Origin of the sequence: Pseudomonas sp. HMSC065H01, assembly GCF_001815235.1 — a bacterium.
Classification (GTDB): domain Bacteria; phylum Pseudomonadota; class Gammaproteobacteria; order Pseudomonadales; family Pseudomonadaceae; genus Pseudomonas; species Pseudomonas aeruginosa.
Window position 1 is genome coordinate 1 of sequence record NZ_KV819898.1, and the last position, 56301, is coordinate 56301.

At 65.3% G+C, this 56301-nt stretch carries 53 protein-coding genes and 1 pseudogene (1 of these 54 only partly in view); 29 read left to right on the top strand and 25 right to left on the bottom strand.

Annotated elements, in window-relative coordinates; all coding sequences use genetic code 11:
• Positions 1 to 33 precede the first annotated feature (33 nt).
• The 7 genes from msrQ to HMPREF3014_RS34680 all read right to left on the bottom strand — a co-directional run bounded on the left by msrQ (position 34) and on the right by HMPREF3014_RS34680 (position 6524).
• Positions 34 to 642: a protein-methionine-sulfoxide reductase heme-binding subunit MsrQ gene (gene msrQ, locus HMPREF3014_RS18480; protein ID WP_003111346.1), complete on the bottom strand. Its 609-nt coding sequence runs from the start codon at positions 640 to 642 to the stop codon at positions 34 to 36.
• Positions 642 to 1655: a protein-methionine-sulfoxide reductase catalytic subunit MsrP gene (gene msrP, locus HMPREF3014_RS18485; RefSeq protein ID WP_003116065.1), complete on the bottom strand. Its 1014-nt coding sequence runs from the start codon at positions 1653 to 1655 to the stop codon at positions 642 to 644. Before msrP ends, msrQ begins: the two co-directional genes overlap by 1 nt.
• Before the next feature lie 60 nt (positions 1656 to 1715).
• The gene (gene pssA / locus HMPREF3014_RS18490) at positions 1716 to 2531 is read right to left on the bottom strand and encodes a CDP-diacylglycerol--serine O-phosphatidyltransferase (RefSeq protein WP_003095061.1); all 816 of its coding nucleotides are present in this window, start codon (positions 2529 to 2531) and stop codon (positions 1716 to 1718) included.
• Positions 2532 to 2685: 154 nt separating this feature from the next.
• Entirely contained in the window at positions 2686 to 3702 is a 1017-nt protein-coding gene (ilvC, locus tag HMPREF3014_RS18495; protein WP_003095066.1) for a ketol-acid reductoisomerase, read from the bottom strand.
• A 42-nt stretch (positions 3703 to 3744) separates the two neighbouring features.
• Complete coding sequence (ilvN, locus tag HMPREF3014_RS18500; protein ID WP_003095069.1) at positions 3745 to 4236, bottom strand: acetolactate synthase small subunit; 492 nt, start codon at positions 4234 to 4236, stop codon at positions 3745 to 3747.
• 2 nt (positions 4237 to 4238) lie between these two features.
• Positions 4239 to 5963 (bottom strand): acetolactate synthase 3 large subunit, encoded by a 1725-nt coding sequence (locus tag HMPREF3014_RS18505; protein WP_003095071.1) that lies wholly within the window; start codon positions 5961 to 5963, stop codon positions 4239 to 4241.
• 288 nt (positions 5964 to 6251) lie between these two features.
• Positions 6252 to 6524 (bottom strand): hypothetical protein, encoded by a 273-nt coding sequence (locus HMPREF3014_RS34680; RefSeq protein ID WP_153274512.1) that lies wholly within the window; start codon positions 6522 to 6524, stop codon positions 6252 to 6254.
• Between HMPREF3014_RS34680 and HMPREF3014_RS18510 the strand changes: the two genes are divergently transcribed.
• Positions 6514 to 6966, top strand: coding sequence for a DUF4124 domain-containing protein (locus HMPREF3014_RS18510; RefSeq protein WP_003095076.1), 453 nt, complete (start codon positions 6514 to 6516; stop codon positions 6964 to 6966). The genes HMPREF3014_RS34680 and HMPREF3014_RS18510 overlap by 11 nt on opposite strands.
• Positions 6967 to 7073: 107 nt before the next feature.
• On the opposite strand, the gene HMPREF3014_RS18515 is transcribed toward HMPREF3014_RS18510, so the two are convergent.
• The 3 genes from HMPREF3014_RS18515 to mrcB are packed head-to-tail and all read right to left on the bottom strand — an operon-like array spanning position 7074 to position 10523.
• The gene (locus tag HMPREF3014_RS18515) at positions 7074 to 7403 is read right to left on the bottom strand and encodes a YqcC family protein (RefSeq protein ID WP_003111351.1); all 330 of its coding nucleotides are present in this window, start codon (positions 7401 to 7403) and stop codon (positions 7074 to 7076) included.
• Positions 7403 to 8182: a penicillin-binding protein activator LpoP gene (gene lpoP, locus HMPREF3014_RS18520; RefSeq protein WP_003095080.1), complete on the bottom strand. Its 780-nt coding sequence runs from the start codon at positions 8180 to 8182 to the stop codon at positions 7403 to 7405. Before lpoP ends, HMPREF3014_RS18515 begins: the two co-directional genes overlap by 1 nt.
• 16 nt (positions 8183 to 8198) lie before the next feature.
• Positions 8199 to 10523, bottom strand: a complete 2325-nt coding sequence (gene mrcB / locus HMPREF3014_RS18525) for a penicillin-binding protein 1B (protein WP_003146103.1) — start codon at positions 10521 to 10523, stop codon at positions 8199 to 8201.
• Positions 10524 to 10735: 212 nt separating this feature from the next.
• On the opposite strand from mrcB, the gene HMPREF3014_RS18530 reads away from it, so the two are divergent.
• The 4 genes from HMPREF3014_RS18530 to cbpA all read left to right on the top strand — a co-directional run bounded on the left by HMPREF3014_RS18530 (position 10736) and on the right by cbpA (position 14138).
• Positions 10736 to 12298 (top strand): bifunctional aminoglycoside phosphotransferase/ATP-binding protein, encoded by a 1563-nt coding sequence (locus HMPREF3014_RS18530; RefSeq protein WP_003111353.1) that lies wholly within the window; start codon positions 10736 to 10738, stop codon positions 12296 to 12298.
• Positions 12299 to 12389: 91 nt separating this feature from the next.
• Positions 12390 to 12737, top strand: coding sequence for a pentapeptide repeat-containing protein (locus tag HMPREF3014_RS18535; RefSeq protein WP_009877120.1), 348 nt, complete (start codon positions 12390 to 12392; stop codon positions 12735 to 12737).
• Positions 12738 to 12962: 225 nt separating this feature from the next.
• Positions 12963 to 13235 carry a TfoX/Sxy family protein gene (locus HMPREF3014_RS18540; RefSeq protein ID WP_003095094.1) on the top strand — a complete coding sequence of 91 codons (273 nt, stop codon included), beginning with the start codon at positions 12963 to 12965 and terminating at the stop codon, positions 13233 to 13235.
• 105 nt (positions 13236 to 13340) lie between these two features.
• Positions 13341 to 14138, top strand: a complete 798-nt coding sequence (cbpA, locus tag HMPREF3014_RS18545; RefSeq protein WP_003095096.1) for a cAMP-binding protein CbpA — start codon at positions 13341 to 13343, stop codon at positions 14136 to 14138.
• Between the two features lie 463 nt (positions 14139 to 14601).
• Here the strand turns inward: cbpA and HMPREF3014_RS18550 are convergent, their stop codons facing one another.
• Genes HMPREF3014_RS18550 through HMPREF3014_RS18570 form a run of 5 tightly spaced genes read right to left on the bottom strand, consistent with a single transcriptional unit; the run spans position 14602 to position 19268 of the window.
• A complete protein-coding gene (locus tag HMPREF3014_RS18550) occupies positions 14602 to 15489 on the bottom strand; it encodes a ChaN family lipoprotein (RefSeq protein WP_009877122.1) in 888 nt (295 codons plus the stop codon).
• A 10-nt stretch (positions 15490 to 15499) separates the two neighbouring features.
• Positions 15500 to 16267 carry a heme ABC transporter ATP-binding protein gene (locus HMPREF3014_RS18555; protein ID WP_003095098.1) on the bottom strand — a complete coding sequence of 256 codons (768 nt, stop codon included), beginning with the start codon at positions 16265 to 16267 and terminating at the stop codon, positions 15500 to 15502.
• Positions 16267 to 17259: a FecCD family ABC transporter permease gene (locus HMPREF3014_RS18560; protein ID WP_077150251.1), complete on the bottom strand. Its 993-nt coding sequence runs from the start codon at positions 17257 to 17259 to the stop codon at positions 16267 to 16269. Before HMPREF3014_RS18560 ends, HMPREF3014_RS18555 begins: the two co-directional genes overlap by 1 nt.
• A gap of 41 nt (positions 17260 to 17300) precedes the next feature.
• A complete protein-coding gene (locus HMPREF3014_RS18565; protein ID WP_023087833.1) occupies positions 17301 to 18194 on the bottom strand; it encodes a hemin ABC transporter substrate-binding protein in 894 nt (297 codons plus the stop codon).
• A 9-nt stretch (positions 18195 to 18203) separates the two neighbouring features.
• Positions 18204 to 19268, bottom strand: coding sequence for a hemin-degrading factor (locus tag HMPREF3014_RS18570; RefSeq protein ID WP_003125379.1), 1065 nt, complete (start codon positions 19266 to 19268; stop codon positions 18204 to 18206).
• 180 nt (positions 19269 to 19448) lie between these two features.
• Between HMPREF3014_RS18570 and phuR the strand changes: the two genes are divergently transcribed.
• From phuR to HMPREF3014_RS18585, 3 genes are all read left to right on the top strand, one after another.
• Complete coding sequence (gene phuR, locus HMPREF3014_RS18575) at positions 19449 to 21743, top strand: heme/hemoglobin uptake receptor PhuR (protein ID WP_023087834.1); 2295 nt, start codon at positions 19449 to 19451, stop codon at positions 21741 to 21743.
• 102 nt (positions 21744 to 21845) lie between these two features.
• Positions 21846 to 22193 carry a Rieske (2Fe-2S) protein gene (locus HMPREF3014_RS18580; protein WP_003121065.1) on the top strand — a complete coding sequence of 116 codons (348 nt, stop codon included), beginning with the start codon at positions 21846 to 21848 and terminating at the stop codon, positions 22191 to 22193.
• Between the two features lie 80 nt (positions 22194 to 22273).
• Positions 22274 to 22786 (top strand): DUF4136 domain-containing protein, encoded by a 513-nt coding sequence (locus HMPREF3014_RS18585; protein WP_023087835.1) that lies wholly within the window; start codon positions 22274 to 22276, stop codon positions 22784 to 22786.
• A gap of 3 nt (positions 22787 to 22789) precedes the next feature.
• On the opposite strand, the gene HMPREF3014_RS18590 is transcribed toward HMPREF3014_RS18585, so the two are convergent.
• Positions 22790 to 23239, bottom strand: coding sequence for a DUF4345 family protein (locus HMPREF3014_RS18590; RefSeq protein WP_003095105.1), 450 nt, complete (start codon positions 23237 to 23239; stop codon positions 22790 to 22792).
• Positions 23240 to 23488: 249 nt separating this feature from the next.
• Here HMPREF3014_RS18590 and HMPREF3014_RS18595 point away from each other — a divergent pair, with 249 nt between their 5' ends.
• Positions 23489 to 23938, top strand: coding sequence for a DUF411 domain-containing protein (locus tag HMPREF3014_RS18595; protein ID WP_019726920.1), 450 nt, complete (start codon positions 23489 to 23491; stop codon positions 23936 to 23938).
• Between the two features lie 58 nt (positions 23939 to 23996).
• On the opposite strand, the gene alaC is transcribed toward HMPREF3014_RS18595, so the two are convergent.
• Positions 23997 to 25232, bottom strand: coding sequence for an alanine transaminase (gene alaC, locus HMPREF3014_RS18600; protein ID WP_003100170.1), 1236 nt, complete (start codon positions 25230 to 25232; stop codon positions 23997 to 23999).
• Between the two features lie 169 nt (positions 25233 to 25401).
• On the opposite strand from alaC, the pseudogene HMPREF3014_RS18605 reads away from it, so the two are divergent.
• Both HMPREF3014_RS18605 and HMPREF3014_RS18610 read left to right on the top strand, forming a co-directional pair.
• Positions 25402 to 26255: pseudogene (locus tag HMPREF3014_RS18605) on the top strand (PhzF family phenazine biosynthesis protein).
• A 67-nt stretch (positions 26256 to 26322) separates the two neighbouring features.
• Positions 26323 to 27216, top strand: coding sequence for a KPN_02809 family neutral zinc metallopeptidase (locus HMPREF3014_RS18610; RefSeq protein ID WP_003095112.1), 894 nt, complete (start codon positions 26323 to 26325; stop codon positions 27214 to 27216).
• Positions 27217 to 27237: 21 nt separating this feature from the next.
• On the opposite strand, the gene HMPREF3014_RS18615 is transcribed toward HMPREF3014_RS18610, so the two are convergent.
• Positions 27238 to 27714 carry a SecDF P1 head subdomain-containing protein gene (locus HMPREF3014_RS18615; protein ID WP_023087838.1) on the bottom strand — a complete coding sequence of 159 codons (477 nt, stop codon included), beginning with the start codon at positions 27712 to 27714 and terminating at the stop codon, positions 27238 to 27240.
• 413 nt (positions 27715 to 28127) lie between these two features.
• On the opposite strand from HMPREF3014_RS18615, the gene HMPREF3014_RS18620 reads away from it, so the two are divergent.
• A complete protein-coding gene (locus tag HMPREF3014_RS18620) occupies positions 28128 to 29423 on the top strand; it encodes an NCS2 family permease (protein WP_003095114.1) in 1296 nt (431 codons plus the stop codon).
• Positions 29420 to 30511 carry a tRNA (uridine(54)-C5)-methyltransferase TrmA gene (gene trmA, locus HMPREF3014_RS18625; protein WP_003116071.1) on the top strand — a complete coding sequence of 364 codons (1092 nt, stop codon included), beginning with the start codon at positions 29420 to 29422 and terminating at the stop codon, positions 30509 to 30511. Before HMPREF3014_RS18620 ends, trmA begins: the two co-directional genes overlap by 4 nt.
• 31 nt (positions 30512 to 30542) lie before the next feature.
• Here trmA and sfsA read toward each other — a convergent pair whose 3' ends face one another.
• Together sfsA and HMPREF3014_RS18635 are read right to left on the bottom strand one after the other, a co-directional pair.
• Positions 30543 to 31250, bottom strand: coding sequence for a DNA/RNA nuclease SfsA (sfsA, locus tag HMPREF3014_RS18630; RefSeq protein WP_003100180.1), 708 nt, complete (start codon positions 31248 to 31250; stop codon positions 30543 to 30545).
• Positions 31250 to 32422 carry a pyridoxal phosphate-dependent aminotransferase gene (locus HMPREF3014_RS18635; RefSeq protein ID WP_023087839.1) on the bottom strand — a complete coding sequence of 391 codons (1173 nt, stop codon included), beginning with the start codon at positions 32420 to 32422 and terminating at the stop codon, positions 31250 to 31252. The genes sfsA and HMPREF3014_RS18635 overlap by 1 nt, the downstream gene beginning before the upstream one ends.
• Positions 32423 to 32614: 192 nt before the next feature.
• Between HMPREF3014_RS18635 and dksA the strand changes: the two genes are divergently transcribed.
• The 16 genes from dksA (at position 32615) to HMPREF3014_RS18715 (ending at position 52679) form a co-directional block, all read left to right on the top strand.
• Complete coding sequence (gene dksA / locus HMPREF3014_RS18640) at positions 32615 to 33061, top strand: RNA polymerase-binding protein DksA (protein WP_003095122.1); 447 nt, start codon at positions 32615 to 32617, stop codon at positions 33059 to 33061.
• A gap of 67 nt (positions 33062 to 33128) precedes the next feature.
• A complete protein-coding gene (gene gluQRS / locus HMPREF3014_RS18645; RefSeq protein ID WP_003100186.1) occupies positions 33129 to 34010 on the top strand; it encodes a tRNA glutamyl-Q(34) synthetase GluQRS in 882 nt (293 codons plus the stop codon).
• A 69-nt stretch (positions 34011 to 34079) separates the two neighbouring features.
• Positions 34080 to 34256, top strand: coding sequence for a hypothetical protein (locus tag HMPREF3014_RS18650; protein ID WP_003095129.1), 177 nt, complete (start codon positions 34080 to 34082; stop codon positions 34254 to 34256).
• Positions 34240 to 37191, top strand: a complete 2952-nt coding sequence (cbrA, locus tag HMPREF3014_RS18655) for a two-component system sensor histidine kinase CbrA (RefSeq protein ID WP_003095132.1) — start codon at positions 34240 to 34242, stop codon at positions 37189 to 37191. The genes HMPREF3014_RS18650 and cbrA overlap by 17 nt, the downstream gene beginning before the upstream one ends.
• A 26-nt stretch (positions 37192 to 37217) precedes the next feature.
• Complete coding sequence (gene cbrB, locus HMPREF3014_RS18660; protein ID WP_003095138.1) at positions 37218 to 38654, top strand: two-component system response regulator CbrB; 1437 nt, start codon at positions 37218 to 37220, stop codon at positions 38652 to 38654.
• Positions 38655 to 39554: 900 nt separating this feature from the next.
• The gene (locus tag HMPREF3014_RS18665; protein WP_003095142.1) at positions 39555 to 40958 is read left to right on the top strand and encodes a polynucleotide adenylyltransferase PcnB; all 1404 of its coding nucleotides are present in this window, start codon (positions 39555 to 39557) and stop codon (positions 40956 to 40958) included.
• Positions 40955 to 41443 carry a 2-amino-4-hydroxy-6-hydroxymethyldihydropteridine diphosphokinase gene (gene folK, locus HMPREF3014_RS18670; RefSeq protein ID WP_003095144.1) on the top strand — a complete coding sequence of 163 codons (489 nt, stop codon included), beginning with the start codon at positions 40955 to 40957 and terminating at the stop codon, positions 41441 to 41443. The genes HMPREF3014_RS18665 and folK overlap by 4 nt, the downstream gene beginning before the upstream one ends.
• Before the next feature lie 249 nt (positions 41444 to 41692).
• The gene (gene panB / locus HMPREF3014_RS18675) at positions 41693 to 42493 is read left to right on the top strand and encodes a 3-methyl-2-oxobutanoate hydroxymethyltransferase (RefSeq protein ID WP_003095147.1); all 801 of its coding nucleotides are present in this window, start codon (positions 41693 to 41695) and stop codon (positions 42491 to 42493) included.
• Entirely contained in the window at positions 42490 to 43341 is an 852-nt protein-coding gene (gene panC, locus HMPREF3014_RS18680) for a pantoate--beta-alanine ligase (protein WP_003457159.1), read from the top strand. The genes panB and panC overlap by 4 nt, the downstream gene beginning before the upstream one ends.
• Positions 43342 to 43434: 93 nt before the next feature.
• Positions 43435 to 43815: an aspartate 1-decarboxylase gene (gene panD, locus HMPREF3014_RS18685; protein WP_003095150.1), complete on the top strand. Its 381-nt coding sequence runs from the start codon at positions 43435 to 43437 to the stop codon at positions 43813 to 43815.
• A gap of 89 nt (positions 43816 to 43904) precedes the next feature.
• Positions 43905 to 45569, top strand: a complete 1665-nt coding sequence (pgi, locus tag HMPREF3014_RS18690) for a glucose-6-phosphate isomerase (RefSeq protein WP_003100194.1) — start codon at positions 43905 to 43907, stop codon at positions 45567 to 45569.
• Between the two features lie 193 nt (positions 45570 to 45762).
• A complete protein-coding gene (gene acs / locus HMPREF3014_RS18695) occupies positions 45763 to 47700 on the top strand; it encodes an acetate--CoA ligase (RefSeq protein ID WP_023087840.1) in 1938 nt (645 codons plus the stop codon).
• A 97-nt stretch (positions 47701 to 47797) separates the two neighbouring features.
• A complete protein-coding gene (locus tag HMPREF3014_RS18700) occupies positions 47798 to 48679 on the top strand; it encodes an oxygenase MpaB family protein (RefSeq protein ID WP_003113910.1) in 882 nt (293 codons plus the stop codon).
• A 124-nt stretch (positions 48680 to 48803) separates the two neighbouring features.
• Positions 48804 to 52070 carry a DUF748 domain-containing protein gene (locus tag HMPREF3014_RS18705; protein WP_034017031.1) on the top strand — a complete coding sequence of 1089 codons (3267 nt, stop codon included), beginning with the start codon at positions 48804 to 48806 and terminating at the stop codon, positions 52068 to 52070.
• A gap of 4 nt (positions 52071 to 52074) precedes the next feature.
• On the top strand, positions 52075 to 52368 hold the full coding sequence (locus tag HMPREF3014_RS18710; protein ID WP_003100541.1) for a DUF2845 domain-containing protein: 294 nt from the start codon (positions 52075 to 52077) through the stop codon (positions 52366 to 52368).
• Positions 52365 to 52679 carry a DUF2845 domain-containing protein gene (locus HMPREF3014_RS18715; RefSeq protein ID WP_003100526.1) on the top strand — a complete coding sequence of 105 codons (315 nt, stop codon included), beginning with the start codon at positions 52365 to 52367 and terminating at the stop codon, positions 52677 to 52679. The genes HMPREF3014_RS18710 and HMPREF3014_RS18715 overlap by 4 nt, the downstream gene beginning before the upstream one ends.
• 59 nt (positions 52680 to 52738) lie before the next feature.
• Here the strand turns inward: HMPREF3014_RS18715 and HMPREF3014_RS18720 are convergent, their stop codons facing one another.
• The 5 genes from HMPREF3014_RS18720 to truB all read right to left on the bottom strand — a co-directional run.
• Positions 52739 to 52936: a CsbD family protein gene (locus HMPREF3014_RS18720; RefSeq protein WP_003095174.1), complete on the bottom strand. Its 198-nt coding sequence runs from the start codon at positions 52934 to 52936 to the stop codon at positions 52739 to 52741.
• Between the two features lie 49 nt (positions 52937 to 52985).
• A complete protein-coding gene (locus HMPREF3014_RS18725; protein WP_003095177.1) occupies positions 52986 to 53330 on the bottom strand; it encodes a BON domain-containing protein in 345 nt (114 codons plus the stop codon).
• Between the two features lie 272 nt (positions 53331 to 53602).
• The gene (gene pnp / locus HMPREF3014_RS18730; protein WP_003095181.1) at positions 53603 to 55708 is read right to left on the bottom strand and encodes a polyribonucleotide nucleotidyltransferase; all 2106 of its coding nucleotides are present in this window, start codon (positions 55706 to 55708) and stop codon (positions 53603 to 53605) included.
• A gap of 173 nt (positions 55709 to 55881) precedes the next feature.
• Positions 55882 to 56151, bottom strand: coding sequence for a 30S ribosomal protein S15 (rpsO, locus tag HMPREF3014_RS18735; protein WP_003095184.1), 270 nt, complete (start codon positions 56149 to 56151; stop codon positions 55882 to 55884).
• A gap of 95 nt (positions 56152 to 56246) precedes the next feature.
• A protein-coding gene (truB, locus tag HMPREF3014_RS18740) for a tRNA pseudouridine(55) synthase TruB (protein WP_003100522.1) crosses the window boundary here: on the bottom strand, positions 56247 to 56301 show its 3' end. 860 nt of this gene lie beyond the right edge of the window; the window shows 55 of its 915 coding nt (coding positions 861–915); the start codon falls outside the window, past its right edge; it ends in the stop codon at positions 56247 to 56249.

Here is a 56301-nt window from a genome sequence, read left to right on the forward strand (position 1 = left end):
GAAACTGGCGTCAACACTTATTTGAAACTTTTATTACGAAACACCGGGACGAGTTCGAAGCCTGGGCAGGCGGCGAGCGATCGAGGGTAGCCGCAGCAGCATGAGCGACGCACCAGCCACAGCGTACAGGGTCCACTCCTCCAGGTCTGCCCGCACCACCCAGAGCATGTGCAGCAAGCCGAGCCCAAGGATCAGGTAGACCAGGCGATGCAGCTTCTTCCAGCGACTACCGAGCTTGCGCATGGCGAAGCGGTTGGAAGTGATCGCCAACAGGAACAGGCAGATGAATCCAAGCATTCCCACGATGATGTAGGGACGCTTGCTCAACTCGATGCCCAACTGCCCCCAGTCCAACCCCAGGATGAACACGCAGTAAGCGCTCAGGTGCAGCAGCACATAGGTGAAGCACCACAACCCCAACTGGCGACGCACGGCGATCCAGCCCGGCCAGCCGCTCAGCTTCTGCAGTGGGGTCATCGCCAGGGTGAGTAGCAGCAATACCAAGGCGCCCAGCCCCAGTCGATCGACCAGGGTCTTGCCCGGGTCGGGTCCGAGGGCAAAGATCCAGGCTTGGTACAACCACCAGGCCGGCACTGCCAGCGCCCCCAGGAATACCGCAAGGCGCAGATACCAGTAGCGCATCAGTAGTACTTCCTCAGATCCATGCCGCTATAAAGGGAAGCGACCTCACTCCCGTAGCCATTGAACATCTGCGTATCCCGCACATTGGGACTGAACAACCCACTGGGCAGGCGCCGCTCGCGGGCCTGGGACCACCGCGGGTGGTCGACCTGCGGATTGACGTTGGCATAGAACCCGTACTCGTTGGCGGCAATGCTTTCCCAGGTGGTCTTCGGCTGCTCGCGGACCAGACTGATACGCACGATAGACTTGATGCTCTTGAAGCCATACTTCCACGGCACCACCAGGCGCAACGGCGCGCCATTCTGGTTGGGCAACAGCCGCCCGTACATGCCCACCGCCAGAATTGCCAGGGGATGCATCGCCTCGTCCATGCGCAAGCCTTCCATATAAGGCCAGTCGATCACCGAGAAACCGGAGCGTTGGCCGACCATCTGTTCCGGACGCTGCAGGGTTTCGAAACGGACGAACTTCGCCTGCCCATTGGGTTCGACCCGCTTGAGCAGGTCCGCCAGGGGAAAGCCCAGCCAAGGGATCACCATCGACCAGGCTTCCACGCAGCGCAGCCGATAGATGCGCTCTTCCAGTTGGTAGGGTTTGACGAAATCCTCGAGGGCATAGGTACCCGGCTTGCCGACCTCGCCGTCGATCACCACCGACCAGGGCTCGGTCTTCAGGGCCGAGGCGTTTTCCGCCGGGTCGCCCTTGTTCGGCCCGAACTCGTAGAAATTGTTGTAGTGGGTGGCGTCCTTGAATGGCGTGATCGCCTCCCCCTGGACATTCACCGCCTGCCAGCGGGTCTGCGGTAGCTTTTCGGCGAACCAGCCCGGCGCCGGTACCGACTCGACGCCGGCATAGCGCTGCTCGTCGGCAAAGCCCAGGCGTGGCAGGCCGCTGGCCAGCGCCAATCCGGCGAGGGAAGCGCCGAGCAGGCGCCGACGGGACAGGTAGAGGGTTTCGGACGTGACTTCCGACTCGGAACAGTCGGAACGGGAGGGAATCTTGATCAGCATGACGGGCTCCGCAATGACCAGCTTTGTGCCAGTAGACTACGGAGCCCGTTGGAAATTACATCAGCTCGGCTGCTTCCGGCGACGCAGTTGCAGCAGGTATTGCACAGGACCGGAGGCCGCGTAGGCAAGGAACAGCAACAGGAGAATGCGCGGCGGGTCGGTAAAGACCACGGCGAAGGCCAGCACCACGATAAGGATCGCCACGAACGGTACCCGGCCGCGCAGGTCGAGATCCTTGAAGCTGTGGTACTTGATGTTGCTGACCATCAGCACACCGGCGGCGGCGACCAGCAGGGCGACGAGGAAGGCAACCTTGGCGCCCTGGATCTCGAAATCGCTGAACGCCCATACCGTGCCCGCCACCAGCGCCGCGGCGGCCGGACTGGCCAGGCCGATGAAATAGCGCTTGTCGGCCTTGCCGACCTGGGTGTTGAAACGAGCCAGACGCAGGGCGGCGCCCGCAACGTAGATGAAGGCGACCATCCAGCCGACCTTGCCGAGGCTGCCAAGCGCCCATTCGAAGGCGACCAGCGCCGGCGCCACACCGAAGGCGACCATGTCCGACAGCGAGTCGTACTCGGCGCCGAAGGCGCTCTGGGTGTTGGTCAGGCGAGCCACGCGGCCGTCCAGTCCATCGAGGACCATGGCCACGAAGATAGCGATGGCGGCGTTGGCGAACTGGCCGCTCATGCCATTGATGATGGCGTAGAAGCCGGAAAACAGGGCCGCCGTGGTGAACAGGTTGGGCAGCAGGTAGATACCGCGGTGACGAACCTTCCGCCCTTCGGCGTCGTGCCCTTCTTCTATATGTTCGTCGATGGGCAGCAGGCTTTCTTCGTCGGAGGCCTTGTTCGGCTCCTCGGGACGTTCACTCATGGACAATTCCTTGGGAACTGATGGGGTACGAATATGCCGACAGCACTTCTGACTAGGAAGACAACTCCGCCGGCCCAGGCTTTATACCAGATCGCCAGGCAAGAACGAAAAAACGCGGCCGGGGCCGCGTTTCTTCGTCTGTCGCCGGAGCCGCTTAGTTCTTGCTCTTGTCGACGATCTTGTTGGCTGCGATCCACGGCATCATCGCGCGCAGCTTCTCGCCGATCTGCTCGATCGGGTGAGCGGCGTTGTTGCGGCGGTAGGCAGTCATCGACGGGTAGTTGGCCGCACCTTCGGTAATGAACATTTTCGCGTACTCGCCGTCCTGGATGCGCTTCAGGGCGTTGCGCATGGCAGCACGGGACTCGGCGTTGATCACCTCCGGACCGGTTACGTACTCACCGTATTCGGCATTGTTGGAGATGGAGTAGTTCATGTTGGCGATGCCGCCTTCGTACATCAGGTCGACGATCAGCTTCAGCTCGTGCAGGCACTCGAAGTAGGCCATTTCCGGCGCGTAACCGGCTTCGACCAGGGTTTCGAAACCGGCCTTGACCAGCTCGACGCAACCACCGCAGAGAACGGCCTGCTCACCGAACAGGTCGGTTTCGGTCTCGTCCTTGAAGGTGGTTTCGATGATACCGGTACGACCGCCGCCGACGCCGCAGGCGTAGGACAGGGCGACGTTCTTGGCGTTGCCGGAAGCGTCCTGGTAGATGGCGATCAGGTCAGGGATGCCACCGCCCTTGACGAACTCGGAACGCACGGTGTGACCCGGGGCCTTCGGCGCGATCATGATCACGTCGAGGTCGGCGCGCGGGACGACCTGGTTGTAGTGGATGGAGAAGCCGTGAGCGAAGGCCAGGGTGGCGCCCTTCTTCAGGTTCGGCTCGATCTCTTCCTTGTACAGGCGGCCCTGGAACTCGTCCGGGGTGAGGATCATGACCACGTCGGCTGCAGCGACGGCGGTCTTCACGTCGGCAACCTTCAGACCGTGCGCTTCGGCCTTGGCCACGGTGGCGGAGCCGCTACGCAGGCCCACGGTGACGTCGACGCCGGAGTCCTTCAGGTTGCAGGCATGGGCGTGGCCCTGGGAGCCGTAGCCGATGATGGCAACTTTCTTGCCCTGGATGATCGAGAGGTCACAGTCTTTATCGTAGAAAACGCGCATGGGAATTCCCCTTCAGTAAGGCCTCGCGGGCCTGCTTTCAGTTCAGATGCTCAGAGTCTTGTCGCCACGGGCGATGCCGGTGACGCCACTGCGGACCACTTCCAGGATCGACGCGGTGCCGATGGCCTGGATGAAGCTGTCCAGTTTGTCGCTGGTACCCGCCAGTTGCACGGTATAGACGCTACTGGTGACGTCGACGATCTGCCCACGGAAGATATCGGTGGTGCGCTTGACCTCGGCGCGCTGGGCGCCCGTGGCCTTGACCTTCACCAGCATCAGCTCGCGCTCGATATGGGCGCTTTCCGACAGATCCACCAGCTTGACCACTTCGATCAGCTTGTTGAGGTTCTTGGTGATCTGCTCGATCACCTCATCGTGCCCCACGGTGGTCAGCGTCAGACGCGACAGGGTCGGGTCCTCGGTCGGCGCCACGGTCAGGCTTTCGATGTTGTAGTTGCGTTGGGAGAACAGGCCGACCACGCGGGACAATGCGCCTGGCTCGTTTTCCAGCAGCAGGGAAATGATGTGTCGCATGATCAGGTACGCTCCGTCTTGCTCAGCCACATGTCGCGCATCGCGCCGTCACGGATCTGCATCGGATAGACGTGTTCGCTGGCGTCCACCTGGATGTCGAGGAAGACCAGGCGATTCTTCATGGCGAACGCCTCCTCCATCTTCGGCTTCAGATCCTTCAGGTCGGTGATGCGCATGCCGACATGCCCGTAGGCTTCGGCAAGCTTGACGAAGTCCGGCAGGGATTCCATGTAGGAATGCGAATAACGGCTGTTGTACTGCATGTCCTGCCACTGGCGGACCATGCCCAGGGCACCATTGTTCAGGTTGACGATCTTCACCGGCAGGTCGTACTGCAGGCAGGTAGACAGTTCCTGGATATTCATCTGGATACTGCCCTCGCCGGTCACGCAGGCGACATCGTCGTCCGGGAAGTTGAGCTTGATGCCCATCGCCGCCGGGAAGCCGAAGCCCATGGTGCCGAGACCGCCGGAGTTGATCCAGCGATTGGGCTTGTTGAACTTGTAGTACTGCGAGGCGAACATCTGGTGCTGGCCGACATCGGAGGTGATGAAGGCATCGCCATGGGTAACCTCGTAGAGCGTCTCGATGACGGTCTGCGGCTTGATGATGCTGCCGTCGCCCTTGTCGTACGGGAACAACCCACGGTTACCACGCCACTCGTCGATCTGCTTCCACCAGGCAGCCTGGGCATCCTGGTTCGGGGTCTCGCCGATTTCCCTGACGATCGCGACCATTTCGGTGAGAACGCTGTCCACCGGGCCGACGATCGGGATGTCGGCCTTGATGGTCTTGGAAATCGACGCCGGATCGATGTCGATGTGGATGATCTTGGCGTTCGGGCAGAACTTCGCCGCGCCGTTGATGACCCGGTCGTCGAAACGCGCGCCGACCGCGAGGATCACGTCGCTGTGATGCATCGCCAGGTTGGCGGTGAAGCTGCCGTGCATCCCGAGCATGCCGAGGAACTGGCGGTCCGCGCCGGGATACCCGCCGAGGCCCATCAGGGTGTTGGTCACCGGCAGGTTGAGCATCTGCGCCAGCTCGGTCAGCGGCGCCGCGGCATTGCCCATGATCACGCCGCCGCCGGAATAGACCACCGGGCGCTTGGCGGCCAGGAGCATCTCGGCGGCCTTGCGGATCTGTCCCGAGTGACCGCGAACGGCCGGGCTGTACGAACGCAACTTGACCTTCTTCGGATAGGAATATTCGAACTTCTGCGTCGGGTCGCCCATGTCCTTCGGAATATCCACGACCACCGGCCCCGGACGACCGGACTGCGCCAGGTAAAAGGCCTTCTTGATCACCTCGGGAATTTCCGAGGGATGCTTGATGATGAAGCTGTGCTTCACGATCGGCCGGGAGATCCCGACCATGTCGGTTTCCTGGAACGCGTCGGTACCGACCATGTTGCTCGGCACCTGGCCCGACAGGATCACCATCGGGATGGAGTCCATGTATGCGGTGGCGATACCGGTGATGGCGTTGGTCGCGCCCGGGCCGGAAGTCACCAACACGACACCGGGCTTGCCGGTGGCGCGGGCGTAGCCGTCGGCCATATGGGTAGCCGCCTGTTCGTGGCGCACCAGGATGTGGGTCACGTCGTGCTCCTTGAAGAGCGCGTCGTAGATATGCAGGAGGGCACCACCCGGGTACCCGTAGATGTACTTAACGCCTTCGTCGCGCAACGAGCGGACGACCATTTCAGCGCCAGATAAAAGCTCCACGTTTTCACCTCTAGAACGCTATACGGCCACCCAGGGGCGGGCGACCGAAATTCGGTTGGCTGCCCGGCAGAGCATGGGTGACGGTAGTCACCGGCTACGTCAACTGCCGATTGAGCAAACTTGGAAGGGCGCCTGGTGTTACGGAGCTCTTCCACCCAGCGCGAGGTAACGCGAAGCAGGGTGTAACTTTCGGCGCGGGTAGGCACCTCATGGTCTGCCGGAGAGGGGACTGGGTTGCAGACGGCCCGCTACAGCGAGCTTGGATTCTTCGCATTCGTCGAACGCAAGTCAAGCTTTATTCTGAAAATTATCAAAAAAAATTCCAAGGAAGCTGCCATACCCTTCTATAAAAAAGCTGATCAATGACCAAAAACAGATTTTATGGCTAGAAAATTCCGATTTAGAGCAAACTTTTCCAAAATGCCCATGATTCCCGCGAGGACTTGCCACGGCGAGGCCCTCTCCGGCGGCGGTTGTGATGCCGTGCAGCATGCCGCGCTGGCGGATTTGGTTATAGTTAGCCGCAGTTAGCGCATTCCAAGGACTCCGCATGCGACGCATGATCCTCCCGGCCAGCTTGTTGCTCGCCCTCTCCTCTTTCGCCATGGCCGCCCCGATCTACAAATGGGTCGACGCCGAGGGCGTCACCCACTTCGGCGCACAACCGCCGCAAGGTGCGCAAGCGACCACGGTGAATACCCAGACCGCCCCGCCGCCGGACAACTTCCCCCTGCCACCCTCGACCCCGGCACCGACCATCCAGCAGAAACCGGCCGATCCCGAGCAGAAGGCGATCGACGACAAGGTGAAGCAGCAAGTGGCGAAGGAAGAGGCCGAGCGCAAGCAGTTCTGCGAAGAGACCCGCAACAACCTCGCGCAACTGAAGAACAACCCGCGCGTAAGGGTCGACGAAGGCAAGGGCGAACTCCGTCGCCTCGGCGAGGAAGAACGCCAGGAGCGAATCGCCAAGGCCGAAAAGGCGATCCAGGAGAATTGCCGCTGAGGCGAACACAGCCCCGTCCCGCAGCATGGGGCTGACCCGGCTCTCCGCCTTGCTTGAAGCAAAGAAAAACCCGGCCTGTAGCCGGGTTTTTCTTTACTGCCGAAGCTTCATGACGGCCCGCCGATCAGCCGGTCGAACTCGCCAAGCGCCGCCAGCAGGCCGGCGACTTCCTCGCCACGCTGCGCATAGGCCACCTCGGCCATGGCCAGGATACCCGAGGCTTGCGGCAAGGCGCTGTCGCTTTCGAGAATCAGCTTCATCCGTGGCAGGAAGATCCATTGCAGCCATTGCTCGAGCGCCAGCGTATCCACGCAGAACGGCTCGGGGCTGGCCAGCGCTTCCGGGGCGGGGCTGCTTTCACTCCACCAGCCGAGGGCACGCAACTCACGCTCGATCAGCAACAACTGGTCGGCCAGCGCATAGACCCGTCGATCCATCAGGAGCTGACCTTGGCCTTCTGCCGGGCCAGCGCAGCGCCGGCGGAGTCTCCCTGCTTCTCCCGCGCCTGGGCGATCAGTTCCCAGAGCCCGGCCTGCAAGGCCGGCCGGCCATTGGCGTAGCTCAAGCCACGGCGCGCGACCTGCTCGGCCTGGGCCGCATCGCCCTGGGCCAGGCGCACCTGGGCCAGGCGATAGAGCACCTGCGGCTCGCGCGGAGCGATGCGCTGGGCTCGCTCGAGGCTGGCGGCGGCGCTGTTCAGGTCGCCGCTGCCCTGCTGTTGCTGGGCGGTTGTGAGCATCGCCAGGACCGGCCCGTCCAACTGCTCGTCGGCCGCCAGGCTGCCGGCCGAGCCGGAGGCCGGAATGCCGGTGGGCGCGGAACGACTGGCGCCGCTGGGCGGCATGTTGTAGCTGCCACCCAGCGGTGGCGTGGAGGCGCTGCTGGGCGGAGCCTGGTACTGGGTGCCGGTGCCGAGCGGAGCGCTGCTGATCGGCGCGGCGCCGGACTGCGCCGGGAAAGTCTGGATCGGTGCGGAATTGGCGCCCTGCGGCACCATCACCACCACACCGGAGTCGCCGCCCTGGGGAATGCCCTGGGTGGCGGCGCCTTGCTGGGTACGCGGTACCTGGGTACGGGTGATGCGGAAACCGCCGCTTTCCTGGTTGGACACCGGAGTACCGGAATCCACCACCGGGATCGCCCCGTGCTGCGGGCTGGCGCAGCCCGCGAGCACGGCACTGCCGGCAAGCGCGGCGAATACGAAAATCTTCTTCACGTCAGGTCCTCTCGGATCAATTCAGCCAGCCACGTACCCAGTCCATCACCTCGCCGGCGGGGTTCTGGCTCCCGCAGCCTGGGCCCTGGGCGGGCTCGCTGCCACGAATATAGGGCATCTGTACGGCATTCGGGCAATCCGCCGCCGAGCCCTGCCCGGTCTGCGCGTCGACCCAGGCCATCACCACGTTCTCCGGCATCGGCATTTCCAGCGATTGCGGATGCGCCTTGCGCATGAAGCTGGCCCACACCTGCAAGGCACCGGTGGCGCCGGTAAGCGGCGTCTTGCCGTTGTCGTCGCGACCGAGCCAGACCACAGCCTGGAGGTCGCCGCCGAAACCGGAGAACCAGCTATCGCGCGAGTCGTTGCTGGTGCCGGTCTTGCCGGCGAGGGTCAGCGACGACGGCAATTGACTGTACACCGAACGCCCGGTGCCTTCGCGCATGACCCGCTGCATGGCGTTCTGCACCAGGTAGACGGCGCCCGAGTCGAAGCGCTGTTCGACCTGGAACGGATAGCGCTTGAGCGGCTGGCCGTCGGCAGTGAGGACGCTGCGGATCCCCCGCAACGGCGTGTTGAAGCCGCCGCTGGCGATGGTCTGGTACATGGTGGCGACCTCCATCGGACTGAGCGAACCGGCGCCCAGCAGCATCGACGGATAGGCCGGCCAGTCACGGTTGATACCCAGCCGGGCGACGGTCTGCAGCACGTTGGGCACACCGACGTCGAGGCCGAGCTTGGCGGTGGACAGGTTGTAGGAGTTTGCCAGGCCCTGGTACAGGAAGATCGTGCCATGCGAGCGCCGGTCGTAGTTCTGCGGTCGCCAGACCTGGCCGTCCTGGCCTTTCACCGCGAAGGGCTCGTCCTGCACCCAGGTGGTCAGGGTGTACTTGCTCGGCCGCTCGAGAGCGGTCAGGTAGACCGCCGGCTTGATCAGCGAACCGATCGGCCGCACCGCGTCCAGGGCCCGGTTGAAGCCGGCGAAGCGCGGGTCGCGACTGCCGATCAGGGCCTGGATCTCACCGGTTTCCGGATTGGTCACGACCATCGCCGCCTCGACCTGGTCGACCCCCTTGCGCCCACTGAGACGCTTGAGCGTTTCGTTGACGGAGGTCTCGGCCTTCTCCTGCAGGATCGGATCGAAGCTGGTGAAGATGCGCAGCCCTTCCTCAGTCAGGTCCTCGTCGCGGTAGTCCTGGCGCAACTGGCGCTTGACCAGGTCGAGGAAGGCCGGATAGGAGCTGTCGGCCATGCTGCCCTGCCGGGTCACGCCGAGCGGGCGCAGCTTGGCGGCGTCGACTTCCTGCTGGGTCGCCACGCCCTGCTCGGCGAGCACGTCGAGCACCAGGTTGCGCCGCGCCAGCGCACGATCCGGGTAACGCCGCGGGTTGAAGTAGGACGGCCCCTTGACCATGCCGACCAGCAGCGCCACCTGGTCGAGCTTGAGCTCGGCCAACGGCTGGCTGAAGAAATACTGGCTGGCCAGGCCGAAGCCATGGATCGCTCGTTGCCCATCCTGGCCGAGGAACACCTCGTTGAGATAGGACTCGAGGATGTCGCGCTTGTCGTAGTGCAGTTCCAGCAGCACCGCCATCATCGCTTCGTTGATCTTGCGGCTCAGGCTGCGCTCATTGCTCAGGAAGAAGTTCTTCACCAACTGCTGGGTCAGGGTGCTGCCGCCCTGGCGCAACTGGCCGGCCGTGGTGTTGACCCACACCGCCCGCGCCACGGATTTCAGCGACACACCATGGTGGTTCCAGAAGTCGCGATCCTCGACCGCGACCAGGGTGTCGATCAGGTAGGTCGGCACCTGGTCGAGCTTGACCAGGATGCGATCCTCATGGTGCGCCGGATACAAGCCGCCGATCAGCAGCGGCTCAAGGCGCGCCACCGCCAGTTCCTTGCCGTTGGCCTGGCTCAGCCCGCTGACGTAGTTGCCGTTGAAGCGCACGCGCACGCGCTGGGCCGGTTCCGCGCCTTCGTAGAACTGGAAGCCACGGGTATTGAGTTCGACCGCGCTGGCCGCCACCGATACGGTTCCAGGGCCGCTCACGCTGGGCTCGCGACGGTAGCCGAGGGCGTCGAGTTCGCGCAGGAAGTCTTCCCTGCTCAGCTTCAGGCCGTTGAACAGCTCCAGCGGGCGGGCATAGACCTTCGCCGGGATGGTCCAGCGCCGGCCGGAGAATTTCTCCTGCACCACGGCATCGAGATAGATGGCGAAGCCGGCGAGGAGCACCAGGCCGACGAGGCCGAGCTTGAGGGCCCAGCCGAGCCATTTGTTCAGGCCGGGTGCCGGGCGTGCTTTGCTGTTACGGGAACGGGGGGATCGGGGACGCGTCATGGCGGCGCATTATACGTACTTTATCCACAGCGGACAGACACCGCATCGGCGGCATCCACGGTCTGCGCGGCCCCGGTGGATAGGCGCGGCGGCAGCGCGGCGCATTCGACCGGCGATCCGGCAAATGGTTGCTATCCGCCAGCGAGGTTTGCACTGTCACCCCTTCCCGCCATAATGCGGGTTTTCGCATATTTCAGAGGCAAGGATATCCCGTGAGCCAGACCCTGATCGCCGCCCTGCAGAACCCGGCCCTCTACCCCCACCCGGTGGAGCGCTTCGAGGTCATCGAGACGCACATCTCCTGGGTCCTGTTGACCGGTCCCTACGCCTACAAGATCAAGAAGCCGATGGATTTCGGCTTTCTCGATTTCACCAGCCTGGACAAGCGCCGCTTCTATTGCAACGAAGAGCTGCGCCTGAACCAGCGCCTCACCGACGATCTCTACCTGGAGGTCCTGCCGATCACCGGCAGCGAAGAGGCGCCGCGGATCGGCGGCGACGGCGAGGCAATCGAATACCTGCTGAAGATGCGCCAGTTCCCGCAGGACAACCTGCTGGCGGCAATCCAGGGCCGCGGCGAACTGTCCAACCAGCATATCGACGAACTGGCCGAGCAGATCGCGCACTTCCACCAGAACACTCCGAAGGTGCCGCTGGAGCACCCGCTGGGCACCGCCGAGTCCTGCATGGCGCCGGTGCGGCAGAATTTCGAGCAGGTTCGCCCGCTGCTCAAGGACAAGGCCGACCTGCAACAGCTGGATGCCCTCGAAGCCTGGGCGGAAAGCAGCTTCGAACGCCTGCTGCCGGTGCTCCAGGAGCGCAAGGCGAAGGGCTTCATCCGCGAATGCCACGGCGACATCCACCTAGGCAACGCCGCGCTGATCGACGGCAGGGTAGTGCTGTTCGACTGCATCGAATTCAACGAGCCGTTCCGTTTCACCGATGTCTGCGCCGACTTCGCCTTCCTCGCGATGGACCTGGAAGATCGCGGCCTGAAGTGCCACGCTCGACGCTTCGTCAGCCTCTATCTGGAACACACCGGCGACTACCAGGCCCTGGAACTGCTGAACTTCTACAAGGCCTACCGCGCCATGGTCCGCGCCAAGGTCGCGCTGTTCAGCCTCGGCTACCAGACCGATGCCGTGCAGCGCGCGGCGACCCTGCGCCAGTACCGCAACTACGCCAACCTGGCGGAAAGCTACAGCGCCATTCCCTCGCGCTTCCTGGCGGTCACCCATGGTGTCTCCGCGGTCGGCAAGAGCCAGGTGGCCATGCGTCTGGTGGAGGCTCTGGGCGCCGTGCGCCTGCGCTCGGATGTCGAACGCAAGCGTCTGTTCGGCGAGCAGCCGGAACACGACAGGGGCCAGTTCGCCGCCGGCATCTATAGCAGCCAGGCCAGCGAAGCGACCTATGCGCACCTTCACCAGTTGGCCGCGAAGATCCTCCAGGCCGGCTATCCGGTGGTGATCGACGCCGCCTACCTGAAGCAGAATCAGCGCCAGGCCGCTTGCCACATCGCGGAAGAAACCGGCGTGCCGTTCCTGATCCTCGACTGCCAGGCGCCCGAAGCGGTGATCGCCGGCTGGCTTGCGCAACGCCAGGCGGAAGGCAAGGACCCGTCCGACGCGACTCTCGACGTGATCCGCACCCAGCAGGCTACCCGCGAGCCGCTGACAGCGGCGGAGACGGTCCAGAGCAAGCGCGTAGACACCCACGACGCGGCCAGCCTCGACGGGCTGGTCGACGGCATTCGCCAGCGCCTGCCCGGTCTCTGAACGAACTGCCATGCCGCCCGCCCCTCCAGGGCGGGCGCCGTGCCGCTGCTCTTCTATACTCACGGCGAGCCTTCTGCGCAGGACGCCGCCCATGAACTCGCCCCGTCAGCTCGACTCGCCGCTCTACCAACTGCTCCACGCCGAAGACATCGAAGGCTTCAACCGACAGAAGCCGGCCGACGGCTGGATCGACCTGGCCGGCGGCGACTTCCGCGGCCTCGACCTGCGTCTGCTGGATGCCGCCCGCGTCGACTTCAGCGATGCCTATTTCCGCGGCGCCGACCTGCGCGGCGTGGATCTGCGCGAGGCGCGCCTGGAGGGCGCCAGCCTGGCCCATGCGCAGATATCCGGTACGTATTTCCCGTTGCGCCTGGCGCCGGGCGAGATCCGCATGTCGGTGAACTTCGGCACCCGCCTGCGCTACCTGCCGGAGCCCTGAGAAGCGGAAGGACCACGCCAGGCCACGTTTTGCCGGGAGGCCGCTACACTTCTGGCAGGTACCCGGCCGGCTGAGGATCGGTCCCGGACCGCCTACGCCGGATCGTAAGGGCGAAGGCCGCTCGCGTCGGCCATCTCGCTCCATCGCGCCGGCCCTGTCGGCTCCGGACCGGTTCCAGGCAGTTCCGCGCCATCACGCTTCTGAGCGGCATCGCAAGGACCGACGATGAACGACGAACTGCTGAACCTGAAAAACCTCGGGAAAACCTCGACCCAATGGTTGCATGCCGTGGGTATCCACAGCGCCACCGATCTGCGTCGGCTCGGCTCGGTGGGAGCCTATCGCGCGGTCCGCGCGCGCGGCTTCCGAGCCTCGAAAGTCTTGCTCTATGCCATCGAAGGCGCACTCCTCGACGTTCACTGGAACGAGCTGTCCCCAGACCACAAGGCCGCACTGCTCGGCGAGCTGGAGACTTTCCCCGTGCGAAACAAGAGCTAGCTCACACCTGCCACGGGAAGATATTTACTCCCCCCCGGGCGCCCACCTATCGTCTCGTGGACGTTCGTACCTCCTCTCCCGACCAGGCAGCTCAAGGAAATGGCCATGTATCTACTCGGCGAGCAACCGGCTTATGCCGACCAATTGATCAATCGCCTGCAGGGAATCCCTCACCGCTTGCTCGAAGGCCTGGCACCCAGCGGCCCCGCCCTGGAACTGGAACGTAGCGACGACCTGGAACGCGAGCTGCCCGCCGACCAGGTATTCCTGGTGGAAAGCGGCCTGCTGCATGCGCTGGTCGACGAACGCCCACTGTTCTACCTCCAGGAAGGCGACCTCCTCGGCCTTCGACGCGGACTCGAGCTCCCCGCCTGCCGGCATGCCAACGAAGAACCGATCCGCCTGCTGCCCTATTCGCGCGATGCGCTGCTCCAGCACATCCATGCTGACCAGGAACGTCAGGAACTGCTATTGCAGTACCTGATCGGACAGACTGCCCTGCTCGGCGATGCGCTGGCGCACCTGAAGCAGCCGGAAGTCCGCCCGGCCACCGGCTTCCGCCACTTCGCCGCGGGCGAGGCGCTGATCCGCCAGGGCGACGATGCGGATCATGTATTCATCATCATCGAAGGGCACGCCGAAGCGCTGGTGGACGGCCAGAAAGTCGGCGATGTGCAGAAGGACGAGATCTTCGGCGCCATGGCCGTGTTCACTCGCGAGAAACGCAGCGCCACGGTGGTCGCCAGCGAACCCTGCACGGTGATGGTGATTCCCAAGGAGCAGTTCCTCGGCCTTATGCAGAACAACCCGCGAATCGCCCATAGCCTGATCGAAGGCATGGCCCGGCGGATAGACCTGCTTAACCGGGAAGTGACCCAGCTGCGCCTGCGCCGCAGCGCCTGAGGCCCATTCCAGAGGGCTCGCGACTAGCTAGCAGAAAAGTTTGGCGAAAGCGTTTGACATGGAAATGAGAATCATTATTATGTCACTCAACTGGTCGCGAGATCAGCCGGTAAGCTGAGAGACCCACGCAGTCGGACTCTTCAGATTATCTCCTCATCAGGCTAATCACGGTTTTTGACCCGGCACTTTGCCGGGTCTTTTTTTGCCTGCGATTCGGCCGGAGACGACCGTTCATCGGCTGGCGATGGAATGAATGAGAACCGGCTTGACCTGATAATGAGAATAGTTATTATTACACCAACTGGTCGCGAGGCCAGCAGGTAAGCTGAGAGACCAAGCAGTCGGACTCTTCAGATTATCTCCTCATCAGGCTAATCACGGTTTCGACCCGGCACTTTGCCGGGTCTTTTTTTGCCCGCGAAAACGTAGCGCGATACGCGGCTCCAGGCCTCGCGCCCTTCCTTCAACGTGTCTTCTTCATCTCCGCGCAATAGTCCTTGTCCGGCTGTGCCGGCGTGTACCAGGCGTAGTCGGCCTCACGCGTCGTTACCGCCTGCCCGGCCTCGACCAGCATCAGTACCTGAGTGCCCTTCTCCGCACCAAGGTCGCGCAGGTGGACCGGTACGCCGAGGTCGCGCCGGGCGTGGAAGCTGCCGGCGACGAGCATCGCCGGCCGCGGCGCATCGCGAAGACGCTCGGCCATGCGGCGGTCGCGTTGCTGCTGGACGGCGAGCATCGCCGGCAATTGATCGTCGGGAAGCATGCCGCAGTGGGATTCGCGAATCTGCGCAAGCAGCGGCAGGCGCACGCTGTCACGCCTGGAGGCCGTTCCGGGAAGCGGCGGACGCTCCCTGTAGATGCGCATGATCTCGCTCCGCTGGAGGTTCGCCGCCAGCAACGGCGCGGGTTGCGCAACCGCCCAGGACACCAGGGGTCCGTACTGCGTCCAGTCCCAACCTTTCTGCCAGTCCAGGGCCTGCTCCAGGTTCGCCACCGGCTTGCCGGTCCCGAGTTGTGCGCGGACCGCATCCACCCGTGGTTGCTGGCCGGGATCGAGCATTTCCAGCAGCAGGCTGCCCTGCGCCCGATATTCGCCCAGGGCCTGCGCCAGCCACAGTTCCACGGCATGATGATCGGGATTGTCGTGCTTCTCGCCGACGATCACTCGCGGCGCGGCCGCCAGGCGTGCGACCAGTTGCTGCGGGCTCAGCGTCACGCCGCTGCGCAATTCGACTATTCGTCCCGTCTGCGGATCGTCGCGCCCTTCCGCGCTCTGCCAATCAGGCAGCGGCGGCAGTTGGGACTGGCAGCCGCCCAGCAGCAGACAGAAAGCGAACAGGCGAATGCGCATGGCGACTCCTTCAACGGGCGACGATCAGCGGATGACCTCGCTCGGGATGACGCTGGACCAGGACCTCGAGGCCGAACACCGCGCGCAACGGCTCGGGGCGCAGGACTTCCTCGGGCGTACCGAGCAGGTGCGGGCGACCATTCTGCAACAGCAGCAGGCGGTCGCAATAGCGCGCGGCCAGGTTGAGATCGTGGAGGATCACCAGGACCGAGGCACCGCGGCGGGCGAAATCATGCACCGCCTGCAGGGTGGTGTGCTGGTGCAGCGGGTCGAGCGCCGAGGTCGGTTCGTCGAGCAGCAGCACCTGCCCCGGCTCGCCGGGCCACAGCTGCGCCAGCACCCGCGCCAGGTGCACGCGCTGGCGTTCGCCGCCGGACAGCGCCAGGTAGCTGCGCCCGGCCAGATGGCTGGCGTCGGCCGCCGCCAAGGCCTCGGCGACGATCTGCACATCGCGCTCGCGGCCGCTGGAATGGGGCAGCCGACCGAAGCCGACCACCGCCTCCACCGGAAAGGCGAAGCCCAGCGACGAACTCTGCGGCAGCACCGCCAGGCGCTGCGCGCGAGCGACGCCCGGCCAGTCGTCGAGGCCGCGCTCGTCGAGCAGCACCAGCCCTTCGGCCGGCTCCAGTTCGCCACAGAGAGCGCCAAGCAAGGTGCTCTTGCCAGCGCCGTTGGGGCCGAGTACGCCGAGCATCTCGCCAGGCCGCAGCTCCAGCTCTAGGCCTTCCAGTACAGTCTTTCCGCCACGGCGGATGGACAGGTTCTCCACGCGCAGCATCAGGCCCGCCCCCGCAATAGCAGATAAAGGAAGAACGGCGCGCCGATCAGTGCCGTGACGATGCCGATCGGCAACTCCGCCGGAGCCAGCACCAGGCGCGCCAGCAGGTCGGCAAGCAGCAGGAGAATGGCGCCGGCCATCATCGAGGCCGGCAGCAACGTCCGATGATCCGGACCGGCAACCAGACGGATCAGGTGCGGCACCACCAGGCCGATGAAGCCGATCATCCCCGCCGCCGCCACTGCGGCGCCGACGCCGAGGGCAGTGCAAAGCACCAGTTCGGCCTTCAATCGCTCGACGTCGAAGCCCAGGTGACGGGCCTCGGACTCGCCGAGCAGCAGTGCGTTCAGCGCATCTGCCCGGCGCGGTAGCCAGCAGGCCACCAGCAGCGCCACCAGCAGCAGCGGCCAGAGTCGTGGGTAGCTGGCGCCGTTCAGGCTGCCCAGGTTCCAGAAGGTCAGGGTACGCAAGGTGGCGTCATCGGCGAGATAGGTAAACAGTCCGATCACCGCGCCGGACAGTGCGGTCAAGGCGATCCCTGCCAACAACATGGTGGCCACGCTGGTCTGGCCATCGCGGCGGCCAAGCCGATAGACCAGCCAGGTCACCCCCAGGCCGCCGCCGAAGGCGCACAGCGACAGCAGGTAAGGCGCGAGGAACGCCGGCAAGCCGCCCAGCGAGGCGCCGAATACGATGGCCAGCGCCGCGCCGAGGGCCGCGCCGCTGGACACCCCGACCAGCCCTGGATCGGCCAGCGGGTTGCGGAACAGGCCCTGCATCGCCACCCCGGACAGCGCCAGCACCGCGCCCACGGCCAGGCCGAGCAGGGTCCGCGGCAGGCGGATCTGGCCGAGGATCATTTCCGCCTGGGCCAGGCCCGTTCCATCGAGCGGCAGCCCGGCCAGGCGCAGCGCGGCGCGCAGGGTATCGCCCAGCGGCAGGCTGACGGGACCGAGGGCGAGGGACAACCAGAGGACCAATACGAGCGAAATCCCCAGCGCACCGAACAGTGCGCGGGGACGAACAACCGATTTCAATGGGCGGCTTCCGTACTCAGCGGTTTCGCGGAAGGATAAAAGGCTGCGGAGAGAGCCGCCAGGACATCCGGCAGGCGCGGACCGAGGCCGCCCACCAGGAGCGTCGGGTCCAGCACCAGCAGTCGTCCGTCACGCGCCGCGCGGGTTGCGGCGAGGCCGGGGTTCTGCTTGAGCAGCGCGGCACGCGCCGCATCACCTTCGAGGCTGCGGTCGGCGATCACCACCGCGACCGGATCGAGCGCTGCCAGGGCTTCCACCGAGATCGGCTTGTAACCCTCATGGGTAGCCAGGTTGCGTGCTCCGGCCCGGTTCAGGACCCAATCGCCGCCGGTATTGCGCCCGGCTACCAGCAACTGACCGCCGGCGTTGCCGATCACCAGCAGGACGCCCGGGGCCGGCTGGCTCTTCTGCGCGGCCGCGATCCAGTCCGCCTGGCGCCGCAGCCGCTGACGATAGTCAAGTTCGGCGGCCTCGGCGCGCTGGGGCACGCCGAGCCAGTCGCCGAGCTTCTTCAGATTGCTTTCCAGTGCCTCCAGATCCGGCTTGGCGGAGAGGGTCTCGACTCGCACGCCGGCGCCTTCGAGCTGCTTGAGTACCGGCGGAGGCCCCATTTCCTCGGTGCCGATGAGGATATCCGGACGCAACGCCAGCACGCCCTCGGCAGCCAGTTGGCGCTGGTAGCCGACGCTCGGCAACTGTTTCAGCGCCTGCGGATGCTGGCTGGTGGTGTCCACCCCGACCAGCTTGCTCTCGCCACCCAGAGCCACCACCCATTCGCTCAGCGAGCCGCCCGCGCTCACCCAGCGTTGCGGCAGCTCGGCGGCCTGGGCCATGCCGGTGCCGAGCAGGATGCCCAGCGCCAACCCGTTGAATAGTCGATCGATACGCATGATCTCTCCTCAGAGCGCCTTGAAGGATTCGGCCAGTTCGCGCCAGTCGTCGCGCTCGGGCTCGCCGGGCTTGCGCGCGCCGAACAGTTGCACGATCAGTTCGCCGTCGGCGTCGAAGGCCTCCCAACTGGTTACGATGCCATCGGTGCTCGGCTTGCGCACCCGCCAAAGTTCGGCGATGCCGGTGGTCTTCAGGTGCAGGTTGAATTCCGGATCGAGCACGTTGAACCAGTCGTCCAGCCACTTCAGGTTGCACACAGGCCCGGTATGGATCTGGATGCAGTGGGCGTTGCCGACGAACACCATGATCGGCAACCCGCTTTCGGCCGCCGCTTCGAAGAGTTTCGCCAGGTCGCCATTGTCCAGGCGCTCGGCCCATTCGCCGCCAGCCAGGCGCAGCGCCTGGGTGCGCTGCGCGCCATGCTTCTTCAGCAGGGCGTGGAAATGATGGGTGTCCTTCAACGCGGCCCAGCCTTCGCGCAAGGCGGCGGCATCGATCTGCGCATCGACGAGCGAAGCAGCCGGCGCGCGGGGTTCGCGCAGGGCCAGCACGGCATCCTGCTCGGCAGCCCGCAGGCGCTCGACCAGCGGTTCCCAGGCGCGGACATCGCTGGCCTCGGTAAGGAACACCTTGTGCACCGCCACGCCCTGCTGGTCGAACACCTGGATGCTGCGCTGGGTACCCCGCGCTGTCTCCTCGGCAATGGCGAAGACAGCGTTCCACCCCCCCAGGAACAGGCGCAGGTCGATATCCGGCGAGACCACCAGGCCCATCTGCCCATTGGCAGAGACCGTCACCTCGCGATACGGCCCCTTGCGTTCGTGGACGCAATGCTCGTTGCGGGTCAGCGCCATGATCGGCCCCAGTTCGCCGAGCGCCGGCAGCAAGGCGGCCCAGTCCGGCCGCAGGCGCACGGCATCGATGCCGACCCGGCTGGCGACCAGCTCGCCTTCGCTGACCTGCAACAGCGCGGCGGCGTCGCGCGCGCGTAGCTGCGGTCGCTCGGCGCGCAGGTCCTGCCAGGCGCGGTAAAGCTCGGCAGGGGAATGGGAAAGGCTGGGAGTGCTGCTCATCGACGGTTCCTCGGGCATATCCGGTTCGGTCGCGCTACGCGCAAAAACAGGTGAACTTTGCCACAAAACGCATATCTGAATCCATTTGATAATTATTTGCATTAGCGTTTTTCTGGCAGTACCTTGTGCGCCCGACGTCCCCCTGGCTATTCGCCACCGGCCCGACCCAAGGAGTCCCACATGCCGCTCTCCCCGCCCTTCGCCCTGCGCCCCTGCCTGGCCCTGCTGTTGCTCAGCCCTTCCCTGGCCCTGGCGGGGAACGCCGTCCCGCTGACCCCGACCACCATCACCGCCACCCGTACCGAGCAGGCAGTGGATTCGGTGCCAAGCACCGTCAGCGTGCAGACCCGCGAACAACTGGACCGGCAGAACGTCAACAACATCAAGGAACTGGTGCGCTACGAACCGGGAGTCTCGGTCGGCGGCGCCGGCCAGCGTGCCGGGATCACCGGCTACAACATCCGCGGCATCGACGGGAACCGCATCCTTACGCAGATCGACGGGGTCGAACTGCCCAACGACTTCTTCAGCGGCCCCTACGCGCAGACCCACCGCAACTACGTCGATCCGGACATCGTAAAGCGCGTGGAAATCCTTCGCGGCCCGGCCTCGGCGCTGTACGGCAGCAACGCCATCGGCGGCGCGGTGAGCTACTTCACCCTCGACCCGTCGGACATCATCAAGGACGGCAAGGACGTCGGCGCCCGGCTGAAGGCCGGCTACGAGTCGGCCAGCCACTCCTGGTTGACCTCGGCCACCGTCGCCGGCCGCGCCGACGACTTCGACGGCCTGCTGCATTATGGCTACCGCCAGGGCCACGAGACCGAATCCAACGGCGGCCACGGCGGCACCGGGCTCTCGCGCAGCGAAGCCAACCCGGAAGACGCCGACAGCTACAGCCTGCTCGGCAAGCTGGGCTGGAACTACGCCGAGGGCAGCCGCTTCGGGCTGGTCTTCGAGAAGTACAAGAGCGACGTCGATACCGACCAGAAGAGCGCCTATGGCGGCCCGTACGACAAGGGCAAGCCGGCCATTCCGCCGAGCATGCTGCCGGGCGGCATGTACCAGTGGCGCAAGGGCAACGACACCCTGACTCGCGAGCGCTACGGCCTGGAGCACCATTTCCTGCTCGACAGCCCGGTCGCCGATCGCATCCAGTGGAGCCTGAACTACCAGTTGGCGAAGACCGACCAGGCGACCCGCGAGTTCTACTACCCGATCACCCGCAAGGTCCTGCGTACCCGCGACACTACCTACAAGGAACGCCTGTGGGTCTTCGACAGCCAGTTGGACAAGAGCTTCGCCATCGGCGAGACCGAGCACCTGCTGAGCTACGGGATCAATCTCAAGCACCAGAAGGTCACCGGCATACGCAGCGGTACCGGCACCAACCTGGACACCGGCGCGGACAGCCCGCGCGATGCCCTGGAACGCAGCAGCGACTTTCCCGATCCGACGGTGAAGACCTACGCCCTGTTCGCCCAGGACAGCATCAGCTGGAACGACTGGACCTTCACTCCTGGCCTGCGTTACGACTACACGCGCATGGAGCCGCACATCACCGACGAGTTCCTGCGCACCATGAAGCAGAGCCAGAACACCGCGGTCGACGAGTCGGACAAGAAATGGCACCGGGTTTCGCCCAAGTTCGGCGTGACCTACGACTTCGCCCAGCACTACACCTGGTACGGCCAATACGCCCAGGGCTTCCGCACGCCCACCGCCAAGGCGCTGTACGGTCGATTCGAGAACCTGCAGGCGGGCTACCACATCGAGCCTAACCCCAACCTCAAGCCGGAAAAGAGCCAGAGCTTCGAGACCGGGCTGCGCGGCAAGTTCGACGAAGGCAGCTTCGGCGTGGCGGTGTTCTACAACAAATATCGCGACTTCATCGACGAAGACGCCCTGAATACCGATAGCACCGGCGGCAACGGCCAGACCTTCCAGTCCAACAACATCGAGCGTGCGGTGATCAAGGGCGTCGAACTCAAGGGCCGCCTGGAGCTGGGCGCCTTCGGCGCGCCGCAGGGACTCTACACCCAGGGCAGCGTGGCCTACGCCTACGGTCGCAACAAGGACAACGGCGAGCCGATCAACAGCGTCAACCCACTCACCGGAGTGTTCGGCCTGGGCTACGACGAAGCAGACGGCAACTACGGCGGGCTGCTCAGCTGGACCCTGGTCAAACGCAAGGACCGCGTCGACGACAGCACCTTCCACACCCCGGATGGCACCGCCAGCCAGTTCAAGACCCCGGGCTTCGGCGTCCTCGACCTCAGCGCCTACTACAGGCTGAGCAAGGACCTGACCCTCAACGCCGGTCTCTACAATCTGACCGACAAGAAATACTGGCTGTGGGATGACGTGCGCGGCTACGACAGCGTCGGCGAGGCTTCGGCGCTGGCCCCGGCCAACATCGACCGGCTGTCCCAGCCAGGCCGTAATTTCGTGGTCAACCTGGTCTGGGACATCTGACCCGTTACCCCTTCGCACACGGAAGTGCCCCCATACCCAGCGCCTGGCCATGCCGGGCGCTTTCCATGCCACAGGTGAAAGCCGTCCTCCGGATCAGGGATAATGATCCCGGCAAACGGAGCGCCCATGATCCACCTGTGTCCCTCTTCCCATCTCGCCGAAGGCAACAGCCGCGGCTTCCTCGTCGATGAGCGGCGGCTGTTCGCGGTGCGTCGCGACGGCCGCGCCTACATCTACCTGAACCGCTGCCCGCATCGCGGCATCCCGTTGGAGTGGCAGCCCGATGCCTTCCTCGACGACAGCGCCAGCCTGATCCGTTGCGCCAGCCACGGCGCGCTGTTCCTCATCGAGTCCGGCGAGTGCGTCGCCGGCCCCTGCGCTGGCGAGCGCTTGCGCGCCCTGCCCTGCCGGGAAGACGCCGAAGGCCTCTGGGTGGAGCTGGACGACTGACCCAACGGGGGATGGGCGGCAAGCCGCGAGGCAACGGCTAGGCTTGCGGCACAAAGATAAAAAAGAGGAAGGAACGCGCCATGCGCCGATTCAGCCTGCGCTTCGTCCTGCTGCTCCTGTTCGGCCTGCTGCTCTATGCCTGCCGCAATGAACCGGGCCCCGTACGGCTCGCCCCTGGCGTAACAGCGGCGGATTACAGGACTTTCTTCATCCAGGCGGTACGCGCCGAGGGGCACCGCATCGACTTCGAGGAGCGTTTCGATACGGCCGTGCGCCGCGCCCTGGAGGCCAAGGGCTATCGCTACCACGCGGAACACGGCGACCTGCGGGTGATCTACGCCCTCGGCCTGCAACGCCAGCCGGGCCTGGAAATGCGCCCGGTGATCACCCAGGATGGCGTCTTCACCCAGACCCAACTGACCGAAGACACCGAGGCCAGGCTGGCGCTGCGCATCCTTGACGAAAGCAACGGCAGGGTCCTTCTGGAAAGCGTGCTGAGCCGCCAACTGCACGATCCGGCGCTGACCCAGGAAGCGTTCGACCGCGGCGTCGTGCAGTTGCTGAAGGACTTCCCGAGCCGCAGTCAACCTTGAATGTCACAGGCCGTCGAAGTCGTCCTCGCGACGCTCGGCGCTCTCGCCGGGTGCCGACAGCCGGGGCGGCCGCCGTTGCAGCCACCACAGGGCGGCGATCCCCAGGGCAGCCATTGCGCCGCGGAACAGCAGGCCGAACAGGTTGCCGTCGGCCTCCATCCCGCCCTCGATCCAGGCAATCAATAGCCGCGACAGGGTCAGGATCGATTGCAGCAGCACTACCAGGATCAACGCCGGCTGCACCAGCGAAGCCCGGCGCAGGGCGAACAGCAGGAACAACGCCAGGGCGAACTGATGGCCGCCATAGAACACCCGCGCATCGCTGACCGCCGAAGGCTCCATCAGCAGCATGCCACTGAGATTGGCCATCTCGTAGGGACGCACCCAGTACAGCACTCCCAGCGCGCCCCATACCAGCGCCTGAACCAGCAAAACCAAACGGGCGAAGAGCATCCCCTTTCTCCTCGGGCCTGTTGCCCCCAGCGGTCAGTTCGACACCGGCGGCGAACGCCCCGGCAACCCTAAGGACAGCAGACCCAAACCGCGCCGACGAGTTCGCTGCGACAATCCGTCCCTGCCCAACGGCAACCCGGCGCGGCGGGCAGCGCATCGCTTCGTCACAAGTGGATACAGCTCACCGGCTGGGTGGCGGCGGGTGCCAGCGGTATGCTCCCGGCATTCGCTCGCAGCAAGGAGAATCCCATGCGCCGCTTCGCACCCCTGGCCGTCCTGGCCGCCACCCTGCTCCACGGTTCCCTGGTCCAGGCCGCCGAACCGCTGGCCATCGACGTCCACCGCGACGCCAACTGCGGCTGCTGCAAGGACTGGATCAAGCACCTCGAAGCCAACGGTTTCAAGGTCACCGACCATGTGGAAGCAGACATGAGCGCAGTCAAGAGCCGTCTCGGCGTGCCCTACAGCATGGGCTCCTGTCATACCGGAGTGATCGACGGCAAGTTCGTCGAAGGCCACGTGCCGGCAGCCGACATCCTCAAGCTGCGCGAACGCGCCGACCTGGTCGGCGCCGCCGTACCGGGCATGCCGGTCGGCTCGCCGGGCATGGAAATGGGCGACCGCCAGGACGCCTACCAGGTCGTCGGCCTGACCAGGAGCGGCCAGGCCTCGGTACTGGTGGAGTACCCGGGACGCTAACGAAAACGCCGTTTTCCCCAGGGAAAACGGCGTTTTTCCTTGTAGCAGGACGTGAGGATCACTCCGCCAGGCTATCGACCTTCCTCTGCGGCGACAGCAGCCCGTCGGCGCGGAACATCGCCTTGATCCCGCGCACCGCCTGGCGCAGGCGGTCGCGGTTCTCGATCAGGGCGAAACGCACATGATCGTCGCCGTAGTCGCCGAAGCCGATCCCCGGCGACACCGAGACCTTGGCGTCCTGCAACAGCTTCTTGGCGAACTCCAGCGAGCCCAGGTGCGCATAGGGCTCGGGGATCTTCGCCCAGACGTACATCGAGGCCTTCGGGTTCTCCACCATCCAGCCGGCCTCGCGCAGCCCCTTCACCAGGACGTCGCGGCGCTGCTGGTACTGCCGGGCGATATCGCGGACGCACTGCTGGTCGCCTTCCAGAGCGGCAATGGCCGCCACCTGCAGGGGCGTGAAGGTGCCGTAGTCGTGGTAGCTCTTGATCCGCGCCAGGGCCGAGACCAGCTCGGGATTGCCGACCATGAAGCCGATCCGCCAGCCGGCCATGTTGTAGCTCTTCGACAGGGTGAAGAACTCCACGGCGATATCCTTGGCACCCGGTACCTGCATGATTGACGGCGCTTTCCAGCCGTCGTAGACGATGTCTGCATAGGCCAGGTCGTGCACGACCATCACGTCGTACTGCTTGGCCAGCGCCACCACGCGCTCGAAGAAGTCCAGCTCGACGCACTGCGCGGTAGGGTTGGAGGGGAAGCCGAGAATCATCATGCGCGGCTTGGGAATCGATTCGCGGATCGCCCGTTCCAGCTCGTTGAAGAAATCGATGCCCGGCACCAGCGGCACCGAGCGCACCTGGGCGCCGGCGATCACCGCACCGTAGATGTGGATCGGATAGCTCGGGTTGGGCACGAGGATGGTGTCGCCATGGTCGAGGGTCGCCAGCATCAGGTGCGCGAGGCCTTCCTTGGAGCCGATGGTGACGATGGCTTCGCTTTCCGGGTCGATCTGCACGTCGTAGCGGTCACGGTACCAGTGCGAGATGGCCCGGCGCAGGCGCGGGATGCCACGCGAGGTGGAGTAGCCATGGGTGTCTTCGCGCTGGGCGACGGTGCAGAGCTTCTCGACGATATGCGGCGGGGTCGGCCCGTCGGGATTGCCCATGCTCAGGTCGATGATGTCCTCGCCACGGCGACGAGCGGCCATCTTCAGTTCGGCGGTGATATTGAAAACGTAGGGGGGAAGGCGGTCGATGCGCGCGAAACGGCGCGCAGGGCGTGATTCAGCCATGCTGTCCTCGGAGTAACGTAAGCGCCCGGAACCGTCCGAGCGACGCCGGCCGCTGCGGCGGCCTGGAAAGCGCCAGCCAGGCGCTTTCTTGTCGGCGAACATAAAGGCCGATAGGCTGCTTGTCGAGTCCCCCCTCGCGTTTTTCATTCCATTTCACAGGAAAAGGCCCATGTCCCGACGCTACTGGCAACTCGATGTGTTCGCCGAGCGTCCGCTCACCGGCAACGGCCTGGCCGTATTCGACGACGCCAGCGCCCTCGATGACGCCGCCATGCAGGCCTGGACCCGCGAACTGCGCCAGTTCGAGTCGATCTTCCTGCTGCCGGGCGACGACCCACGGGCCTTCCGCGCACGGATCTTCACCCTGGAGGAAGAACTGCCGTTCGCCGGCCACCCGCTGCTCGGCGCCGCCGCCCTGCTCCATCACCTGCGCGGCGGCGACAACGAACAGCACTGGACGCTGCACCTGGCCAGCAAGTCGGTGGCCCTGCGCAGCGTGCGGGCGGGCAGCGGTTTCTACGCCGAGATGGACCAGGGCCGCGCCGAATTCGGCGCCACCCCGGACGCCGGACCTGCCGCTGGTTCGCCGAAGCCTTCTCGCTATCGGCCAACGACCTGTCCGGGCATCCGCCGCGGGTGGTGAGCACCGGCCTGCCCTACCTGCTCCTGCCGGTGACCGCCGAGGCGCTGGGTCGAGCCCGTCAGGTCAACGATTTGCAAGAAGCCCTGGATAAACTCGGCGCGGCGTTTGTCTATCTGCTCGACGTCGACGGGCGCGAGGGCCGCACCTGGGACAACCTGGGGCTGGTGGAAGACGTGGCTACCGGCAGCGCTGCCGGTCCGGTCGCCGCCTACCTGGTGGAATACGGGCTTGCCGCGCGCGGCGAACCCTTCGTCCTGCACCAGGGACGCTTCCTCGAGCGGCCGAGCCGGCTCGACGTCCAGGTCGCGACAGACGGTAGCGTAAGGGTCGGCGGCCACGTCCAACTGCTCGCCCGCGCCGAGCTGCTGACCTCGGCCTGACGGTCGGGGTGGCGCTGGCGGCGGACGACGACAACACTGAAGAAGCGAAACGTACAGGAGAACCGCCATGCTCTGGCGCAAAGGACGACGCAGTGACAACGTGATTGATGCCCGGGGCGAAGGAGGCGCAGGCGGCGGTGGCGGCATGCGCATCGGCGGCAAGGGCCTCAGCCTGGGTGGGGTGGCCATCGTGGTGGTGGTCGGCCTGCTGATGGGCCAGGACCCGATGCAGATCCTCGGGTCGCTGCTCGGCCAGATGGACAGCCCGGCGCCGGCCACCCAGCAGCAGGCCGGCGGTCGGGCCCCGGCGGCCAATGACGAGCAGAGCGAGTTCGTCCGCTCGATCCTCGGCGACACCGAGGACACCTGGGAACAGATCTTCGCCAGCGGCCAGGCACAATACCAACAGCCCAAGCTGGTGCTGTTCAGCAATGGGGTGAATTCCGCCTGCGGCTTCGCCTCGTCGGCCACTGGGCCGTTCTACTGTCCAGCCGACCGCCGGGTCTACCTCGACCTGGAGTTCTTCCGCGAGATGGAACAGCGCTTCTCCGCCGCCGGCGACTTCGCCCAGGCCTATGTGATCGCCCACGAGGTCGGCCACCACGTGCAGAACCTGATGGGCATCTCGGCCAAGATCAACGCAGCCCGCCAGCGCGGCGCGCGCATGGAGGGCGCCAACGGCCTGTCGGTACGCCAGGAACTGCAGGCGGACTGCTTCGCCGGGGTCTGGGCCAACCGTGCACAGCAGCGGCTGAACTGGCTGGAGCCGGGCGACATCGAGGAAGCCCTGAACGCCGCCAACGCCATCGGCGACGATCGCCTGCAACGCCAGGGCCGCGGCATGGTGGTGCCGGACTCCTTCACCCATGGCTCCTCGGCGCAACGCATGCGCTGGTTCAAGACCGGCTTCGAGAGCGGCTCGCCGGCCAGTTGCGATACCTTCAAGGCCCAGACGCTCTGAGCCTCGCCGCCAGCCGGGCGCTTAGCGCCCCGGCTGGCTTCCCAGCGCATTCAACTGATCGGCCAGTTCCCTGGCCTCGTAGACCGAAGCCAACCCGTCGAGATAGACCTTGCCGTTGCGGATCGGCTCGCACACCCGCGGCGCCAGGCGCAGGCGCCCGTCCACCAGTACCGCGAGAGTGCGCCCCCGGGCCTCGCCGGTCAGCGCGGCCAGGCGGCGGGCGGCCGGTTCGGTGAAGGTGACTTCGACGCCGGGTCGACCGTTCTGGTCGTACAGGACCTCGGCGCGGAGTACGTCAGCCTGGGTCAGGCTGGGCTTCAGCGCCACCAGCATGGCTTTGCCCTGCGGGTCGGCCAGGGTGCGGAACGCCGCGGAAGGCGTGCTGGCGGTGGCATAGACCCCGAAGCTGTGCTGCGGGATCGGCAGCGGATCGCTGGCGCAGGAGGCCAGCAGCAGCGCCAGGCCCAGCGGAAGGAGTGCGAGTTTCGAGCGTTTCATGATGAGGTACTGCAGAAAACCTGGGCGGAGCGTCCGTCCGGACGCCAACGCCTATGTTAACGCCGCCCGCGAGGGGCGGGCGAGCAGGCCCTTCCGCGAGGCGACGATCGACTAGACTGGCGGAAATTCACCCCTCTCCCGCGAACTGGTATGATGCGCGCCTTTTCGAGCCGTATGAACCCCACGCAGGCCGCCGCGAGGCCCCTGGCGTGCGTGGGTCGTTTCATGCGGCTCGCGCATTTTCGGGACTCAGCCGTCTGCCGGGATCGTTCGCGATACCGCGCCGACGATACAGCGATGCAACGCCCGCCACGCGGAAATTCGGTTTTCCCTGGTCGGCGGCCGGCTCCGCGGCCGGCCACTTCTGCTGGCGCCATGGGGATCGTTGCAGAGCACATTCAGGGGAATCCAACATGCTGGAAAAGCTGTTTCAACTAAAGGCGCACAACACCACGGTGCGCACCGAGATCCTGGCGGGGATCACCACCTTCCTGACCATGGCCTACATCCTCTTCGTCAACCCGAGCATCCTCGGCGAGACCGGCATGGACAAGGGCGCGGTGTTCGTCGCCACCTGCCTGGCAGCGGCCATCGGCTCGACCATCATGGGCCTGATCGCCAACTACCCGATCGCCCTGGCCCCCGGCATGGGCCTCAACGCCTTCTTCACCTACACCGTGGTGCTGCACATGGGCCACAGCTGGCAGGTCGCGCTGGGCGCAGTGTTCATTTCCGCCACCATGTTCTTCCTGCTGTCGATCTTTCGCATCCGCGAATGGATCATCAACAGCATCCCCCTGCCGCTACGCTCGGCGATCGCCGCCGGCATCGGCCTGTTCCTCGCACTGATCGCCCTGCAGAACGCCGGCATCGTGGTGGACAACCCGGCAACCCTGATCGGCATGGGCGACCTGACCAAGCCGGCGCCGATCCTCGCCACCCTCGGCTTCATCCTGATCGTCGCCCTGGAGGCGCGTAGCGTCACCGGCGCGGTGCTGATCGGTATCCTGGTGGTCACCGCCATCGCCATCCTGCTCGGCGTGACCCAGTTCGGCGGCGTGGTCTCGATGCCGCCGTCGCTGGCGCCGACCTTCCTCCAACTGGACATCAAGGGCGCGCTGGACATCGGCCTGGTCAGCGTGATCTTCGCCTTCCTCTTCGTCGACCTGTTCGACAACTCCGGCACCCTGATCGGCGTCGCCAAGCGCGCCGGACTGATGGGCAAGGACGGCCACATGCCGAAGATGGGCCGCGCGCTGATCGCCGACAGTACCGCCGCCATGGGCGGCTCGCTGCTGGGCACCTCGACCACCACCAGCTACATCGAGTCCGCCGCGGGCGTCAGCGCCGGCGGCCGCACCGGCCTGACCGCCATCGTCGTCGCCATCCTGTTCCTCCTCGCGCTGTTCTTCGCCCCGCTGGCCGGCAGCGTACCGGCCTTCGCCACCGCCCCGGCGCTGCTCTTCGTCGCCGTACTGATGGCCTCGGGCCTGGCAGAGATCGACTGGGAAGACATCACCGTCGCCGCGCCGGTGGTCGTCACCGCGCTAGCCATGCCGTTCACCTATTCGATCGCTACCGGCATCGCCTTCGGCTTCATTTCCTGGACCGCGATCAAGGTGCTGTCCGGGCGCTGGCGCGAACTGAACCCGGCGCTGGTGATCCTCTCCGTGCTGTTCGTGATCAAGCTGGGCTTCTTCAACGCATGAGCCGTCCACAGTTCGACCCCAGCGCCTACGCCGCGCAACTGGAAGACAAGAAGTCCCGCCTCGCCGGATTGCTGGCCCCGTTCGCGGCACCCGCGCCGGAGGTCTTCGAGTCGCCGCGCGAGCATTACCGGCTGCGCGCCGAATTCCGCCTGTGGCGGGAAACCGGCAACGAGAAGCGTCACTACGCGATGTTCGAGCAGGGCGACAAGCACACGCCGATCCTGATCGAGGATTTCCCCATCGCCAGCCGCCGCATCAACGAACTGATGCCGCGCCTGAAGGCGGCCTGGGCCGACCCGGCGCTGGGCTTCAAGCTGTTCCAGGTGGAGTTTCTCACCACCCTGGCCGGCGACGCGCTGATCACTCTCTGCTACCACCGGCCGATCGACGACGCCTGGCGACAGGCAGCGGAAAAGCTCGCGGCGGAACTGGGCGTGAACCTGGTGGGGCGTTCGCGCGGCAAGCGCATCGTCGTCGGACGCGACTATGTGGAGGAGGAACTGTCGGTCGCCGGCCGGCGCTTCCGCTACCGCCAGCCCGAGGGGGCTTTCACCCAGCCCAACGGCGAGGTCAACCAGAAGATGCTCGGCTGGGCCTACGAGGCGCTCGGCCAGCGCGACGACGACCTGCTCGAACTGTACTGCGGCAACGGCAACTTCACCCTGCCCCTGGCCACCCGGGTACGCAAGGTGCTGGCCACCGAGATCAGCAAGTCCTCGGTCAATGCGGCGCTGGCCAACCTGGCCGACAACGCGGTGGACAACGTCAGCCTGGTGCGCCTGTCGGCCGAAGAGCTGACCCAGGCGCTGAACGAGGTTCGCCCGTTCCGCCGCCTGGCCGACATCGACCTGAAGAGCTACGCCTTCGGCAGTGTCTTCGTCGATCCGCCACGAGCCGGCATGGATCCGGACACCTGCGAGCTGGCCCGACGCTTCGAGCGCATCCTGTACATTTCGTGCAACCCGGAAACCCTGGCGCAGAACATCGCCCAACTGCACGACACGCACCGGATCAGCCGCTGCGCGCTGTTCGACCAGTTCCCCTACACCCACCACATGGAAAGCGGCGTCCTGCTCGAACGCCGCTGAGAGTGGCCGCGCCCCACGGCGCGGCTGTGCCTCAGAGTCGCACCGGGAGGCGCCGCGCCAGGTGCAATCCTTCCGTCGTCACCTCGGCGCCATAGGCCAGCACCTCGACGCCCGCTTGCGCCGCCTCGCGCAACGCCTTGCCATAGGCTGGATCGATCTCGTCGGCGGGGCGCACCGCCTCGACCCCGGAAAGGTTCACGCAGTACAGCTGCACCGCGCGGATCCCCTCCCGCGCCAGCGCCGCCAGTTCGCGCAGGTGCTTGGCGCCGCGCAGCGTCACCGCGTCGGGAAAGGCCGCCACGGCGGTTTCGTCGAAGCCCAGGGTGACGCTCTTCACCTCGATGAACAGTGCGCCCGTGGGGTATTCCAGGCGAAAGTCGGCGCGACTGTTCTCCACGCCGTAGGCCACTTCCCGGCGCAGAGCGGTGAAACCGGCAAGCTCCGCGATGTCCCCGGCCAGCAGCGCCTCCTCTACCAGGCGGTTGGCCCGCGCCGTGTTGACGCAGGCCAGGCGGCCCTGCGGGGTCTCGCTCAGCTCCCAGGTCCCCGGCAGCTTGCGCTTGGGGTCGTTGGAGCGGCTGAACCAGACCCGGCAGCCTTCGCTCATGCAATTGAGCATCGAACCGGTATTCGGACAGTGGATGGTCAGGCGCTCGCCGCCGGCGCTCTCGATATCGGCGAGGAAACGCTTGTAGCGACGCAGCAGGCGGCCTTCTTCCAGTGGCTGCTCGAAACGCATCAGGGCCGCCAGTTCTTCAGGCCGCAGGCGATCCGCTCCACCGCTTCCTGCAGGCGCGGCAGGTTCTGGGTATAGGCGAAACGCACGTGGTGGCCGGCCTGGTGGCGGCCGAAATCCAGCCCCGGGGTGAAGGCAACGTGCTCGGTCTCGATGAAGTGCTTGCAGAAGGCGTAGGCATCGCCGCCGAACGCGCTGATATCGGCGTAGAGATAGAAGGCGCCTTCAGGCTCCACGGCGATTCCGAAACCCAGCTCGCGCAGGGCCGGCAGGAGGAAGTCGCGACGGCGGGCGAACTCTTCGCGACGCTCTTCGAGAATGGCGATGGTGGTCGGCTCGAAACAGGCCAGCGCGGCCTGCTGGGCCATGCTCGGCGCGCTGATGTAGAGGTTCTGCGCCAGCTTCTCCAGCTCAGGCACCGCCGCTGCCGGCGCCACCAGCCAGCCCAGGCGCCAGCCGGTCATGCCGAAATACTTGGAAAAACTATTCAGGACGAAAGCGTCGTCGTCGACTTCCAGCACCGAGGCGGCGTCCACGCCATAGGTCAGACCGTGATAGATCTCGTCCACCACTAGGTGCCCGCCGCGGGCCTTCAAGGCGCCCGACAGGCCGGCCAGTTCGTCGCGATCGAGCAGGGTCCCGGTCGGATTCGCCGGCGTCGCCACCAGAGCGCCTACACTGTCTGAATCCCAGTGCCGCTCGATGAGATCCGGCGTCAGTTGGTAACGGCTGTCCGGCCCCACCGGCACCAGTTGCGCGGCGCCTTCCACCAGGCGCAGGAAATGCCTGTTGCACGGGTAGCCCGGGTCGGCGAGCAACCAGTGGCGGCCGGGGTCGACCAGCAAGCTGCTGGCCAGCAGCAGGGCGCCGGAGCCGCCCGGAGTGACCAGCACGCGCTGCGGGTCGAGGTCGACCCCGTAGCGTTCGCAGTAGAATTTCGCGATCGCCTCGCGCAGCGCCGGCAGGCCGCGGGCGGCGGTGTAGCGGGTATGCCCGGCGGCCAGGGCGGCGCGCCCGGCCTCGACGATCGGCTCGGCCGTGGTGAAGTCCGGCTCGCCGATCTCCAGGTGGATCACATCGTGGCCGGCGGCCTGCAACTCGTTGGCCCGCGCCAGCAGGGCCATGACATGGAAAGGCTCGATGGCCCGACTGCGCGCGCTATAGGAGGTAGCCATGGATATTCCGAACTTTGCGAGGAAAAACCGATTCTAACCAAGCCATTACGCGGGCGACACCAGCCTCGACAACCGGGAGTAGCGCCAAGGTTATCGTTCTGGTAAGTTCGCCCGCTTGCGACCGCGGGGCCGGAGAGCCGGCGAGGGAACCCTGCCGCGGACAGGATTAGCGAAAGTGAGAGGCGGCCATTCATGTCCACCAAAGCAAAACAACAGAGCAGCCAGCAGATGACCCGCGGCTTCGAACCCTATCAGGAAACCAAGGGCGAGGAGTACATGAGCGAGCGCATGCGCGCGCACTTCACCGCGATCCTGAACAAATGGAAACAGGAGCTGATGGAAGAGGTCGACCGTACCGTGCATCACATGCAGGACGAAGCGGCCAACTTCCCCGATCCGGCCGACCGCGCCAGCCAGGAAGAAGAATTCAGCCTGGAACTGCGCGCCCGCGACCGCGAGCGCAAGCTGATCAAGAAGATCGACGAGACCCTGCAACTGATCGAAGACGAAGAGTACGGCTGGTGCGACTCCTGCGGCGTCGAGATCGGCATCCGTCGCCTGGAGGCGCGCCCCACCGCAACCCTCTGCATCGACTGCAAGACCCTCGCGGAAATCCGCGAGAAGCAACTCGGCTCCTGAGCCGGACCGACGGGGCGCCAAGGCGCCCCGTTTCGTTTCCGCCGTTCCCCGCCGCACCGCCCGCGCCATGAGTTCTTCCTATGTAGGCCGCTTCGCCCCGACGCCCAGCGGCTACCTGCACTTCGGTTCCCTGGTGGCGGCCGTCGCCTCCTACCTGGACGCACGTGCCGTCGGCGGCCGCTGGCTAGTGCGCATGGAGGACCTCGACCCGCCCCGCGAAGTCCCGGGCGCCCAGCAGGCGATCCTGGAAACCCTGGAGCGCTACGGCTTCGAATGGGACGGCGCGGTGGAGCGGCAGAGCGAACGCTTCCCGGCCTACGCCGCAGTGGTCGAGCAACTGCTGCGCAGCGGCCTGGCCTACGCCTGCACTTGCTCGCGCAAGCAGCTTGAGGGATTCGCCGGGATCTACCCGGGCTTCTGCCGCGACGCCGGGCACGCCCGCGAGGATGCGGCGATCCGCCTGCGCGTGCCGGAGCTGGAATATCGCTTCGTCGACCGCGTGCAGGGCGAAGTCCGCCAGCATCTCGGCCGCGAGGTCGGCGATTTCGTCATCCAGCGCCGCGATGGCTTCTACGCCTACCAACTGGCGGTGGTGCTGGACGACGCCTGGCAGGGCATCACCGACATCGTCCGCGGCGCCGACCTGCTCGACTCGACCCCGCGCCAGCTTTACCTCCAGGAATTGCTGGGGTTGAGCCAGCCGCGCTACCTGCACGTGCCGCTGATCGTCCAGCCGGACGGGCACAAGCTCGGCAAGTCCTACCGCTCCCCGCCACTGCCCGCCGAGCAGGCCGCCGCGCCGCTGACCCGCGCCCTGCGCGCGCTCGGCCAGCGGCCGCCGGCCGAACTGGCCCAGGCCAGCGCCAGCGAGGCGCTGGCCTGGGGCGTCGCGCACTGGGACGCCACGCGCATCCCGCGCTGCGCTACCCTTCCCGAGGAACGCCTGTAGCCCGCCCGGCGGCTTGCCGGCACCCACCCGCAGCCTGTAGCCTGCCGGCCCAAGCATGAGGGAAGCGGCATGTACATCTACCGACTGGTCCTGCTCCTGGTCGTGGGCATCTATCTCTTTTCCCCCGCCATCATGGACTGGTGGATCGACCCCAACGGCGCCTGGTACCGCCCGTACCTGCTGTGGCTGATCCTCATCGTGGTCACTTTCATCCTGCAGAGCCAGCGCGATGCTGACGAGCTTTAGCCTGACCCAGCTGATCCTGATCAGCGTCGCCTACCTCTCCACCCTCTTCGGCATCGCCTGGATCACCGAGCGCGGCTACGTGCCGCGCCGGCTGGTACGCCACCCGCTGGTCTACACCCTGTCGCTGGGCGTCTACGCCAGTGCCTGGGCGTTCTACGGCACGGTAGGCCTGGCCTACCAGTACGGCTACGGGTTCCTCGCCATCTACCTGGGGATTTCCGGGGCCTTCCTGCTCGCCCCGGTGCTGCTCTATCCGATCCTCCGGGTGACACGCGCCTACCAGCTGTCCTCGCTGGCCGACCTCTTCGCCTTCCGTTTCCGCAGTACCTGGGCCGGCGCCCTGACCACGCTGTTCATGCTGATCGGCGTGCTGCCGATGCTGGCCCTGCAGATCCAGGCGGTCACCGACTCGATCAGCATTCTCACCCGCGACCCGGCCCAGGAGCGGGTCGCGTTCGTCTTCTGCACCCTGATCACCCTGTTCGCGATCCTCTTCGGCGCTCGCCACATCGCCACCCGCGAACGCCACGAGGGACTGGTGTTCGCCATCGCCTTCGAGTCGCTGGTCAAGCTGGTGATGCTCGGCAGTATCGGCCTCTACGCCCTGTACGGCGTCTTCGGCGGGCCGGAAGGCCTGGAAGTCTGGCTGCTGCAGAACCAGACCGCGCTGACCACCCTGCACACGCCGCTGGCCGAGGGTCCATGGCGAACGCTGCTGCTGGTGTTCTTCGCCGCGGCCATCGTGATGCCGCACATGTTCCACATGATCTTCACCGAGAACCTCAACCCGCGCGCGCTGATTTCCGCCAGTTGGGGCCTGCCGCTGTTCCTGCTGCTGATGAGCCTTGCGGTACCGCCGATCCTCTGGGCCGGGCTGCGCCTCGGCGCCTCGACCACACCGGAGTACTACACCATCGGCCTCGGCCTGGCGGTGGACAGCCCGGCCCTGGCCCTGGCCGCCTTCATCGGCGGCATCTCCGCCGCCAGCGGGCTGACTATCGTGATGACCCTGGCGCTCTCGGGAATGGTCCTCAACCACCTGGTGCTGCCGCTCTACCAGCCGCCGGCGCAGGGCAACATCTACCGCTGGCTGAAATGGACCCGGCGCCTGCTGATCGTCGCCATCATCATGGCCAGCTACGCCTTCTACCTGCTGCTGGGCGCCGAACAGGACCTCTCCAACCTGGGCATAGTGTCCTTCGTCGCCACCCTGCAATTCCTTCCCGGCGCCCTCTCGGTGCTGTACTGGCCGACCGCCAACCGCCGTGGCTTCATCTCCGGGCTGATCGCCGGCATGCTGGTCTGGGCGATCACCATGCTGCTGCCCCTGATGGGGAACGTACAGGGCCTGTACCTGCCGCTGTTCGACGTGATCTACGTGCTGGACGATTCGAACTGGCACCTGGCGGCGCTGTCCTCGCTGGCGGCCAACGTGCTGGTATTCACCCTGGTGTCGCTGTTCACCGAGGCCAGCGACGAGGAAAAAGGCGCCGCCGAGGCCTGCGCGGTGGACAACGTACGCCGTCCGCAACGCCGCGAACTGTTCGCCGGTTCGCCGCAGGAGTTCGCCAGCCAGTTGGCCAAGCCGCTGGGCGCCAAGACCGCGCAGAAGGAGGTCGAGCAGGCCCTGCGCGATCTCCACCTGCCCTTCGACGAACGTCGCCCCTATGCCCTGCGTCGCTTGCGCGACCGCATCGAGGCGAACCTTTCCGGGCTGATGGGACCCAGTGTCGCCCAGGACATCGTGGAGACCTTCCTTCCCTACAAGACCAGCGAAGAAAGCTACGTCACCGAGGACATCCACTTCATCGAGAGCCGCCTGGAGGACTATCACTCCCGGCTGACTGGCCTGGCTGCCGAACTCGACACCTTGCGCCGCTACCACCGGCAGACCCTGCAAGACCTGCCGATGGGCGTCTGCTCCCTGGCCAAGGACCAGGAAGTGTTGATGTGGAACCGCGCCATCGAGGAACTCACCGGGGTCGGCGCGCAGAAGGTCGTCGGTTCGCGCCTGTCGGCCTTGCCCGAACCCTGGAAGGGCCTGCTGGAACGTTTCATCGACGCCCCCGACGAGCACCTGCACAAGCAGCGCCTGGTCTACGACGGCCACACCCGCTGGCTGAACCTGCACAAGGCGGCCATCGAGGAACCCCTGGCGCCGGGCAACAGCGGCCTGGTGCTACTGGTGGAAGACCTCACCGAAACCCAACTGTTGGAAGACAAGCTGGTCCACTCCGAGCGCCTGGCTTCCATCGGCCGCCTTGCCGCCGGGGTGGCCCACGAGATCGGCAATCCGATCACCGGCATCGCCTGCCTGGCGCAGAACCTGCGCGAGGAACGCGAAGGCGACGGCGAGCTGACCGAGATCAGCGAGCAGATCCTCGACCAGACCAAGCGCGTATCGCGCATCGTCCAGTCGTTGATGAGCTTCGCCCACTCCGGCAGCCACCTGCAGGCCCTGGAACCGGTGTGCCTGAGCGAAGTCGCCCAGGAGGCCATCGGACTGCTGTCGCTGAACCGGCGTAGCGTCGAAGTAGAGTTCTTCAACCTCTGCGATCCGGCGCACTGGGTCGAGGGCGACTCGCAGCGCCTGGCCCAGGTGCTGATCAACCTGCTCTCCAATGCTCGCGACGCCAGCCCGCCGGGCGGCGCGATCCGGGTCCGCAGCGAAGCCTCGGAACATACCGTGGACCTGGTCGTCGAGGACGAGGGCAGCGGCATCCCGAAGGCGATCATGGACCAGTTGTTCGAACCGTTCTTCACCACCAAGGACCCCGGCAAGGGGACCGGGCTCGGCCTCGCACTGGTCTATTCGATCGTGGAAGAGCATTATGGACAGATAACCATCGAGAGCCCGACGGATCACCAGCGAGAAGGCGGCACCCGCTTCCGCGTGACCCTGCCGCGGCACCCTGGCCCGACGGCCGAGCTGTAGACGAGCACGTCGAGAGAGCTGAATACATGGCACATATTCTGATCGTCGAAGACGAAACCATTATCCGATCTGCATTGCGACGCCTGCTGGAGCGCAACCAGTACCAGGTCAGCGAAGCCGGCTCGGTGCAGGAAGCCCAGGAGCGCTACACCATCCCCTCCTTCGACATGGTGGTCAGCGACCTGCGCCTGCCGGGCGCCCCCGGCACCGAACTGATCAAGCTCGCCGAAGGCATTCCGGTGCTGATCATGACCAGCTACGCCAGCCTGCGTTCGGCGGTGGATTCGATGAAGATGGGCGCGGTGGACTACATCGCCAAGCCTTTCGACCACGACGAAATGCTCCAGGCCGTGGCGCGCATCCTCAAGGACCGCCAGGAGAACCGCAGCGCGGCCCCGGTCTCCGCCAACGGCGGCAAGGCCGGCGGCGAGCGCGGCGCCAGCCCGGCGGCAGCCGACGGCGAGATAGGCATCATCGGCTCCTGTGCGCCGATGCAAGAGCTGTACAGCAAGATTCGCAAGGTCGCGCCGACCGACTCTACGGTACTGATCCAGGGCGAGTCCGGCACCGGCAAGGAACTGGTCGCCCGCGCCCTGCACAACCTGTCGAAGCGCGCCAAGGCGCCGCTGATCTCGGTGAACTGTGCGGCGATTCCGGAAACCCTGATCGAATCCGAGCTGTTCGGCCATGAAAAAGGCGCCTTCACCGGTGCCAGCGCCGGGCGCGCCGGGCTGGTCGAAGCGGCCGACGGCGGCACCCTGTTCCTCGACGAGATCGGCGAACTGCCGCTGGAGGCCCAGGCCCGCCTGCTGCGCGTATTGCAGGAAGGCGAGATCCGCCGGGTCGGCTCGGTGCAATCGCAGAAGGTCGACGTGCGCCTGATCGCCGCCACCCACCGCGACCTGAAAACCCTGGCCAAGACCGGGCAATTCCGCGAAGACCTCTATTACCGCCTGCATGTGATCTCGCTGAAGCTGCCCGCCCTGCGCGAGCGTGGCAACGACGTGATGGAGATCGCCCGCGCCTTTCTGGCTCGCCAGTGCACCCGGATGGGGCGCGCGCCGCTCAGCTTCGCCCACGACGCCGAACAGGCGATCCGCCATTACCCATGGCCGGGCAACGTGCGCGAACTGGAAAACGCCATCGAGCGGGCGGTGATCCTCAGCGAGAGCCAGGAAATCCACGCCGACCTGCTGGGTATCGACATCGAGCTGGACGACCTCGAGGACGACTTCGCCGCCGACCTCGGCCTCGGCCCGGCGGGCGCCGCGGCCAGCAACCACGAGCCCACCGAGGACCTTTCGCTGGAAGACTACTTCCAGCACTTCGTCCTCGAGCACCAGGACCACATGACCGAGACCGAGCTGGCCCGCAAGCTGGGCATCAGCCGCAAATGCCTGTGGGAACGCCGCCAGCGCCTGGGCATTCCGCGGCGTAAATCAGGGGCCTCGGCCGACTCGTAACACCCTGCAACCTGTTACCGCGGACGTACCGCGTAACAGAAACCGGGTTCATCGGTAACGGGAACCCGGTTTTTTTGTGCCCTCCGCCGACCCACCGAAAACCTCAACCCCTTGATTTTACTGGGTTTCGAAAAACTGGCACGGCATCTGCTTATGTATTGGCACAACAACAATAACAAGCAACGACGAAGACAATAAAAACAACACGTAACGACTCCAGCACAACAAAAACAAAATCGCGGAGGCGCAGCTAACTGATTCTTTTGGAGAGGAGTTGCTGTCGGGACCCGTCCCGCAGCCAGTCGGAAGAAGAATAAAACTGCCTCGAGGCAGCGCACAGACTGGTTGGATCGCTCGACGATCATGGCAGCATCAGCGACCAAAGCAATCCGTTTGCTATTGAACTCCCAGCCTGGGAGATATCCCTGAAGCGACTGGCTCAAGGGACGGGTCGACAAACAAAAACAACAAGCCCGAAATCATAATAAAAACAAAGCACGCACCTACTTGGGGGGGAGCTTCGGCTCCCCCAGTAGCTTCACCACCTCCCTCCGTTTTCCCCGTTTTTCCTTCGCCTTACACCATTTCCCCATCCAATGCTAGAATCCGCGCAGACTATGCGGCCATCCGCATGCCTTGCCAGATTCACCGCAGCCTTCCCGGCCCTCTCCCGCTTCGCGGGAACAGGATGTACGGCCCCTGTTCGTTTCTGTCAGGATGCATGGCGCAGTCGGTTCCGGCGCCCGGGACGCCCTGTGCGTCGCGGGGCCAAACATTCAACGGGTACAGAACACGCCTCGCCCGAGAGGTCCTGATAATGCCGCAGCATTACCCGACGTCCGTCCTGTTTGAGCAACGCAGGCGTGCAATCACCCACATCGTGCTCCCGATAACACATCCATGCTGAAAAAGCTGATCCAGACCATTCGTTCCCCCCTGCGCCGTCCGCGCGCCGTCCGTACAACCCCGGAAGTCATCGGTAACAACCAGCACTCCCTGCGCCGGGACCAGTTCAGCCGGAACGCCGTCAAGGTCGTCGAGATCCTCCAGCGGGCCGGCTACCAGGCCTACGTGGTCGGGGGCTGCGTACGCGACCAGATGCTCGGCATCGCTCCCAAGGACTTCGATGTCGCCACCAGCGCCACGCCGGAGCAGGTCCGCGCCGAATTCCGCAACGCGCGGATCATCGGCCGCCGCTTCAAACTGGTACACGTGCACTTCGGCCGCGAGATCATCGAGGTCGCCACCTTCCGCGCCCATCATCCGGAAGGCCAGGACGATGGCGATAGCCGCGCGTCCAGCAACGAAAGCGGCCGCATCCTGCGCGACAACGTCTATGGCAGCCTGGAAGACGACGCCCAGCGCCGTGACTTCACCATCAATGCCCTGTACTTCGACGTCACCAGCGAGCGGCTGCTGGACTACGCCAATGGCGTTCACGACATCCGCAATCGCCTGATCCGCCTGATCGGCGATCCGGAGCAGCGTTATCTGGAAGACCCGGTGCGGATGCTGCGGGCGGTACGTTTCGCCGCCAAGCTCGACTTCGAGATCGAGAAGCACAGCGCCGCGCCGATTCGCCGGCTGGCCCCGCTGCTGCGGGAAATCCCTTCGGCGCGCCTGTTCGACGAGGTGCTCAAGCTGTTCCTCGCCGGCCGGGCCGAGCGCACTTTCGAACTGCTGGTCGAGTACGAACTGTTCGCGCCGCTGTTCCCGGCCAGCGCCAAGGCACTGCAGGCCAACCCCGACTACACCGGCAAGCTGATCCGCCAGGCCCTGGCCAATACCGATGCGCGCATTCGCCAGGGCAAGCCGGTAACCCCGGCCTTCCTCTTCGCCGCGCTGCTCTGGCCGGCCCTGCCGGCGCGCGTCGCGCAGTTGCAGGAGAAAGGCATGCCGGCTATCCCGGCGATGCAGGAAGCCGCCCACGAACTGATCAGCGAACAGTGCCAGCGGATTGCCATTCCCAAGCGTTTCACCCTGCCGATCCGCGAGATCTGGGATATGCAGGAACGTCTGCCGCGACGCCAGGGCAAGCGCGCCGACCTGCTCCTGGAAAACCCGCGCTTCCGCGCCGGCTACGACTTCCTCCTGCTGCGCGAAAGCGCCGGCGAGGAAACCGAAGGGCTTGGCCAATGGTGGACCGATTACCAGGAAGTCAGCGACAGCGAGCGGCGCAACATGATCCGCGACCTGGTCAGCCAGGAAGACGGCAGCGCCCCGCGCAAGCGTCGCCGCGGCGGCAACAGCGGCCGTCGGCGCCGCGGGCCGCGCAAGGAAGGCAGCGGCGGAAGCGGCGAATGATCCAGCGCGTCTACGTGGCGCTGGGCAGCAACCTGGCCGAACCGCGCGAGCAGATCCAGGCTGCCCTCGACGCCTTCGAGCGGCTTCCCGAGACCCGCCTGGTCGCCGTCTCGCCGCTCTATATCAGCGACCCGCTCGGCCCCGCCGACCAGCCGCGCTTCGTCAACGGCGTGGCGGCCCTCGACACCAACCTGGCGCCGCTCGACCTGCTCGACGCCCTGCAGGCCATCGAACTGGAACAGGGGCGCGTCCGCGACCTGCGCTGGGGTCCGCGCACGCTCGACCTGGACATCCTGCTGTTCGGCGAACAATTGCTCGACCTGCCGCGCCTGAAGGTGCCGCACTACCACATGCAGGCGCGCGCTTTCGTGCTCTATCCCCTCGCAGATCTCGCCCCCGACCTGCGCCTGCCCGATGGCCGCCACCTGCCGGAGCTGCTCGCGGCCTGTCCGTTCGAGGGCATCGAACGCCTTCCGGGCGCCTGACCCTGCCTGCCCGCCGCTGCGCGGATACCTCGCGGCGGGCTCTTCACACTGTTACCGAAAAGCTGACGAAGGACGCCGCGGATGGGCGTACACTGCGCGCGCAACCGCAGGCGGCGCGGCGTTCGGCAGTGGCAGTAACGCCGTAACAATGCGGTAACACCTGCAATTGACTTCGAGCCACCCCATCCGGACTATAAGTGGCCGTTTGCCCCGCGCCGGCTCATCACCGGCCCAACGAGGAGCCTTTCCATGCCTGATGTAACCCTGACCACCCTGCAAGGGTTGAAGCAGAGCGGCGAGAAGATCGCCATGCTGACCTGCTACGACGCCACCTTCGCCCACACCGCCAGCCAGGCCGGCGTGGACGTGCTTCTGGTCGGAGATTCGCTCGGAATGGTATTGCAGGGTCACGACAGCACCCTGCCGGTCAGCAACGAGGAAATGGCCTATCACACGGCCTGCGTGAAACGCGGTAACAAAGGTTCCCTGATCGTCACCGACCTGGCCTTCGAATCCAGCCATTCCGTGGCCCAGACCCTTGCCGACGCGGTCCGCCTGATGCAGGCCGGCGCACACATGGTCAAGCTGGAGGGTGGGGCCTGGCTGGCGGAGCCGATCGCCCGCCTGGCACAGATGGGCGTGCCGGTCTGCGCGCATCTCGGCCTGACCCCGCAGGCGGTCAACCTGTTCGGCGGCTTCAAGGTCCAGGGCCGCCAGGAAACCCAGGCGCGCCAGTTGCGCGCCGATGCCATCGCCCTGGAGCAGGCCGGCGCCGCCATGCTGCTGCTGGAGTGCGTGCCCAGCGTGCTGGCCGAAGAGATCACCCAGGCGGTGAAGATCCCGGTGATCGGGATTGGCGCCGGTGCGGCGACCGATGGCCAGGTGCTGGTCATGCACGACATGCTCGGTCTCTCGCTGACCGGCCGCTCGCCCAAGTTCGTCAAGGATTTCATGCAAGGCCAGGAGAGCATCCCGGCCGCCATCGCGGCCTATGTCCGCGCCGTCAAGGACGTGTCCTTCCCCGCCGCCGAACACGGATTCAACGCATGAACACCGTCAAGACCGTCCGTGAACTGCGCGCCGCGGTGGCGCGCGCCCGCAGCGAAGGCAAGCGCATCGGCTTCGTGCCGACCATGGGCAACCTCCACGCCGGCCATGCCGCGCTGGTAAAGAAAGCCGGCGAGCGCGCCGACTTCGTGGTCGTCAGCATCTTCGTCAACCCGCTGCAATTCGGCCCCAGCGAAGACCTCGACACATACCCGCGGACCCTCGCAGCCGACCAGGAACGCCTGCTCGAAGCCGGCTGCCACCTGCTGTTCACCCCGACCGTCGAGGAAATGTACCCCGACGGCATGGACGGGCAGACCCGCATCCATGTTCCCGGCGTCTCCGAAGGCCTTTGCGGCGCCAGTCGTCCCGGCCATTTCGAAGGCGTGGCGACCGTGGTCAGCAAGCTGCTGAACATGGTCCAGCCGGACCTCGCGCTGTTCGGCGAAAAGGATTTCCAGCAGTTGGCGGTGATCCGCAAGCTGGTCCGCGACCTCAACCTGCCGGTGCAGATCTTCGGCGAGCCGACGGTGCGTGCCGCCGATGGCCTGGCGTTGTCCTCGCGCAACGGTTACCTCGACGAGCAGCAGCGCGCCGCCGCCCCGGCGATCTACCGCACCCTGCGGCAGCTCGGCGAACGCATCCGCGCCGGCGCCGAGGACTTCCCGGCATTGCTCGCCGACGCCCGCCAGGCCCTGGAACAGGCCGGGCTGCGCCCCGACTACCTGGAAATCCGCGAGCCGATCAGCCTGCGCCCCGGGGTACCCGGCGACCGCCAACTGGTGATCCTGGTCGCCGCCTACCTGGGCAGTACGCGGCTGATCGACAACCTCTCAGTCCACCTCGATTGACGCATGCCGAGCCCCCGGTTCCCGGGGGCTTGAGCGCTCACCACGGACTCGCCATACTCTGCCGCCCCCCGCGGACCCGATAGGAGTCGCCCCATGCACGCCATCATGCTCAAAGCCAAGTTGCATCGCGCCGAAGTCACCCATGCCGTCCTCGACTACGAAGGCTCCTGCGCCATCGACGGCGATTGGCTGGACCTCTCCGGAATCCGCGAGTACGAACAGATCCAGATCTACAACGTCGACAACGGCGAGCGCTTCACTACCTATGCGATCCGCGCCGAGAACGGCTCGAAGATGATCTCGGTGAACGGCGCCGCGGCACACAAGGCCAAGGTCGGCGACCGCGTGATCATCTGCGCCTACGCACACTACAGCGAAGCCGAACTGGCCAGCCACAAGCCGCGCATGCTGTACATGGCGCCGGGCAACCAGCTCAGCCATACCAGCGAGGCGATTCCGATACAGGTCGCCTGACCTCGCCCCCTCTGGATAAAGCCCGGTTTCATCCGGGCTTTTTCATGTTCAAATAAGTGCGCCATCGAATTCCAACCAGAAGGTCAGCCATGAAGCACCACCTCACTCCGCTGGATGCCACGCAACTCGACAGTTGGCGCGCCCTGGCCGCCCATCGCCAGGAACTGCAGGACTTCAGGATGCGCCAGGCGTTCATCGACGATCCGGAGCGCTTCAAGCGGTTTTCCTTCAGCGCCTGTGGGCTGTTCCTCGACTTCTCGAAGAACCTGATTCGCCAGGACACCATCGACCTGCTGGTGAAGCTGGCCGAGGAAGCACGGCTGAGCGACGCGATCCGGGCGATGTTCGACGGCGAGGCGATCAATGCCTCCGAGCGCCGGCCGGTACTGCATACCGCGCTGCGTCGACCGATCGGCGACAAGGTGCTGGTCGATGGCGTCGACGTGATGCCGGAAGTCCACCGCGTCCTGCACCAGATGACCGAGCTGGTGGGCTACGTGCACAACGGCCTGTGGCGCGGCTATACCGAAAAGCCGATCACCGACGTGGTGAACATCGGCATCGGCGGCTCCTTCCTCGGCCCGCAACTGGTATCCGAAGCCTTGCTGCCGTTCGCCCAGAAAGGCGTGCGCTGCCACTACCTGGCGAACATCGACGGTAGCGAGTTCCATGAACTGGCCAGCCGCCTGAACGCCGAGACCACCCTGTTCATCGTTTCCTCCAAGTCCTTCGGGACCCTGGAAACCCTGAAGAACGCCCAGGCCGCACGCGCCTGGTACCTGGCCCAGGGCGGCACCGAGGAAGAGCTTTACCGCCATTTCATCGCCGTCTCCAGCAACAAGGAAGCCGCGATCGCCTTCGGCATCCGCGAGGAAAACATCTTCCCCATGTGGGACTGGGTCGGCGGCCGCTACTCGCTGTGGTCGGCCATCGGCCTGCCGATCGCCATGTCCATCGGCATCTCCAACTTCAAGGAACTGCTGTCCGGCGCCTACAACATGGACCAGCATTTCCAGACCGCGCCGTTCGAACGCAACATCCCGGTGCTGCTCGGCCTGCTCGGCGTCTGGTACGGCGACTTCTGGGGCGCGAACAGCCACGCGATCCTGCCCTACGACTACTATCTGCGGAATATCACCGACCACCTGCAACAACTGGACATGGAATCCAACGGCAAGAGCGTGCGCCAGGACGGCACGCCGGTCACCAGCGGCACCGGGCCGGTGATCTGGGGTGGTGTCGGCTGCAACGGCCAGCACGCCTACCATCAGTTGCTGCACCAAGGCACCCAGTTGATCCCGGCGGACTTCATCGTCCCGGTGAGCAGCTACAACCCGGTGGCCGACCATCACCAGTGGCTGTACGCCAACTGCCTGTCGCAGAGCCAGGCGCTGATGCTCGGCAAGAGCCGCGAGGAGGCCGAGGCCGAACTGCGCGCCAAGGGCCTGCCGGAAGCCGAAGTGCAGCGCCTGGCGCCGCACAAGGTGATTCCGGGCAACCGACCGAGCAACACCCTGGTGGTCGAGCGCATCAGCGCCCGCCGCCTCGGCGCGCTGATCGCCATGTACGAGCACAAGGTCTACGTACAGAGCATCCTCTGGGGCATCAACGCCTTCGACCAATGGGGCGTGGAGCTTGGCAAGGAACTCGGCAAGGGTGTCTATTCGCGCCTGGTCGGCAGCGAGGAAACCCCGGCCGAGGACGCCTCGACCCAAGGCCTGATCGACTTCTTCCGCGGCCGCCATCGCGGCTGATCCGCCTCTCCCCAAAGCCCGGCCCTAGGCCGGGCTTTTTCATTCCGTCCGGCGATTGACCCCGGCGCCTTCCCCGCTCGCGCCTTTGGCACTTGAACATGGCTCTCGCCTGGCCCACCCTTGGTCGAACCTGGAGAGGGGCCGCGTGCGGTCTCTCGACACCTTGCGGAGCAGAAAAACAAAGGAAACCGCCATGTTCGAGATCAGCGTCCACCCGGTGCCGGACGCCGTCCGCCAGCGTGCCTACCTGAACGACGACGACTACCAGCGCCTGTACCGCCAATCCGTCGAGAACCCCGACGAGTTCTGGGGCGAGCAGGCCAAGGCCTTCCTCGATTGGTTCAAGCCCTGGCACAGCGTCCACCACGGCGACCTGAGGAAAGGCCAGGCCACCTGGTTCAAGGGCGGCCAGTTGAACGTCGCCTACAACTGCATCGATCGCCACCTGGAACGCCGCGGCGAACAGATCGCGATCGTCTGGGAAGGCGACAACCCCAGCGAATCCGCGCACATCACCTACCGCAAGCTGCACCACAACGTCTGCCGCCTGGCTAACGTGCTGAAGAGCCGCGGCGTGGAAAAGGGCGACCGGGTCTGCATCTACATGCCGATGATTCCCGAGGCCGCCTACGCCATGCTCGCCTGCGCCCGTATCGGGGCGGTGCACTCGGTGGTGTTCGGCGGCTTCTCGCCGGACTCGCTGCGCGACCGCATCCTCGATGCCGACTGCCGCACCATGATCACCGCCGACGAGGGCGTGCGCGGCGGCAAGTACATCCCGCTGAAGCAGAATGTGGAAAAGGCACTGAAGGACTGCCCGGACGTCTCTACCGTGGTGGTGGTCGAGCGCACCCAGGGCGACATACCCTGGGTCGAAGGCCGCGACATCTGGTACCACGAGGCGCTCCACGCGGCCTCAGCCGACTGCCCGGCGGAAGCGATGGACGCCGAGGACCCGCTGTTCATCCTCTATACCTCCGGCAGCACCGGCAAGCCGAAGGGCGTGTTGCACACCACCGGGGGCTACCTGCTCGGCGCGGCGATGACCCACAAGTACGTGTTCGACTACCACGATGGCGACGTCTACTGGTGCACCGCCGACGTCGGCTGGGTCACCGGACACAGCTATATCGTCTACGGCCCGCTGGCCAACGGTGCCACCACCCTCATGTTCGAGGGCGTGCCCAACTACCCGGACGCCTCGCGCTTCTGGCAGGTGATCGACAAGCACCAGGTGAATATCTTCTACACCGCGCCGACCGCGATCCGCGCGCTGATGCGCGAAGGCGACGCCCCGGTCCGCCAGACCTCGCGCAGCAGCCTGCGCCTGCTCGGCTCGGTGGGCGAGCCGATCAACCCGGAGGCTTGGGAGTGGTACTACCAGGTGGTCGGCGAGAAGCGCTGCCCCATCGTCGATACCTGGTGGCAGACCGAGACCGGCAGCATCTTGATCACCCCGTTGCCCGGCGCCACTGCGCTAAAGCCAGGCTCGGCTACCCGCCCGTTCTTCGGCGTGCAACCCGTGCTGCTCGACGAGAAAGGCAAGGAAATCGACGGCGCGGGCAGCGGCGTACTGGCGATCAAGGCCAGTTGGCCGAGTCAGATCCGCAGCGTCTACGGCGACCACCAGCGGATGATCGACACCTACTTCAAGCCCTACCCCGGGTATTACTTCAGCGGCGACGGCGCGCGCCGCGACGAGGACGGCTACTACTGGATCACCGGCCGGGTCGACGACGTGATCAATGTCTCCGGACACCGGATCGGCACCGCCGAGGTCGAGAGCGCGCTGGTCCTGCACGATGCGGTGGCCGAGGCGGCAGTGGTCGGCTGCCCGCATGACGTGAAGGGCCAGGCCATCTACGCGTTCGTCACCCTGATGGCCGGCAGTCAGCCCAGCGAGGCGCTACAACAGGAATTGCTGGCCCTGGTCGGCAAGGAGATCGGCAGCTTCGCCAAGCCGGATCACCTGCAATGGGCGCCCAGCCTGCCGAAGACCCGCTCCGGCAAGATCATGCGGCGTATCCTGCGCAAGATCGCCTGCAACGAGCTGGACAGTCTCGGCGATACCTCGACCCTGGCCGATCCGGGAGTGGTGCAGGGGTTGATCGACAACCGCCTCAACCGCTGACCCGCGCAACCGTCCCGCCGCCCTGCGGCGCGGGACGGTTCCAGTCTCTCCGGCGCCTGGGTTAAGCTCGTGCCTGCCCTGTCGTAGCGAGCCCCCCATGGAAAGCGTCCGTCGCCATATCGAAAGCCAGGTGCTGAGCCTTACCGGGCTCGCCGTCGGCGGTGTCGACTTCGAGTCGCCGAAAGGCGATCCGGGCCTGTTCGGCCCCGATGCCGCCTGCTGGAAGGTCCACGGCGACTTCAGCAGCATGATGATCGGCGGCATCGGCGCGCTGCTCCTGCAGATGCTCCATCCGCTGGCCCTGGCGGGGGTGTGGGACCACTCCAATTTCCGCGACGACCTGCTCGGGCGCCTGCGTCGCACCGGTCAGTTCATCTCGGCCACCACCTACGGCCCGCTGGCCGATGCCGAGCGACTGATCGAGCGGGTCCGGCGCATCCACGAAAGCGTCATCGGCCAGTTGCCCGACGGCACGCCCTACTCCGCCAGCGACCCGGACCTGCTGACCTGGGTGCATGTCGCCGAGGTCAGCAGCTTTCTCAAGTCCTACCTGCGCTATCTCAATCCCGACCTGCCGGGCAGCGAGCAGGACCGTTACTACTCGGAAATCGCCCTGGTCGCCGAACGCCTCGGCGCCCGCGCGGTACCGCGCGACCGCCAGCAGATCGCCGCCTACCTGGAGGCGATGCGTCCACGCCTGCGTTGCGACGAACGCACCCGCGAAGTGGTGCGGATTCTCTTCAACGCACCAGCGCCCAGCACCCTGGCCAGGCCGTTCGGCGCGCTGATGCTGCGCGCAGGCGCCGAGCTGTTGCCGGAATGGGCCGGATCGATGCTCGACCTCCCGTTCAGTCCGCTACAACGCCGCCTGATCCGCGGCAGCGTCAGGCGCAGCGTACCCTTGCTGCGCTGGGCGGTGCGCAACGCTTCGATGCATCGAGCCTGCCGGCGCATGGGTCTGCCGCCGGTGAGCCACTGAACTTTCGTGCCGTGACAGCGAGAATACCCGTCCAAAGGCTCTGAAACGGCGCGAATCACGGTCGGAACCTTGAGGCCGTGCCATACTCCAACGCACCGCTTAGAACGGAAAACGAAAGAGAGCCATGCCCAAAGGACTGAAACGCGCTGTCAGCGCCCTGCTGATCACCTTCCTCGTCTATTGCCTGCTGGGCTTTCTGCTCATACCCGGCATCGGGCTGCGCGTCGCCAACCAGCAACTGGCGCAATACGCCACCGTCCCCGCACGTCTCGAACGTATCGAATTCAACCCCTTCAGCCTGGAATTGACCCTCTGGGGTCTGCGCCTGGGCGAGGAGAAGAACCCCCAGCTCGCCTTCCGCCGGCTGTACGCCAACCTGCAGCTGGACAGCCTGTGGAAACGCCAGCTGCACCTGGCCGACGTCGAGCTGGAAGGTCCGCATACCGAACTGCTGTTCGACGAGAAGGGCCAGCTCAACCTGGCCAGCCTGTTCAGGATCCCGCCGAGCGAATCGCCCGAGCCTGAACAGCCGAGCGACCCGTTCCCGCTGCGCATCGACCGCATCCAACTGGCCGAGGGCAGCCTGCACTTCCAGGACCTGCGACCGAGCGAGCCGGTGGACTTCAGCTTCGATCCGCTGGGCTTCGAGCTGCACAACCTCAGCACCCTGCCCGACGACGGCGCGAAGATGACCCTGGTCGCCACCGGCCCGAACGGCGGCCGCCTCGACTGGGAAGGCGACCTGACCCTGGTGCCGATCACGTCCAGGGGCCACCTGAGCGTCAAGGATATCCAGCTCAAGGCCTGGTGGCCCTATGTCCGCGACAATGCCCCGCTGGTGCTGGAGAACGGCGTGGTCAGCCTCTCCAGCGACTATCGCCTGGACCTGTCCAAGGACACCCAACTGCTGCTCGACAAGGCCGCGCTGAAACTCGCCGACTTCAGCATCAATTCGCCCCAGGGCAAGCCGCTGGCCAAGCTCGCCAGCCTCGACGTGGCCGCTACCACCCTGGACCTGGCCAAGCAGGAAGTGGTGCTCGGCGAAGTCCGCAGCCAGGGCCTGGAGGCCTGGGCCGCGCGCGAGAAGGACGGCCAGCTCGACTGGCAGAAACTGTTCGCCGACTTCACTCCGCCGCCACGCAAGGCGCCTGCACCCAAGCCGGCGGAAAACACCGATCCCGCCGCTGCCCCGACCGACGCGGCGAAGACCACCAGCGAACCGGCAACCGACGGTGCCGCCAAGGCAGCCGCGATAGCCTCGGGCGAAGCGAGCAAGGACAGGCCGGCGGAGAAGGACGCCAGCGTCGCCGAGACGGAAAGGGCAACGGACGACAAAGAGTCCGCCAAGGCCGCGGAAGGCGCTGCCGACAAGGTAGCCAAGCAAGAGACGAGCAAGGCTCCGAAGACCGGCAAGGCAACCGGGCAGGAAACGACCAAGACTGCGGAAATCGACAAGGCGGCCAGCGACTCTCCGCAACAGCTCGCCGACACTGCAAAGACGCCTCCGCCGGAAAGTACGAAAGCCGCCGCGGAGACGCCTGCCAAGCCCTGGCACATCGTCCTGCGCGACACCCAGTTGCGCGGCTACAAGGCGCACCTGGTGGATCGCCAGCCGGCCACCGAGGTCCCGCTGGAAGTCGGCCCGCTGGACCTCGACCTGCAGAACGTCGACAGCCTCGGCAAGACCCCCTTCGACCTCAAGCTCAAGACCGGCCTCGGCAACCGCGGCCAGGTCCAGGCCAGCGGCCAGGTGGTGCTCGACCCGGTCAGCGCCAGGCTCAAGGTCAGTACCCGCGACATCGACCTGCGCGTGGCCCAGGCCTACATCTCGCCGTTCATCCGCCTGGAACTGCGCAGCGGCTTCCTTGGCAGCGAGCTGGCGGTCGACCTGAAGAGCGTCGAGCCGCTGGCTTTCAGCGTCGACGGCAGCGCCGAAGTCAGCCAGTTGCATACCCTGGATACCATCAAGGACCGCGACTTCGTCAAATGGACCAAACTGACCCTCAACGGCCTCGCCTACCGGCACGAGGACAGCCTGTCGATCCAGAGCGTGTCCTTCGAGGAGCCCTACGCCCGCTTCATCATCAACGAAGATCGCAGCACCAACGTCAGCGAGCTGATCATCCCGCAACCGGCTAGCTCGTCCGGCAAGACCGCCGCCGAAAGCAAGAACGCGCCGGCGAGCAAGCCGCTGGGCATCCACATCGGCGGCGTACGGATCAACAACGGCTCGGCGAACTTCGCCGACCTGACCCTGATGCCGCCGTTCGGTACCGCCATCCAGCAGCTCAGCGGCGAAGTCGGCACCCTCGACACGCGCAACTCGCAGCCGGCCAAGGTGGACATCAAGGGCAAGGTCGACAAGTACGCACCGGTGACCATCGCCGGCGAACTGGACCCATTCGACCCGCTGAAGAAGCTCGACATCACCACCAGCTTCAAGCGCGTCGAGCTGACCACCCTGACGCCCTATTCCGGCAAGTTCGCCGGCTACCGCATCCGTAAGGGGCGACTCAACCTGGACCTGCACTACCAGATCGAACGTAGCCAACTGAAGGCGGAAAACAAGGTCCTGCTGGAAGGCCTGCAACTCGGCGAGAAGGTCGACAGCCCGGATGCCGTGGACCTGCCGGTGAAGCTGGCGGTAGCCCTGCTCAAGGACACCAAGGGCAACATCGATATCCAGTTGCCGGTGGCCGGTGATCTGAACAACCCGGAGTTCAGCGTCATGCCGATCGTCTGGCAGACCCTGCGCAACCTGGTCCTGCGCGCCGTGCAGGCGCCGTTCAAGTTCATCGCCGGCCTCGCCGCCGGCGGTAACGAGGATCTCGGCACGGTACCCTTCGCCGCGGGCAGCGACGAGCTGACGCCAGAAGCCCAGGCCAACCTCGACAAGCTCGCCGATGCGCTCAAGGAGCGGCCGGCGCTGCGCCTGGAAGTGGAAGGCGTGGCCTCCGCCGCGGCTGACGGTCCCTCGATCGGCGCCAAGCGTCTCGAACTGGAATACCAGAACACCTACTACCGCATGCTCCAGCGTCGCGGCGACAAGGTACCGAGCGACGCCAAGCAGCTCGAGGTGCCGGAGAACATGCAGGCACCGCTGCTCGAAGGCATCTACCGGACCCGCCTGAAGCAGCAGCCACCGGCCGAGTGGAAGGAACTGGACAGCGACGAACGCACCGCGAAGATGCGCGAAGCGGTGATCGCTTCCTGGGCCAAGAGCCAGGTGCTGCTGCGCCAGATCGGCCAGGCCCGGGCCACCCGGATCAAGGATTACCTGGTGGAGAAAGGCCAGTTGCCGGACGATCGCATCTACTTGATCGACGTCAGTTTCGCCGAAGGCGAAGACAAGGGTAATGTCGACACCCAACTGCACCTGGATAGCGAGTGATACCTTGCACAAGCGATTCGCCGCCCTCGCGGCCCCCCTGCTCTACCTTGCCTGCGCGAGCGCGCAGGCCGACACCATGCGTTGCGGCAGTGCGCTGGTCAGCGTCGGCGACCGGGCCTTCGAAGTACAGCAAAAGTGCGGCGATCCGGATCACCGCGACGACGTCGGCTATACCCTGGGCAGCTACGATCGGCGGGAATTCAAGGTCGAGGAGTGGGTGTACGGCCCGCGCAACGGCGTGACCTACATCCTGACCTTCGAAGCCAACAAGCTGAAACGCATCGAGTTCAAGCGTTGAATCGCTCGCTTCCGCGCACCGGGCTGGTGGCGTTGCTGTCCCTGCTGCCGTTGGCACATGCTCAGGCCGATTCGCTGCGTTGCGGCAGCCGCCTGGTGAGTACCGGCGACAGCAGCGCCGACGTCCTTGCGCGCTGCGGCGAGCCACGCAGCCGCGACAGCCTGGGTTATCGCGAGGTCGTCGGGGAATGGGGCAAGCGCTACGAGGTCGAGGTCCAGGAATGGGTCTATGGCCCATGGAACGGCATGCTGTATTTCGTCCGTTTCGAGGGCAACCGCCTCAGCGCCATCCAGAGCCGGCGCGGCGACTGAATCCAGCGCCCATGAAAAAGCCCCGCCGGGCAATCCCGGCGGGGCTTCCTTCTACCTGTTCACAGGCGGTCGCTGAAGTCGCGAACTTCCTGTTCGGCCCTTTCCTTGGACCAGCCATAGCGTTCCTGCAGCTTGCCGACCAGGTATTCGGCATGTCCGTCGGCAGCCTGGAGATCGTCGTCGGTCAGATCGCCCCAACGCTCCTTGATCTTGCCGGTGAGCTGCTTCCACTTACCTTTGATCACATCGGAATTCATCGGTCTTCCTCCTGGTGACGAGGGAAAAGGGATCGTTCGGCCCGGGCGCTTACTCGACCGATTTCAGGCCATCGGCGGAAACGGCTTTCACGCCCTTGATGCCCTTGGCGGTCTCGATCGCCAGGTCACGCTCGGCATCGCTCTTCACGTTGCCGGAAAGGGAAACCACACCTTTGTTGGTCTCGACCTTGATATCGACGCCACTGACATTCTTGTTGGCGATCAGGCTTGATTTCACCTTGCTGGTGATCCAGGTATCGGAAACCGCTTCTTCGGTTTTCTGCATAGTGTCGTTGGCCGCCAGGCTGATGGGCTGGGCAGCGAACGCATTGGCCATCGAGAAGCTCAGAGCAGTGGCAGTAGCAGCGGCAATAGCGAGTTTGCTGAATTTCATTGCGGTTTCTCCTATGGATTTCGAAAAACTGCAGCCATTCCTGGCGTCAGTTGCATAGTAGATATCGCAAGCGCTGTGCCAGTTTTCCTCTAAAATAAAATCCTTTAAAAACAATAGGTTAAAAAACAGGTCGGAAGCGAGACGGTTGCAGAATGCCGAATTGGCGATGGCAGGGCTTGCAAAATGCAAGGATTCACCCCCTTCGCCGAGAAGCGTGTCGCGGAAACGAAAACAGGGCCCGAGGGCCCTGTTTTCATCGATCACGACTCGACTTACACGCCGGAAGCTTCGGCGGCAGCCACGTCCTTGATCGACAGCTTGATGCGGCCACGGTTGTCCACGTCGAGCACCAGGACCTTCACTTCCTGGCCTTCCTGCAGCACGTCGGTGACCTTGTCGATGCGCTTGTCGCTGATCTGCGAGATATGCACCAGGCCGTCCTTGCCCGGCAGGATGTTGACGAAGGCACCGAAGTCGACGATGCGCTCCACCTTGCCGACGTAGATCTTGCCGATCTCGGCTTCCGCGGTGATCGCCAGGACGCGCAGCTTGGCGGCCTCGGCGGCTTCCTTGGTTTCGCCGTAGATCTTCACGCTGCCATCGTCCTCGATGTCGATCGAGGCCTTGGTCTCTTCGCAGATACCACGGATGGTCGCGCCGCCCTTGCCGATGACGTCGCGGATCTTGTCCGAGTCGATCTTCATCTGCAGCATGGTCGGGGCGTTCTCGGACAGCTCGGCGCGCGGCTTGGCGATGACCTGGTTCATCTGGCCGAGGATGTTCAGGCGAGCTTCCAGGGCCTGGCCCAGGGCGATCTCCATGATCTCTTCGGTGATACCGTTGATCTTGATGTCCATCTGCAGGGCGGTGACGCCCTTGTCGGTACCGGCAACCTTGAAGTCCATGTCGCCCAGGTGGTCTTCGTCACCGAGGATGTCGGTCAGGACGGCGAACTTCTCGCCTTCCTTGACCAGGCCCATGGCGATACCGGCGACCGGCGCCTTGACCGGCACACCGGCATCCATCAGCGCCAGGGAGGCGCCGCACACGGAGGCCATCGAGCTGGAACCGTTGGACTCGGTGATCTCGGAAACCACGCGAATGGTGTAGGGGAACTCGTCCTGGGTCGGCAGCATGGCGGCGACGCCACGACGGGCCAGACGGCCATGGCCGATTTCACGACGACCCGGGCTGCCCATGCGGCCGCACTCGCCTACCGAGAACGGCGGGAAGTTGTAGTGCAGCATGAAGGCGTCCTTGCGCTCGCCTTCCAGGGTATCCAGCAGCTGGGCATCACGCGCGGTGCCGAGGGTCGCGACGACCAGGGCCTGGGTTTCGCCACGGGTGAACAGCGCGGAACCGTGGGTCTTGCCGAGCACGCCGACTTCGATGCGCAGCGGACGCACGGTACGGGTGTCACGACCGTCGATACGCGGCTTGCCGTTGACGATGTTCTCGCGAACGGTGCGGTATTCCAGCAGGCCGAATACGTCCTTGACCTCGGAAGCCGGGAACTTGCCCTCTTCCTCGCCGGCGAACAGGGCCACGGCCTGGTCGCGCAGCTCGCCCAGACGGTTGTAGCGGTCCTGCTTGATGGTGATGGTATAGGCCTGGGAGATCGCTTCGCCCAGCTCTGCCTTGATGGCGTTGACCAGCACGGTGTTTTCCGCCGGGGCTTTCCAGTCCCAGGCCGGCTTGCCAGCTTCGGCGGCCAGCTCCTTGACGGCACGGATCACCGCCTGGAACTCGTCGTGGGCGAACAGCACGGCACCGAGCATCTGGTCTTCGGTCAGTTCGTCGGCCTCGGACTCCACCATCAGCACGGCGTCTTCGGTACCGGCCACGACCATGTCGAGGCTGGAACTCTGCAGTTGCTCGTAGGTGGGGTTGAGGATGTAGCCGATTTCCGGGTGGAAACCGACGCGGGCGGCGCCGATCGGGCCGGCGAACGGAATGCCGGAGATCGCCAGGGCGGCGGAGGTGCCGATCATCGCGGCGATGTCCGGATCGGACTTCTTGTTGGTGGAAACGACGGTGCAGACGACCTGCACTTCATTCATGAAACCTTCGGGGAACAGCGGACGGATCGGACGGTCGATCAGGCGCGAGGTCAGGGTTTCCTTCTCGGAAGGACGTCCTTCACGCTTGAAGAAACCACCGGGGATACGGCCTGCGGCGTAGGTCTTTTCCTGGTAGTGCACGGACAGCGGGAAGAAGTCGCGGCCTTCGGCCGGCGACTTGGCGCCGACCACGGTGACCAGCACGCTGACGTCGTCCATGGTGACCAGTACGGCGCCGGTGGCCTGGCGAGCGATACGGCCGGTCTCGAGAGTGACGGTCGACTGACCGAACTGGAATTGCTTGGTTACCGGGTTCACGGTGTCTTTACCTTCTATGTTGCCTTGGGGGAAATCGGTGGAATGCCGGGAGTCGGACCCGAATCGATTCCTAGAAAGCGCGAAGCTGGAAGCCCGACGCCGATACCCGCCTCGTGTGCGGGTATCGACGCCAGACTTCCAGCTCCTTGCTTCAAGCTGCCGACCGGCGTCGCTTAGCGACGCAGACCCAGACGGCCGATCAGGGCAGTGTAGCGAGACACGTCTTTGCCCTTCAGGTAGTCCAGCAGCTTACGGCGCTGGTTAACCATACGGATCAGACCACGGCGGGAATGGTGATCCTTGCCGTTGGCCTTGAAGTGATCCTGCAGCTTGTTGATGTTGGCGGACAGCAGGGCTACCTGCACTTCCGGGGAACCGGTGTCGCCTTCAGCTTGCTTGTATTCGTTAACGATCTGCGCTTTTTCTTCAACGCTCAGTGCCATGATGGGCTTCCTCTGAGTGAACAGGCCGGGAATCGCTTCCCGTGTTTTAAAAGGAGGAATGACCGTGCCTGCTGACAGCCACCCTCGTATCGGTCTTATGACCGAATCAGTCGACGCGGGGCGATACGCCCGTCGTCGGTCACTTCACCG

Coding starts and splice junctions, on each gene's coding strand:
- msrQ (WP_003111346.1), bottom strand. CDS start 642: ATGCGCTACTGGTATCTGCGCCTTGCGGTATTCCTGGGGGCGCTGGCA.
- msrP (WP_003116065.1), bottom strand. CDS start 1,655: ATGCTGATCAAGATTCCCTCCCGTTCCGACTGTTCCGAGTCGGAAGTC.
- pssA (WP_003095061.1), bottom strand. CDS start 2,531: ATGAGTGAACGTCCCGAGGAGCCGAACAAGGCCTCCGACGAAGAAAGC.
- ilvC (WP_003095066.1), bottom strand. CDS start 3,702: ATGCGCGTTTTCTACGATAAAGACTGTGACCTCTCGATCATCCAGGGC.
- ilvN (WP_003095069.1), bottom strand. CDS start 4,236: ATGCGACACATCATTTCCCTGCTGCTGGAAAACGAGCCAGGCGCATTG.
- HMPREF3014_RS18510 (WP_003095076.1), top strand. CDS start 6,514: ATGCGACGCATGATCCTCCCGGCCAGCTTGTTGCTCGCCCTCTCCTCT.
- HMPREF3014_RS34680 (WP_153274512.1), bottom strand. CDS start 6,524: ATGCGTCGCATGCGGAGTCCTTGGAATGCGCTAACTGCGGCTAACTAT.
- HMPREF3014_RS18515 (WP_003111351.1), bottom strand. CDS start 7,403: ATGGATCGACGGGTCTATGCGCTGGCCGACCAGTTGTTGCTGATCGAG.
- mrcB (WP_003146103.1), bottom strand. CDS start 10,523: ATGACGCGTCCCCGATCCCCCCGTTCCCGTAACAGCAAAGCACGCCCG.
- HMPREF3014_RS18535 (WP_009877120.1), top strand. CDS start 12,390: ATGAACTCGCCCCGTCAGCTCGACTCGCCGCTCTACCAACTGCTCCAC.
- HMPREF3014_RS18540 (WP_003095094.1), top strand. CDS start 12,963: ATGAACGACGAACTGCTGAACCTGAAAAACCTCGGGAAAACCTCGACC.
- cbpA (WP_003095096.1), top strand. CDS start 13,341: ATGTATCTACTCGGCGAGCAACCGGCTTATGCCGACCAATTGATCAAT.
- HMPREF3014_RS18550 (WP_009877122.1), bottom strand. CDS start 15,489: ATGCGCATTCGCCTGTTCGCTTTCTGTCTGCTGCTGGGCGGCTGCCAG.
- HMPREF3014_RS18555 (WP_003095098.1), bottom strand. CDS start 16,267: ATGCTGCGCGTGGAGAACCTGTCCATCCGCCGTGGCGGAAAGACTGTA.
- HMPREF3014_RS18565 (WP_023087833.1), bottom strand. CDS start 18,194: ATGCGTATCGATCGACTATTCAACGGGTTGGCGCTGGGCATCCTGCTC.
- HMPREF3014_RS18570 (WP_003125379.1), bottom strand. CDS start 19,268: ATGAGCAGCACTCCCAGCCTTTCCCATTCCCCTGCCGAGCTTTACCGC.
- phuR (WP_023087834.1), top strand. CDS start 19,449: ATGCCGCTCTCCCCGCCCTTCGCCCTGCGCCCCTGCCTGGCCCTGCTG.
- HMPREF3014_RS18580 (WP_003121065.1), top strand. CDS start 21,846: ATGATCCCGGCAAACGGAGCGCCCATGATCCACCTGTGTCCCTCTTCC.
- HMPREF3014_RS18585 (WP_023087835.1), top strand. CDS start 22,274: ATGCGCCGATTCAGCCTGCGCTTCGTCCTGCTGCTCCTGTTCGGCCTG.
- HMPREF3014_RS18590 (WP_003095105.1), bottom strand. CDS start 23,239: ATGCTCTTCGCCCGTTTGGTTTTGCTGGTTCAGGCGCTGGTATGGGGC.
- HMPREF3014_RS18595 (WP_019726920.1), top strand. CDS start 23,489: ATGCGCCGCTTCGCACCCCTGGCCGTCCTGGCCGCCACCCTGCTCCAC.
- alaC (WP_003100170.1), bottom strand. CDS start 25,232: ATGGCTGAATCACGCCCTGCGCGCCGTTTCGCGCGCATCGACCGCCTT.
- HMPREF3014_RS18610 (WP_003095112.1), top strand. CDS start 26,323: ATGCTCTGGCGCAAAGGACGACGCAGTGACAACGTGATTGATGCCCGG.
- HMPREF3014_RS18615 (WP_023087838.1), bottom strand. CDS start 27,714: ATGAAACGCTCGAAACTCGCACTCCTTCCGCTGGGCCTGGCGCTGCTG.
- HMPREF3014_RS18620 (WP_003095114.1), top strand. CDS start 28,128: ATGCTGGAAAAGCTGTTTCAACTAAAGGCGCACAACACCACGGTGCGC.
- trmA (WP_003116071.1), top strand. CDS start 29,420: ATGAGCCGTCCACAGTTCGACCCCAGCGCCTACGCCGCGCAACTGGAA.
- sfsA (WP_003100180.1), bottom strand. CDS start 31,250: ATGCGTTTCGAGCAGCCACTGGAAGAAGGCCGCCTGCTGCGTCGCTAC.
- HMPREF3014_RS18635 (WP_023087839.1), bottom strand. CDS start 32,422: ATGGCTACCTCCTATAGCGCGCGCAGTCGGGCCATCGAGCCTTTCCAT.
- dksA (WP_003095122.1), top strand. CDS start 32,615: ATGTCCACCAAAGCAAAACAACAGAGCAGCCAGCAGATGACCCGCGGC.
- gluQRS (WP_003100186.1), top strand. CDS start 33,129: ATGAGTTCTTCCTATGTAGGCCGCTTCGCCCCGACGCCCAGCGGCTAC.
- HMPREF3014_RS18650 (WP_003095129.1), top strand. CDS start 34,080: ATGTACATCTACCGACTGGTCCTGCTCCTGGTCGTGGGCATCTATCTC.
- cbrA (WP_003095132.1), top strand. CDS start 34,240: ATGCTGACGAGCTTTAGCCTGACCCAGCTGATCCTGATCAGCGTCGCC.
- cbrB (WP_003095138.1), top strand. CDS start 37,218: ATGGCACATATTCTGATCGTCGAAGACGAAACCATTATCCGATCTGCA.
- HMPREF3014_RS18665 (WP_003095142.1), top strand. CDS start 39,555: ATGCTGAAAAAGCTGATCCAGACCATTCGTTCCCCCCTGCGCCGTCCG.
- folK (WP_003095144.1), top strand. CDS start 40,955: ATGATCCAGCGCGTCTACGTGGCGCTGGGCAGCAACCTGGCCGAACCG.
- panB (WP_003095147.1), top strand. CDS start 41,693: ATGCCTGATGTAACCCTGACCACCCTGCAAGGGTTGAAGCAGAGCGGC.
- panC (WP_003457159.1), top strand. CDS start 42,490: ATGAACACCGTCAAGACCGTCCGTGAACTGCGCGCCGCGGTGGCGCGC.
- panD (WP_003095150.1), top strand. CDS start 43,435: ATGCACGCCATCATGCTCAAAGCCAAGTTGCATCGCGCCGAAGTCACC.
- pgi (WP_003100194.1), top strand. CDS start 43,905: ATGAAGCACCACCTCACTCCGCTGGATGCCACGCAACTCGACAGTTGG.
- acs (WP_023087840.1), top strand. CDS start 45,763: ATGTTCGAGATCAGCGTCCACCCGGTGCCGGACGCCGTCCGCCAGCGT.
- HMPREF3014_RS18700 (WP_003113910.1), top strand. CDS start 47,798: ATGGAAAGCGTCCGTCGCCATATCGAAAGCCAGGTGCTGAGCCTTACC.
- HMPREF3014_RS18705 (WP_034017031.1), top strand. CDS start 48,804: ATGCCCAAAGGACTGAAACGCGCTGTCAGCGCCCTGCTGATCACCTTC.
- HMPREF3014_RS18720 (WP_003095174.1), bottom strand. CDS start 52,936: ATGAATTCCGATGTGATCAAAGGTAAGTGGAAGCAGCTCACCGGCAAG.
- HMPREF3014_RS18725 (WP_003095177.1), bottom strand. CDS start 53,330: ATGAAATTCAGCAAACTCGCTATTGCCGCTGCTACTGCCACTGCTCTG.
- rpsO (WP_003095184.1), bottom strand. CDS start 56,151: ATGGCACTGAGCGTTGAAGAAAAAGCGCAGATCGTTAACGAATACAAG.